Raw genomic sequence first — 54,898 nt, forward strand, 5'->3', positions numbered from 1 at the left:
CCCCTTTCGTCGACTCTCGGCGCGGACACCGGTGCCGCCGGGGCTGTCGTAACGGGGTTTGACCGCGCTGGTTCGGCGCTCATTCGCGAGCGGGCGCCTACCTCATCCTCGCCCGGGAGAGTGTCCCGCCACTGCGTTCCGCTCAGACGTCGGCCAGCCAGTTCCCGTGGAAACCGGCAGGGACGCGCCGGGGGAGATGGACGGTGGCGACCGGAGGTGCGGTCAGGTCGTCCGCGTCGAGGATCACCAGGTCACTGCGGTCGGTCGCGGCGTCGTACACATATGTCATCAGCCAGCCGGGCCCGCCCGGCGTGTCATCCGCGGGGACGAAGGCGGCCTCGCCGGGCGCGCGGCCCGGGCCGAAGCGGTGGCTGGTTACGGTGCCGTCACGTAGGTCGTAGCGGTGGATCGCACCACCGTCGGGTCCGTTGGCGGTGCTGGCGTGCCCATAGCGATGCGGCAGGCCGGTGAGACGGTCGTCGATGCGGGGGAACTCGGCGCGGCTGTCGTCCAGTTGCTCCTCGCGTACCGTTCCCGCCACCAGGTCGAGCGTCCAACGCCACAGCGCCGTACGCCCGTTGATGTCCACGCCGTCGCCGAGCCGGTCATGGCGGATGGCGTGCAGGATCAGACGCTCTCCGTCGGACTCCTCATAGGCGCCCAGGGTGTGGAAGACATAGCAGGGGTCGATGGTGAACCACCGCACCTCGGCATAGGGCCTGTCCCGCCGCAGTACGCCCAACCGCGCACCATGGTCCGGCGCCCAGACGTAGGGCATACCGGCACCGGCCCTGGTCCGGTCGTAGAGGGCGGGCAGGTCCATGAAGACAACGTGTCCGGCGGTCAGTTGGAAGTCATGCATCATCGTCGCCGCGGACACGTCCACCGGTCGGCTGATGGTGAGTTCACCACGGTTGTCGGCCCGGTGGTAGGTGAGGTACGGGGCCGAGGGGCCACCGTACCCGAAGAAGTGCAGTTCCCCGGTGACGGGACAGGTCTTGGGGTGCGCGGTCATCGGCGTACGCAGGCGTCCGTCGAAGTCATAGGCGCCGATGGTCTCCAGCTCGTGACCAGCCCGGCAGTCCAGCTCGTACGGGTAGGAGGACTCGACCAGCGCCAGCGTGCGGCCCGCATGGCGTACGACGTGGGTGTTCGCGACACCGGCGGTCAGATCGACGTTGCCCTGGTCGTCGCGGAGCGGGGCGCCGTGGGTGAAGGTGGTCGTCCGCACCCAGCGGTTGCGGTACGAGACGGCCGTCCCGTGCTCCAACCGCACCCCGTGCACCATGCCGTCGCCCAGGAACCAGTGCGCGGAGGCGGCCTCATGCGGGTTGGGTCCGTTGCGCAGGTACCAGCCGCTCAGCTCGGGCGGTATGGCACCGGTGACCGGCAGTTCGGTGACGGTGATCTCATCGGGCACGGGAGCGTAGTTGCCCAGCAGATGAGGGGCGATGGTGGTCATGAGGGGCTCCGTGGGCGGTCGCAGGCGCTTCAGCGGGTGACGCCGAGGCGGGCTTGGACGATCTTCGGGTATCGGTTGGTGAAGACCGCGGGCGCTACGAAGCCGACGACCTGGCAGACGGTCGTGGCCAGCGGGCCCGTGTGCGCCGCGTCGCAGGCGGCGACGGCTGCGGCGGTCAGCGCGAAGCCGGTGGCCCATGCCGTGGTGATCACCATGTTGACGCGCAGGAACTGCGGAGTGTGCCAGACCTCCTGCGGAGTGCTGCGGCGCGCGATGCCCAGGGTGAAGGGGCGGCGGACGGCCAGCGTGCTCCACGCGGTGGCGGCGAGCCAGCCCAAGGACAGCGCACCCGCGTACGTCCTGACCGGCGAGTGCGGCACGGCGAACGCGAAGGCGGTCATGGCGGCGAAGTAGGCGACGGTGCTGGTCTCCAGGATCAGCGCGTCGGCGGCCACCCCGGACCTGCGGTCCTTGGCCAGTAGCCACACTCCGCTGACCAGTGCGGCCAGCGCTCCCCACTGCCAGCCGACGGTGGAGATGGCGGCGAAGGCGATCCACGGGATGAAGCCGCGCAGGTAGCGCACAGCGCCCATGACGAGTCCCCCTGAACAGCAGCCCGGATGCTCCGGGCGTGCGGACATTCCAACTTTGACATGTCGAAGCTAGAACCTCCTATGATGACGTGTCAACTGTGGAAGGTAGGATGGCTGCATGAGCCTTCGCCACGCAGTCCTCGGTCTCCTCGTGGGAAAGCCCGCCAGCGGCTACGACCTGATGAAGCTGTTCAACAGCTCGCTGGCGAACGTCTGGCCCGCCACCCAGAGCCAGGTCTACGGTGAACTCGCCCGCCTCGCGGACAACGGACTGATCGACGTCGCGGCCGAAGGCCCGCGTGGCCGCAAGGAGTACACGCTCACCGAAGAGGGTCTGACCGAACTGCGTCGCTGGCTGATGGACGCCCAACCGGAAGCGCAGCGCAGCGCCGCCCTGCTGCGCGTGTTCTTCCTGGGCGTGCTCACACCGGAGCAGTCCCTTGACCACCTGGCCAAACTGGCCGAACAGGCGGCGGCCGACCATGCGCGGCTGAAGGAACTCCAGAAGTCCCGGGACTGGGACGAGGGGGGCATGCTCACCGTCAACGGCAGACTCGCCCTCGAATACGGTCTGCGGTTGTACGAGATGCGGGAGCAGTGGGCGCGGTGGGCCGCGCAGCAGATCGCCGCCAGCGACACGTAGGCCGTCGCATCGCTTCCCGTCGGGGTCGAGGCTGCGGCGGCGTCACTCGGCTCAGTTGGTGGGCAGGCACTCCAGCGCGAGTCGCAGCAGGCGGCGCCAATCGCCGCTGCCGGTACGGACGGTGGCGGACACCGCGCCGATGATGACGCACATCGGTGACCGGGCGGTCCTCGCGCAGCGCGCCCGCCGCCTGACGCCCGCTCGATCAACTTCCCCACAGCTGCTGCTTCGAGTTCAGTCCGAGCCCGCCCGCCTGGTTCGCCGCCCGTCGCGCCGCGCGCCGCCTCGATGGCGGCCGACAGCCCGCGGTCGCCGGTGTTCGGTGGTGAACCCGGCACTTCATGGCCGCGGGCTGGGGGACCGCCCCGCCGGTCGCCACCCTCACCGCGCTTTTCGGTGGTCGTCTTCTTCCTGCCTGTCCAGCGCCGGATCGCCACCGGCCTGGCGGTCGGAGCCGTGCGTAGGTGAGGATGGCCGCTGAGTCCGCGTCCCACCGGTGGTGGCGGTCGAGGTCGGGGAGACGAACATGCTGGCGACCTTTGCCGAGTTGTCCACGCCGCTGCTGGCCGATGCCTGCCTGCGCCGCGGCGTACCGCTGCGCGCCGCGCCGCCCGGCATTCGCGCGGTCGCCGTCGGGCAGCGGATCGCCGGGCGGGTGCTGCCGGTGCGCCACTACGGGAGCGTGGATGTGTTCCTGGAGGCGTTCGGCCGGGCCGAAGCCGGTGATGTGCTGGTCATCGACAACGGCGGGCGGGCGGACGAGGCCTGCGTCGGTGACCTGGCGGTGCTGGAGGCCGAGGCGGCGGGTGTGACGGGACTGGTGGTCTGGGGGCTGCACCGCGACACACCGGAACTGGTGGAAATCGGCCTTCCGGTGTTCAGCTACGGCAGCTACCCGCCCGGCCCGGTACGACTCGACGAGCGCGAGCCCGAGGCACTGACCGCCGCGCGGTTCGGGCCGCATCTGGTGAGCGATGATGACGTCGTCTTCGGCGACGACGACGGCGTGCTGTTCGTCGCCGCCGAACACGCCGAGGACGTACTGGCGGTGGCACAGCAGATCCGGCACACCGAACGTGAACAGGCCCGCAGGATCCGGGCGGGCGAGACACTGCGCCGGCAGACGTCCTTCGACGACTACCTGTCACGACGCGCCAGCGACCCGGCCTACACCTTCCGCCAGCACCTGCGCCGTACCGGCGGCGCCATCGAGGAGTAGCCGTGCCTCACCTCGGTGTCCGTCGTCGTCGGAGGACTGCCCCTAGCCGATGCGATCCGTCGGGCCTGCGAACGGAATGAACGTGGTCCGGGCGGCAAGCAGCCAACTGCCTGCCACCTTGCGGAAGGTGTCCTCGTAGTGCCCGATGTTCACCGGCGGCCGGGGCGGCACCATGCCTGAAGTGTGCCCGTCGACACGGTACGTCGCGAAGTACGTTGTGGCGCTGGCCGTTGTCGGCGAGGTGATCGTGACCAGGATGTTCGTGCACATACGGCGTGAGAGCCGGTCGGTGGGCCGCGAGCCGAAGTAGTCACGCAGCGCGTCACGGCCCTGGATCCGCCGGTCGCCGTCCGGCCACTCCCAGACTCCGTCCGCCGTGAACAGCTCAGCCACCGTGCTCGGTTCGCCCAGATCCAGCCGCCGGACGAAGTCGAGGATCAGACGCTCGCAGGCTCGCTCGGCGAGCAGACGTTCCATGGGGTCGATGGTTTCGGCATCCATCTCCCCTTCCTAACAGGGCGTACCGCACGTCGCGAGCGCTTTTGCCGTGGCCCGCGCCGCCCGTTCAGCCCCATCCAGGGGCTGGCGGCAACGGCCACTTGGGCGGTTCCGGCAGCGGACGGTCGACGGTGAGCCCGGTGCCGGAACCGCGGCCGCTGAGCCAGCCGAGGAGCGTGTGACCGGTGCCGGTGACAGTGGGGCCGGTGGGGGAGAGGTTCCAGGACCGGCCCAGGTCGACGGCCTCGACACGGGCGACGGGGAAGCCATGGGCGCCCAGTGCGGCGAGGGTGTCGTCGAGGGCCCACGTCACATACGTACCGGGCCAACGGGCCGTGCCGTAGCCGACGTTCAGGTCGACATGGTGGGTCTCCAGCTCACGCCAGCAGCGGTACAGGGTGTACCAGGCCGGATGGCTCCAGCCTGCCAGTGCCGAGACCAGGACGTTCCACCGTTCGGCGGGCATCGCGGCCGCTTCATCGGCCAGTCGACTGAGCCGACCGCGTACATCAGCCGCCAGATCGCGCGCCGGTCGCCCGGCGCCTGCCTGGACCGCGCGGGACAGGGCCGCGGCATCGGTGCGCGGCCCCGGCTCAACACCGGTGCGGGCGACGGCCAGCAGCCACAGGTACGCGTCGATGCTGCGCGCCACGTGGGTGATGACCTGGCCGCGGTTCCAACCGGGCAGCGTCGAGGGCTCCCGGACCTGCGCATCGCTCAACGTCTCAACGGCGGCGGTGAACCGCTCGCCGGAGCGTATGACGTCACCGGTGATGTCGGGCACGGCCTCACTGTAGCGGCCAAGTTCGCAGGTCACCTCAGTCGCTCGTCCGGGACGCACCGCCCCCGCTGGTGCGCCACAGGCGCCGATCTGATCGAATTCGGCATCGAGACCGTCCGACCCGCACCGGTCTCCCGGAGAACAGGAGCGCACATGACAACAACCATCATGACAGTGGCCATCCTCGGGCCGGGCGGTGTGGGCGGCCTGATCGGAGCGCTGCTCGCACGCGGCGGACACCGCGTCATCTGCCTGGCCGGTGAGGAGACCACCGCCGTGCTGCGCCGCGAAGGGCTGCGCGTGCGCAGCGGACAGTACGGTGACTTCACGGCGCGGGTGGAGGCCGACACCGAGCTGCGCGAACCGGTCGACGCCGTCTTCGTCACGGTGAAGCAGACCGCGCTGTCCGCCGCCCTGGAGCGTGTGCCACCGCAGGCCGTCGGCGACGGGATCGTCGTGCCGCTGCTCAACGGCCTCGACCACGTCGCGGCGCTGCGCCAGCACTACCCGGCCGCCCAGGTCGTAGCCGGAACCATCAAGGTGGAGGCCACCCGCACCGCGCCCGGACAGATCGCGCACACCAGCCCCTTCGCGTCGATCGAACTGGCCGCCCCCGTCGATGACTTCGCGGCCCGGCTGAAGGACGCCGGCCTCGCTGTGACCCTGCGCCCCGACGAGGGCGCGATGCTCTGGGACAAGCTCGCCTTCCTGGCACCGTTCGCCCTGCTGACCACTCGCTACCAGGCCGCCGTCGGCACCATCCGCACCGAGCGGCGCGCCGAACTGCTGACGGTACTGGACGAGATCACCGCCGTGGCCCGCGCCACCGGCGCACCGGTGACCGCCGAAGCGGTGCTCGACTTCTTCGACCGTGCTCCGGAGGGGATGAAGTCATCGATGCAACGCGATGCGGAGGCGGGCCGTGCGATCGAACTCGACGCCATCGGCGGCGCCGTCCTGCGGGCCGCGGCCGCCCACGGCGTCGACACCCCCGTGACGTCGCGGCTCGTCGCCGAACTCGGCGCCAAGGCCAGCTGAGACCCGTAAGCGCCTAGAGTGCGCGGTAGCGGCGGGAGGGGTCCCGCTGTGGGAGGAGCAATGGGGATGAGCGGGCTGGGTCAGCGGGTGGTCACCGGTGGACCGACGAACGCGGAGGAGATGATCGCGGAGGCGCGAAAGGCGTTCTTCGTGATGTTCGGCTTCCTTGCCCTGGTATGGCTGCTTCAGCTCGCCAACTGGGCGGACCACTACGGCCTGTCGCGGGAGTACGGGGTGGTCTCCGGCGATGTGGGCAGGCTGCCGGACATTCTCGTCGCGCCCTTTCTGCACTGGAGTTGGGCGCACATCGAGGGCAACTCCGGCCCGCTGTTCGTCTTCGGCTTCCTCGCCGCCTACCGCGGAGTGGCCCGCTTTCTGGGGTTGAGCCTGCTGGTGGCGCTGACCAGCGGACTGACGGTGTGGTTCTTGGAGCACGGTGGCGTTGACACGGTCGGCGCCAGCGGCTTGATCTTCGGGTACTTCGGCTATGTGGTGGTCCGGGGCCTTTTCGACCGACACCTGATCGACACGTTGATCGGCATCGTCATGGCCGCGTCCTTCGCCTACACCCTCACTCTCACCGTGCCGGGCACGCCCGGCATCAGCTGGCTGGGACACCTCGGCGGTCTGGCCGGCGGGCTCGTCGGGGCCTGGATCTTCCGGGACCGACGCCCACAGCCGGTCAACGCGGACCGGCCGGGCCGGACCACTGGTGGAGGCCCTGATCCCCGTACGCGCGCCGACGGCTCACGGGCGGACCTGCACAAGGAACTCGGCGACCTCGGCCTGCTGTAGTCGGTGGCCGCCCGCGCCGTCAGAGCGGCGGATCGGCCGGGGCAGGGCCCAACGTCGTCGTTCCGGGCGGGGTGCGGTGGCCGAGGCCGGTGCGGTAGACGTCAAGTGCCGCTTCGACGCGGCCCGTTCGGCGCAGCAGGTCGCCGAGGAGCCGACACAGATCGGCGATGTCGCCCGTCGCACCGGCCTCCTCCAGCAGGTCGAGCGCGGCCCTGTAGTGCTCCTCTGCCTGCTCCGGGCGGTCCCGCTCCTCGGCGATGAGCCCGAGCAGCCGGTGCGCTCCGCCCGCGTGCACGGCGCCGCGTCCGCTGCCGAGTTCGCCGAGCAGGTCTGAAAGCAACTGCTCGGCCGCACCGTATCTGCCCTGCCGTCGCAGTACATCGGCGAGTTCCACGTTGACCTGCACCGTGTACAACGTGGCCTGGCGCTCGGCCAGAACGGCACGCGCGGTGCGCAACTCGGCCTCCGCCTGCGCCAGGTCACCTTCCTGGGCGCGCAGGTAGCCGCGCATCCAGTGGCAGTGGGCGAGTTCGGTGCGGATCTGCAACTGCTGGTACAGCTCCTGCGCTCTGGCCAGGGAGGCGTCCGCGTCGGCGGTACGGCCTTCGGCGAGCAGGGTGCGGGCCACACCACGGTGCATCCGGGCCACGAGCGCCGGGTCGGTCGCCTGCGGTGCGAGCGCCAGGGCCAACTCGGCGGCCCGTGCCGCACGCGCCTGCGCGCCCATGTCCATGTACGGGGCGATCACGGCGGAGTAGAGCAGCAGCAGGGCGTTGGGGTCGTGAAGTCCGGCGGTGTTCAGCCCGTCGATGGCGTTCTCCAGCAGGTAGCAGGAGTACCGCAGGTCACCGGCGAGCAGATGCGCGACGGCGCGGCCACGTAGCGCGGGGACGCGCTGCGGGAGTGGGGCGTCGGCCAGCAACTGCTCGGCGGCGTGGAAGCGTTCGATGGCCTGGTCGAGGTCTCCGGCCTCCAGAGCGCAGTCGCCCAGCCCCACCAGTGCGGCGGCCCGCTCCGAAGGCATGCCGAGCCGCTGTGCCTCCCGCTCCAGCTGGGTGTACCGCTGCGCCGCGTCCCGCAACGAGCCTTCGCAGAACGCCTGCCGGGCGTCAGTGAGCCGCATGCGCACTTCAGTGGCCAGTCGCACGGGCTGGCCGGTGCACAACTCCTCATAGCTGACGCTTAGTCGGTCCGCGAGATAGCGCAGTGCGGTTTCCGAGGGGCGTACCTTGCCTGATTCAAGGGTGGAGATGTAGGCGGCGGTGTACTGCGGCTCCGCCAACTCACGCTGCGTGAGTTGGCGTTCGGTACGCAGACGCAGGACGCGCTGGCCTATTCCGGAGGGGTCCTGTGGACCCGGCGGTTCGGAACGCCTCGTCGGCTTCGGCACGATGCTCCCCTTCGTCGCTGCCTCGTGGACCCGCGCGGTCCCCGAGACCGCCCAGGTGGGCGGGATCCCGCAAGTCAGGCTATTGCGCCTCTGGTTGGGCCACCGCTAGCTTAACTCGTCACGTAAGCACAGTTATCAAGACGCTTAACTCGCTGCTCCCGGCGGTGCACGCCTCGCGGCACGTCCGTTACTCGATCGGAGCTGTCCATGCGAATACGTCGAACGATCCGCAACGGTGTGACCACGTTCGCCGCGGCCGCACTCTGCCTGCTCTCCCCAGTTACATCGGCCCAGGCGGACGCCGCCCCACGGCACTCGCTCCTGGCGCCGTCAACGACCACGGGATCCGGGCCGGTCTGCTGGTTCGGGGCGTGCTACGACTACGTCTCCGGAAGGCAGTTCACCGACGCCTCGGGGGCCAGCGTACGGATGCTTCAGGCGGACCCCCGCGTCAAGGCCGGTGACCAGCAGTCCCACTCCCTCCAGGAACTGGCCGTGCAGTCGACCGACCGCAAGTCCACCGTGGAGATCGGCTGGACGGTTGACCTGGGCCTCAACGGCGACACCCGTCCGCATCTCTTCGTCTACCACTGGGTGGACGGCGCCGAGAGCTGCTACAACGCCTGCGGCTTCGTCCCCATCTCGCACCGGATCAAGGCGGGCATGGCCGTACGTGCCGGAACCGCCGCCCGGTTCACCATCTGGAACCTGGCCGGCGACTGGTGGCTGTTCTACAACCAGCAGCCCGTCGGATACTTCCCCGGCTCACTGTGGCACGGCGGCTTCACCCGCGCGCAGGTCATCACCGCCTTCGGCGAGGTCGCCCACGCCAACGGCACCACCTGTGAGGAGATGGGCGACGGCCTTCCCGGCACCGCCCGGGGCTCCTCCTGGATCCGTGGCTTCCGCCTGATCGGCTCGGCCGACGAACCCCGGATGACCGTCACATCCACCAGCCCCGCCCTCTACGACGCGGGGCACACCACGCGCACCGGCTTCCACCTGGGCGGCGAAGGCAGCGGTACCTGCTGACCACCGAAGGGCTCAGGGTGCGCGTGTCGGTGACGGCGTCCCGAACTCACGCACGGCCTCGTCCACGATCGCGGCCAGGCGCTCATGGTGAGCGCCCTGCCAGTACGCCTGGCCGCAGTCGGCGCACTGCGCGAACGTGTCGTGCGTGCGCTGTGTGCCGATCCGCAACTGCTCGTGCACCGATGCCTTCGTGGCATCCCGCAACATCCCGTTGCAGGCCGTGCAGCGCGTCCAGGGGGCGAGCGGGGGCGCGAACCGGGACAGCACGTCCCTGAGCTGTTCCTCGGGGCGGTGACTGTAGACGTAGGCACCCGCCCAGACCTCCCGCCGACGCAGCAGTCCCCGGTCCCGTGACAGCATCACGCGCTGCTCGCCGGCCGAGCGCGCGGCGAGCGCGGCGTCGCCGATGTCCGGATTCTCGTACGCGGCGTCGACGCCCAGCAGGCGAAGCCGCCGCGCGAGCGTACCGAGGTGGATGTCGAGCAGGAAACGGGGCGGCCCGGACAGCTGTTGAGGTCTGGCCACGCTCCGCACCGAGATCTCCTCCCCGCCGGTGGGGATGTGCGCGGCGGGCACCTGCCGCCCGTCGACGGTCAGCGCACCGACCTCGGTGAGCGGAACGCCCAGTGACTGCACCACATGCCCGAGCGTCGAGGCACCGTCGGCGCGCACCGCCGAGCGCTCCGCACGATGTGCCGGGGCGACGAACACATACAGTTCAGGGGCCAAACTGAGCCAGAACTCCGTACTGTCCACCCGGTCAGCATGCCAGCGGAGGGTGGGCCGCTGCTATTGCTTTGCGTTGACGGGGCGCCCGCGGCTGAGATCGTGCGTCAACGCCGGGCGGCTCGGCGGGCGCGGAAGGCCGCTGCCTTGGTGCGGTTCTGGCATGCGGTCGAGCAGAACTGACGGGCGGCGTTGCGCGAGGTGTCGACGTAGACGCGATCGCACTGGGCCGCCTGGCAGACACCCAGGCGGCCCGCCAGGTCGCTGCCGATCGCGATGGCCAGCCCCGTCGCGCAACCGGCGCTCCACCCCACCGCCAGGGAGTCATCCGTGCCGTGGAAGTGGAGTTGCCAGGGTTCGCCGTTGGCGCGGTCCAACTGCGGACGGGCGCCGTTGGACAGCAGCAACGCGTTGAGTGCCGTCGCGGCATCGTCCAGCATTCCGGCGTTCACGGCCTCGAAGACCTCGCGCATCTCCCGTGCTGTCCGGGCGAGATGGGCGGCCTGCTCCCCATCGATCGTGTGCTGCCCGTCCCTGGTGTTCGGGAGCGCACTGTGGACCGCGTCGACCAGTTGCGCACCTCGCGGCACGGTGTAGGGCTTGCCGCGCGCGGTGCCATCGGTCAGCGCGTTGACGAGTGAGACCGCGGTGTCCAGCAGCGTGGACACGTGACTGTCGAACATCACTTGACCAGTTACCCCCTTCGGGCCTAGCGTCGCATCACTGACGTCGGCCAATTCATCAGTGACGGGGAAATTGTGCAACCCTTGAGACGCGAAGGCCAGTTACCGCCTGCGGTCTGGCTGCTTCTGGCCGCCCGAGTGGTCAACCGGCTCGGGGCCTTCTCACTGCCCTTCCTCACCGTCCTCATTACCACCGACTACGGCGTGAGCGTCGCCACCGCCGGGCTCGTCCCGGCCGCCTTCGGGCTCGCGACCATCCCGTCCCGCCTGATCGGTGGGCGGCGCGCGGATCGACTGGGGCGCCGCCGCACGATCGTGTTCGGCCTGACCGGCTGCGCCATCGCGCAGTTGGGGATCGCCGCAGCGAACTCCCTTGTGGAAGTCGGTGTTTGCGCCGTACTGCTGGGCCTGGTGTACGAGCTGTACGAACCGCCGAGCCAGGCGGTGATCGCCGACGCCGCGGGACCCGCCGAACGTGTTCGTGCCTACAGCCTGCTGAACGCCGCCCTGGCGGTAGGTGGCATGGGCGCCGGGCTGATCGCGACCGGACTGGGACGATGGGACCTGCGCTGGCTTTTCGTCGCTGACGCGGTGAGTTGTCTGGCCTGTGCGCTCATCGTGCGGGTCGTACTGCCCGCAGACCGGACCCACTGCCCCGACCGCGGCGACGAGCGCTGCGCGGGCATCCGTCCCTGGCGCGACCGCGTACTGCTCCTCATGCTCGTGTTCGGCACCTTGTACGCGCTGGTCTACCTACAGATCATGATCTCGCTTCCGCTGTCCCTGGAACGCCGAGGCATGCGGCCTTCGGACGCGGGACTGCTGTTCACCGTGTCGGCCGCGACCATCGTCGCGGCCCAGCCCGCACTGCGCCTCAAGCGCCTGGCCGCGCTGACCGCGCCCGCGGCGCTCGCGCTCGGATATGTACTGCTGGCAGGCGGTCTCGCTGGCTACGCGGTGGCGCCCACCCTGCCAACCTCCATGGCGGCAACGGTCGTCTGGAGCCTGGGTGACCTGCTGGTACTGGGCCGGGCGTACGCCCTCGCCGCAAACCTCGCCCCGCCCGGCGGCACCGGCCGCTATCTGGCCGCCTACGGCACGAGTTGGGGGTTCGCGGGGGTCGCCGCGCCGATCCTCGGCACCCAACTGCTGGAACACGCCGGTGCCACGGCCCTGTGGGCCGGAATGGCGCTGCTTTGCCTGGTACTCGCCGCCGGTCAGTTCCTGATCACTCGTTCACTTGCCGCGCGGGGGACGGCCGCGAACCAGTCGACGGCAGCCCTGGAGCCGTCCAGTCCGTAGAAGTCGCCGGCCACATGCTCGGGGGCACGCATCCCAGTTCCTGGTGTTCGCCGCAGCATGTCCTCGGTGGTCAGTTCACCGCCGCCTCAGCCGTCATGCGTCGAGTTTCACCGCAACCGGGCTCAACGGGCGTCTGGCTGAGGGCAATTGTCAGTCCCCTACGGCAGGATGATCAGCATGAGACGTACGCCCGTGCTCCCGCGCCCTGCCGTACCGAGTCGGCTCGGCAGGCTCTCCGCCACCGAACGCCGGGTCTGGCGTGCCTTTCCGCATGGCGAGTTGGTCGATCTGCGCACCGGCGACGCCGCGGTGGATGATCCGGCGAAGGCCCACGACTGGCCCGCCGACCGTGTGGTGCGTGGCGAGGTGATCGCCGCGCTGCTGCTCGGCGCATGCCCGGCAGCGCCCGGCGCGGTGGCAGCGGTGCGGCTCGCCGGTGCGCGCATCACCGGAGAACTCTGCATGGACCACGGGCAGGTTGACTCCCTTCTGCTGCTTCGAGGTTGCCGCTTCGAGGGCCCCGTCGACATCGATGACGCCGTCACCGAGTCGATAGACCTGAGCGGGTCGCAGCTGACCGCCATCAGCGCCTACGGAGCGCATGTGCGCGGCACGGTGAACCTCGGCCACACCGTGGTCACCGGCGACGACGATCGAGCCGTCCACGCTGACGGCATCCGCATCGACGGCAGCCTTTTGGCCAACGACGTCACGGTTCACGGCCCGCTCAGCCTGATCAACGCGCAGATAAGCGGCCAGGTGGCGCTCAAGGGCGCCAAGCTGGGCAACTCCGAGTCCGGCGGCACGTCGCTCAACGCCGGTGGTATGCGGGTGGGCCGGAGCCTGCTGGCCCAGCGGCTTGAGGCGTCCGGCGAACTGCGGCTGCCGGGTGCGCACATCGGCAGCGCGCTGGTGCTGGACGGCGCCACGCTGGACGGCCTCGGCCGACTGGCGCTGCACGGTGACTCCTTGACGGTGGCCAGCGAAGCGTCCTTCCGCCCTTACCCGGTCAAGGGTGGTGAGCGATGCTTCACGGCCCACGGGACGGTGCGGCTGTCGGGGGCCAGGTTCGACGGCGGACTCGACCTCGGCGGCGCGCGGCTCACTCCGACGAAGGGCCAGCCCGCGCTGCGCGGCGGCGGCATGGTGGTCGAGGGCAGCCTGCGGCTCAACGACGCCTTCCACACCGACGGCGAGATCCGGCTGACCGGCGTCCGCATCTCCGGCCATCTGGACCTTTGCGACATGGACAGCCCCGACGCCCTGCTCACCCTCTACGCCGCGACCGCCGTCGCCGGTATCCGTGATGGACTCGACGCGTGGCCAAAGCGGTTGAACCTGGACGGTTTCACCTATGGCCCGTTCAGCGACTATGTCGCGGCGGTGCATCGAGTACGGCTGATCGGCCGCCAGGTACGGCGTGCGGACCGCAGCCAGGTCGGCGGTTTCCGCGCCCAACCCTACGAGCAGTTGGCGTCCTACTACCGTTCGCTCGGCAACGACGGCGAGGCCCGGACGGTGCTGCTGGCAAGACAACGCGCACAGCGCGCCAAGCTGCCCTGGTGGCAACGCATACCCGGCCATATGCTCGATCTGCTGGTCGGCTACGGCTACCGTCCGCTGCGCGCCATCGGCTGGGCGATCGCCCTGCTCGCGGCGAGCAGTGCGTACTTCAGCACGGTGCGCCCCGAGCACGTCAGCACCGAGGACCGCTCGGTCTTCAACCCGGTGTTGTACGCGGCCGACCACCTGATCCCGGTCATCCGGTTCGGCCAGTCGGAGGTGTGGCAGTACCACGGGGTGGCCGCGGTGGTCACGGTCGTGCTGACGGTCCTCGGCTGGACTCTGGGCATCGCGATCGCGGCTGCGGCGACACGCACCTTCACCCGTAACTGAGCCGCTTGAGCAACTGCACTGCCTCGTTGCCGACGAGGGCCGTCAGAGTGGCGCGAGGCGGGCCTTGAGCAGGCAGAACTCGTTGCCCTCGGGATCGGCGAGGACGTGCCAGGACTCTTCCCCGGTCTGGCCGATGTCGGCCGGGCGCGCTCCGAGCTTCAGGAGGCGTTCGAGCTCGGCGTCCTGATCGCGGTCGGTGGCGTTGACGTCGATGTGCAGCCGGGGTTTCCCGGGCTCCGGCTCGTCTCTGCGGCTGAGGAAGATCGTCGGCTGCGCGCCGCCGAAACCTTCGCGCGGCCCGATTTCGATGCTTCCGTCGTCCTCGCGATCGAGCACCACGAAGTCCAGGACCTCGCACCAGAAACGCGCCAGCACTTCGGGGTCGCGGCAACCGAGAACGAGTTCACTGATACGGCATGCCATTGACGCAACCTACTCTCAGCGTGGGAACTGCCGGGGTGGCCGCGCGCAGATCCCAGGGGCTCCCAGCAGTGAGGACACTCTCGCGACGGTACCGGGCGAGGCGAGCGGTGGCGAATTGTTTTCAGGCCTCGCCTGGCTGGTCCGTCAGGCGAGGGCGGCATGCCGCGCAACTGACGTTGGGAGACGCCTAGTCGACGAGTGTGGTGAGCAGACCGGTCTTCAGGTCGTAGCGGTGCCCCGAGACCTTGACGTGGGAGGACAGCTGCGGGCTCCTGCGCAGGAGCCCGACGTCGTTCCGCAGTGCCTCGGCAGGCTCGACCACGGCGAGGTCGGCGATGGTCTTGTCGTCGTAATCGAAACGCGTGACAAAGCGGCCACCCGCGTTACGTAGGGTGATCGCCTCGCCGAGTTCGACCCCGAGAATGGTTGCCGGTTCAACACGCGGATCGATGCAGGTGATCACGAACGTCTGCGTTGAACGGGATGAACGGGACGTCAGGCACGTGGAGCTTGGCGTCTGTCTCCGCGAACCGACGCCGATGGGTCCCTCGCCGCTGACGCCCCCGGGCTGCTGAGTTTGCCGCCTCCCCATGGAAGGCCGTGGTGCTACCTGCCTCCCGGTTCTGGTCTGCCGGGATCATCGCCGGTGAAAGCGGGGGCGGCAGGTTTGCCGTCAAGGTTCCCTGTGCGGCGGAGACTTACGGTGCGGATGCGGGTTCCACCGGAACCAGCACCTCGAAGACCGTGCCGTGCGGTGCGTTGGGCCGCAGGGTGAACCGTCCCCCCGCTCCCTCGACGCGGGTCCGGTGCGAGGCGAGCCCGATGTGTCCGGCGCTGAGCTGGTCGTCCAGCACGCCAGGCGACATCCCGATGCCGTCGTCGGCGATCTCCAACCGTATCCAGCGCGGATCCGGGCTGGTCAGCCGCAGGGACACGTGCTGTGCCCGGGCGTGCTTGACGGCGTTGCCGAGCAACTCGCGGGCGACCCGGTACAACAGCCGGTCGGCGGAGCTTGTGCTGGGTACCGCGCCGTCGATGTGGACCTTGATCCGGGTGCGGTGCGCCAGTTGGCGCGCCAGACCCCGCAATGCCTGTGCGAGCCCGGCGTGTTCCAGCACCTCCGGGTGGAGCGCCGTGACCGAGCAGCGCAGTTGCCTGGTTGCCTCCCGTAGGGCCCGGGCGGCGCGGTCAAGCGCCTCGTTGGGATTGGCCGCGGCTGCCTCCTCGACGTCCTGGCGGGCCGCGAGCACGTTCTGCAGTGCCCCGTCGTGGATGATCTCGGCCAGGTCGCTGCGTTCGCGTTCCTCGGCCGACATGACGCGGGACAGCAGCCAGGAGCGGTGCTGGAGCAGTGTGCCGATCGTGCGCACCCGTGACTGCTGGATCCGGGTGAGCAGGACGCAGCCTGCTCCCACCACGGCGATGAACAGGGCATGCACCAGGGTGGAGTTCCAGTAGGGGTCGTCGCCGCGGTGCCCGATGCCGACTCCCACCACGTAGGCGAGGGCCGCGGCCACGCTCACCATCGCGGTGGCCCTTGGCCGGAGTTGGAAGGCGGCCAGGATGGGAATCATCAGGAAGGCATCGTCCACCAGGGGAGAGGCCCACTGCGGATCGGAGAACACTCCGGAGGCCGCCAGCAGCGCACCGAGGGCCAGCAGGTCGATCATCGGTACGCACACGGCCGGTAGCGGCAGCTTCTCGGACCACGCGGCTCCCATCAGCGCCAGACTCCATGCCGCGTAGGCGGTGGCGATCATGAGGGAGAGGACGGCGTGTTGCCGTGGTGGGAAGACGATCAGTTCCACGACCAGGGACGCCACGATGACCAGTCGCAGCACTGCCTGCTTGCGCAGCGCGCGCCGTAGCTGCACTGCTGTCGTGGCCTCGACAGGTCTGGAGTGTTCGCCCGTGGGCGGTAGGGACGCCGGGGGTGGGCCGGTGCCGTGCCCGGGTGTTGGGTCGCCCCCGCCCAGGGGCGTTGACGCTGGCATGGGTCCTCCCACCGCCTGCTGATCACTGCTCCAGGTCAAGTATCCCTTATCGTCCATTTTGCCAAAGTTTGGGTAGCCTGGAGGTGATCGTCAGCCCATCGTTGGAGGGACGTGTCCGTAGCCAGGGCGCCCCGGGTACGGGTGGTCGTGGCCGATGACCACCCGATCTACCGGGAAGGCATCACCCGCGGCCTGACGCTGAGCGGCCAGGTGGAAGTGGTGGCCGAGGCGGAGGACGGCCCTGAGGCGCTCGCACTGATCCGCAGGGAGACTCCCCAGGTCGCGGTGGTCGACTACCGGCTGCCCGGCCTTGATGGCATCGACGTGGCGCATGCGGTGACCCGTGACGGCCTGGTCACCAAGGTGATCATCCTGTCCGCCACCACGGACGGTTCCGTGGTCTTCCGCGCCGTGCAGGAGGGCGCGGCCGGATATCTGCCCAAGGACGCGCGCCGCGAGGAGATCGTGGAAGCGGTGCTGAAGGTGGCCGACGGGCGCATGGTCATCCCCTCGGAACTGGCCGGTGGACTGGCCGGGGAGATCCGGTTGCGTGCCGACCATGACGCCCCAGTGCTCTCCGAGCGGGAGCGCCAGGTGCTCCAGGCGTTCGCCCGTGGGCTGAGCATTCCGCAGGCCGCCGCCGAGCTGTTCATCGGCGCGAGCACGGTGAAGACCCACACCCAGCGGCTCTACGAGAAGCTCGGCGTGTCCGATCGTGCCGCGGCGGTGGCCGAGGCCATGCGCCGAGGACTACTGGAGTAGGACGGCCACCGCGCCAACTGCGCTTCTGAGATGGCCAGTTGCGTCTGGTGGTGAGTTGGCCTCTTACGGCCGGGGGACAGCGTCTCCACCGATCGGGGGAGGCGTACATCGTGCGATCGGTAGGCCGGTGAGGGGAGGAGTCCCGACGGCGGATCCGCGCAAGCTGTTGGGGCGAAGTAAACGACCGCCCAACGGAACGCGGCATCAGGCCAGTCGACGGGCCCACGCGCTCCGCAGATCGTCGCTTCACCCGGCAGACCTGTCGGTGATCATTGGCTCACCAGAAAGCAAGAAAGCATGCGTAAGTCCACTACGACGGTAGCGGCCACCCTGGTGGCGACGGGTGTCTGCGTCCTCGGCGCCAGCACCGCCCTCGCCGAGACCGCGTCCGGCTCCGCCACACCGACCTCCTCCGCCACCTCCTCAGCCGATGCCAACGGCTACGTGGGCGTATCACCGGATCCGGCCAAGGCCGGCCAGCTGGTGCACATCGACGGGACCTGCCCGGCGAACGCCGATGCCATCATCTCCGTTTCCTCCCCGGCGTTCGACAACGGCGGCCAAGCGAAGCTCGTGAAGCGTGACCCGTCGGCCTTCGCCACAACCGCCCACGTGCGATCGGGGATCGCCGCGAAGGGTTACCCCGTGACGGTCACCTGCTCGGTGGCGCACGCGGAGGTCCCGGTGCACGGCACCGTGACGGTGGCCGCCAGCCATCCGGCCAAGCCCACGCAGCACCCCACCTCGCCTGCGACCAACCCGACACAAGCACCGCAGGTGGTGGTTCCGCGGGGTGCGCCCGACACCGGCGCCGGGCCCACCGGGCCGTCGACCGGTGACGCGTTGCTGGTCACCGGCGGCGCCGTACTGGCCCTCGGCGGAGGCGCCGTGGTCATGGCGGTCCGCCGTCGTGGCGCGGGCAAGTGACCGGGCCGGCGGCCAAGCCGTGACCGAGAACAGGTGAAACATCACATGCCTCTGCGCCCTGCCTCCCGCGTCGGTCAACTGGCCGCCGCAGGAGGGGTGTTCCTCGCACTGACCATCCTCCTGGCCGGCGGCGGGCTGGTGTTGGCCACGACAGCGGCCTCGCCGTCGCCACCCACCACATCGGCCAGCCATGCCGCGAAGGCCGAGGTGCGTGCGGCTCCGCCGATGCCCCGATCCGTGCCCGTCAGCGTAGACATTCCCGCGATCGATGTGCATACGGCAGTCATGCGACTGGGACTGTGGTCAGACGGCACCGTGCAGGTGCCGCCCATCGGGAAGGACGCACCCGCGGGCTGGTACGAAGGCTCACCGACCCCCGGTCAACGCGGCCCCGCCGTGCTTCTGGGCCACGTCACGGTCGGCGACTTCGGCGAAGGCGTCTTCTACCGGCTGGCCCAACTCGCCCCCGGCGCCCAGATCAAGGTCACCCGAGCCGACGGCAAGCAGGCCATCTTCACCGTCCAGCGCTCCGCCGAGGTCCCCAAGGATCGCTTCCCGCGCCAGGAAGTCTACGAAGACACCGACAAGCCCGAGTTGCGCCTGATCACCTGCGGTGGCCCCTACGACCGGAAGGCGCACAGCTATCCGGACAACATCGTCGTCTTCGCCACGCTCACCGCATCCGGATGAGGCGAAGACCGTCCGCTACGGTTCCTGCCCGCTCTGCCCGGTACGTCGAATGCGCACTATCTTGGCGTCAAGGTCCACATGGAACGGCGGCTCCTCGGCCGGTCTGACGTTCTTACGCACCCGTTCCTGCTCCATGGCGCGCTTGAGGACCTGTGCGCCGGGGCTGCCCTCCTGCATGAAGTCAACACCAATGGACGACAGGCCCCTGCGCTTGCGCCAGTAGATCCACCCCCGTTCCTCCATCCATAACAGGGCACGATCCGTGAGGAAGAGGACAGCGGCCAGCGCTGCCACCGCTCCGGCAACCAGCCATACGGTGCTCATCACTTGTGAACGCGCCGGGGGGCGGCCACCGTTCCCGCGGTTGGCAGGAGAGCGCGCCGGGCAGCCGACCAACCAGCAACCAAGGATGAACCCATGGACGAACAGCGGGTAAGGGTGCTCGTCGGCGAGGACCACCCGGTCTACCGGGAAGGCGTCGTGCGCGCACTGCGCGCGTACGTCGCCGTTGTGGCGGATGTCGCCGACGGGGTGCAGGCACTGGCCGGCGTCCGCCAACTACGCCCAGACGTCGCGGTCCTGGACTACCGCATGCCGGGGCTCGACGGCCGCCAGGTCGCCCGTGCGATACGGCGCGAGGAGCTACCGACCAGGGTGCTCATCCTCACCGCGCTGGATGACAGCGCCCTGGTCTACGGAGCACTGCAGGACGGCGTCAGCGGATATCTGACCAAGGAGGCGGAACCGTACGAGATCACCGAGGCGGTGCTGGCCTGCGCCCGCGACGAGACCGTGATGCCGCGCAGTCTGACCTCCGGCCTGATCCACGAGATACGCCAACGCGCCGATCACATGTCGCCGGCGCTGAGCGCCCGCGAGCACCAGGTGTTGTGCATGATCGCGGAAGGCAAGTCGGTCCCCCAGATCTCCAAGGAGATCTTCCTCGCGCCCACCACCATCAAGTCCCACGTCCAACGCATCTACGAGAAGCTGGGCGTCTCCACCCGGGGTGCCGTGGTCGCCGAAGCCATGCGTAGAGGGCTCCTGGAATGAGTGGTACCGCGAACGGGCGCGGCACAGCACCCGACGTGACCGAAGCCGCCACCATGCGGCGTCTGATGCGGTGCTGCGAGCTGTCGGCGCAGCGCGCCCAAGCCATCTTGCGGATCGCCTTGGCGGGAGTGCTCACCGGCGCTGTCACCGCCGAGCTTCCGGCGGACCGGGCAGCGTCCCAGTTCTCGGTGCTGGGCGCCTACGTCGTGATCGCCGTGCTGGTCGCACTGTGTCTGCGCCGTCCGCACGGCCGTGCGGGCACCACCGCGATGACGGTGGTGATGGGGCTGGTGGACGTGGTGGCGCTGGTGACCCTGCAACTCCTGTCCCAGGGCTCCGCGCTGCTGGTACTGGCCCTGTTCCTGCTGCCCCTGCTGGCCGCCTTCAACAGCCGGCCACCCGTGACGGCGCTCATCATTGTCCTGGACACTGCGGCCTACTCCATCGCCGCCGCGGTCAACTCAAGCGTTCACGACCAACTGCGCCACTCGCAGGCCATCGTGCTGCTGGTGTTCCTCGTACTGGTCGGCGCGTGCAGTCTCGCGTTGTCCCTCTCGCACTCCCGCCGCTGTCGGCAGGTCGCACAACTCATCGTGGACCGCTCGCGGTTGCTGGTCGACGTCATGTCCGCGGAGGAACGGGAACGCACCCGGCTGGCCGAGTTCCTGCACGACGGGCCGCTACAGGAGGTGCTGGCCGCCCGTTTCGACCTCCAGCAGAGCATGGCGCACCGCGACCTCGACGCCTCCGCCGAGATCAGCGGCCGACTCCTGGACGTCGCCCGCCAACTGCGGCAGACCACAAGCCAACTGCACCCCCAGGTCCTGCACACCGCCGGACTCGGCGAGGCCGTGCGCTCGTTGGTCCGAACAACCTCGGAACGTTCCGGCATTCCGATCACCTACACCGCGGCCTACTACGGCCCCACCCGGCACGACCTGTTGGTGTACTGCGCGGCCCGAGAGCTTCTGGACAACGTAGTACGCCACTCGTCCGCCGCCCAAGCCCACGTCGTCCTCGTCACCGACAGCAGGACACTCCGTCTGACGGTGACCGACGACGGCGTCGGCACCGATCCGACCCGTCTGCGACAACGCCTCGGCGCAGGCCATATCGGCCTGGCCTCGCAGCGGGTTCGGATCGAAGCCGCGGGCGGTCGGATGGAGCACCTGTCGACGGAGGCGGGCACCAGGATCCGCATCACCCTGCCGCTCCCGGGGGCCGGACCCCAGGTGCAGGAGAAGCCGTAGCAGCCGCGACCCGGCGGGAATAGGCTCCTCGGGGAAGCCCTTTCGCTGGCGGCGGGGTGAACTCGGGGCGCGCCGTGTCCCCCGTGCACGGCCCGCCCCGCGGCACGGGGCGCCCCACCGCGCGGTCGGCGGTGGGGCGCGTGTGTCCTCGCCTCAGCTCTTGATGAACTCGAGCAGGTCGTCGTTGAGTTGCCCGGCATGGGTGATGTGCAGGCCGTGGCCGGCGGTCGGGTACTCGTTGTAGACGCTGTGCGGTACGAGCTTGGCGGTGCGTCGGCTGGAGACGTCGATCGGTACGGACTGGTCGGCGACGCCGTGGGCGATGAACGTCGGGACGTTGATCTGGGCCAGGTCGGCGCGGTGGTCGGTGTGGAAGATCTGCCGCTGCACCTCCAAGGTGGCGTGGGGGGAGGCCGACAGGCACTGTTGGACCAGGTGGTCGATCAGCGCCTGGGACGTGTTGTTGCCCAGATGGGTGGCGAAGTAGCCCGCCGCACGGTCGGCGAACCACCGGGGGCGGTCAGTCCGGAGCTGGGCCAGGTCAGCCTCCAGCACGGCCTCCGGCACTCCCTCCGGGTTGTCGTCGGTCAGCTTGAGGAACGGCAGCGTGGTCGCCAGCAGCGCGACCCGGGCGATCCGGTCCTGGCCGTGCCGGGTGAGGTAGCGCACCGCCTCGCCACCACCGCCGGACTGAGCGACGAGGGTGATCCGGTCCAGTTCCAAGTGCTCGATCAGTGCGGCGACATCATCGGTGCGGGTGTCCACGTCGTATCCGGTGGAGGGCCGGTCGGAGCGACCGTGGCCACGCCGGTCCAGCATGACGCAGCGGTAGCCGTGCTGGAGGAAGAACGGGACCTGGTACTCCCACATGTCGGCGCCCAGCGCCCAACTGGCCAGGAACACGATGGGCTCGCCCGCACCGTAGTCCTCGTAGGCCAGCCGCACTCCGTCACTGGTCTCGAAAAACGGCATCCCGATCTCCTCGTCTCATGGTTCGTCGCTCTCACCGAACAGGAGGCTATGAAGACCGCGGCGGCCGCGAATCAGTCACGCATAGGTAACTCCACGAGCCCGCCACTTCAGCGATGTGATTGTGCGAAGGCCTTCCGTTACGCCGTGGCGTCGTGCCCACCAGGCGGCGCAAGTGCAGTCGCAGGTTGGCGGCGCTGCCTGAAGCGGCAGACCAGCGCCACTCGCTGGGGTAACTGAGCACGGCTCACCCCTTCGGTGCAGCCCATCAGACGGAGCGCTTCGCCCGCCGGGCGCTCCGCGGGCCGAACGAAGCGGTGGGACTCCCCATACCGGCGGCACAGCGCAGGCGACTTCCGCCGTTCCGCACGATGATCGAGAGGCGATCCACTTCCTTCTTGCCCACATCTCCGTGAGAGGAACTCCCATGCCACCGCGCCTGCGCGCGGCGGTGCGCCGTTTCGTACGACCCCGCCAGCTCACCCGTACGTCCCATCAGTCGCGCACCGCCATGCTGGCCCTGGTGGCCGTCTACGCCGCCGGTTCGCTCGCCGGATACCTTCTCCCCAGCGTCGTCGAACGTATGACCAGTTGCCTGCGGCTGACGGCCGGGCAGGCCGGCGCGGTCGGCAGTGCGTTGCTGTTCGCCTCCGCCGGTGCGGGTTTCGCCTTCGCCTCACGGGTCGCCCGGATCGGTCCCAAACGATTGGCCAGGGCCGGGCTGTCGCTCGCCGCCGGTGGATTCGCCGTCGCCGCCTGCGCTGACTGCGCGCCGCTGGTGGTGGTGGGCAGCGTCGCCGGGGGATTCGGTTCCGGTACGGCGACGGCGGTGGCCTCCGTCGGCATCGCCGACCGGCCGGACCCGCAGCGGGCCTCGGTGCTGGCTCTTTTGGCCACGTCGGCTGCCGCGGCCGGGATGTATCTGCTGCTGCCGCGACTCGGCGGCGGCCACCAGTTGCCTTTCGCGGCCCTTGCCTGCGTCACCGCGGGCGTGCTGCCCGCGGTACGACGGCTGCCGTCGGTGCCCCAGCGTACGGAACGCCGGGCGGGCGTCACCGCCGGTCGGCTGCCGGGCATGGTGCTCGTGGGCGCCACGCTGGGCTGGTCCGTCGTACAGACCGCGCTGTGGAGCGTCAGCAGCCGGATCGGCCTGGAACGGGTCGGTCTGTCCGAGACCGCGCTCGGAGTGGTCCTGGCCTTGGCGCTCGGTGGCGGTCTTGCCGGGGTGGTCGGCGCCGGGGCGCTCGGCTCCCGGCTGGGGCGGGCGGTGCCGGTCGGGGTGGGCACCGCTGTCATCGCGGTGTGCGTCACGGTCAGTTCGGTGAGCCGGGCGGCGTGGGCGTTCACCGCGGGGGAGGTGTTGTGGAACACCGTCTACCCCGTGGTGTTCTCCCATCTGATCGGCGTAGCCGCCTCCATCGGCGCCCACGGACGATGGGTGGTGTTCGCCGGTTCGGCGTCATCCCTGGGTGTCGCGGGCGGGCCGGTCACCGGAACGCTCTTGTCCAGCCGTGCCGGATATCCGGCGATGGGCGCGGTCCTCGGCACCACCTTGCTGTTGGCCGCGATCCCGCTGACCGCGGTGGCGCTGCACGCCGACGGCCGGGCGGTACGGCGACGTGTTGCCGGGGCGGCCGGCGCGCGTGCTGTCCCGTTGCCGGAGCCGGAGCCCCCCGCCCTCCTCGGCGTGGATCCGACTCCGCTTGTGGAGATACCAGGGCTGGTCCGCGATGCGGGCGAGTCGGACATGCCGCCTGAAACAGCCACCCAGGCAGGCGGTCCCGGAGGGGCTCCGGGCACGCCTCCCACGGGGTTGGTCAGCGTCTAGCGGCAGTTCCGGTGTGGCCTGCGGTGCCACTTTGAACAGCGCGTACGGACCTCCTTCACGCTGCGCGGCCCGCCGCCGTCGCCCGACGCGTGAGTTCCGCGTGGCCGTCAACTCCGGGCATCGAGGGCGACTTGGCAAACAGCGCGGCTTTGCCCACACATGACTGCTTGTTCAACTACCGGTCATACGGGAGGTCTTCACGAGCCATCAGTCCCGTGCCTTACTAATGGGCGCGCTACGCGCGTTGCACCTTCCGGACTACGACAGGAGCCCCCGGATGAGCGTCACCCGCCGTCTGAGACATGCCGTGGTGGCCGGCGCCACAGCCGCGGCAGCCGTGCTCGTGCCCACCATCGCCCACGCCGCCAGCGCCTACTCGTTGGTGATCCTGCCCGACCAGGGCGAGAGCGCGATCTACGACTTCGTGAACTCGGCCACGAAGTCGATCGACATGACCATCTACGAACTGCGTGACACCACCCTGGTCAACGACCTGGTGAACAAGGAGAAGGCGGGCGTGCAGGTCCGCGTCATCCTGGACGCACAGCACACCTCCGTGAACGGCGCCGCGTACAACGCGCTGTCCGCGGGCGGAGTCGGAGTCACCTACTCGTCCTCGGCGTACGTCTACACCCACCAGAAGACGATCACCGTGGACGGCGCCAGGTCCTACGTCAGCACCGGGAACTTCGACACCACGTACTACAGCACCTCACGCGACTACGGTGTCTTCGACAGCGACAGCAACGACGTCGCCGCGATCGAGCAGGTCTTCGACGCCGACTACGCCAAGACCTCGATCACCCCGTCCGACGGCGACAACCTGGTCTGGTCGCCCACCGACTCGCAGAGCCACCTGCTGTCGCTGGTCAACGGCGCACAGCACAGCCTGGACGTCGAGGAGGAGGAGTTCGGCGACACCGCCCTGGTCAACGCCGTCGTCGCGGACGCCCAGCGCGGCGTCACCGTACGCGTGGTCGCGGAGAACCAGAACTCGTCGTACACCAGCCAGCTCAACCAGGTCACCGCGGCGGGTGGCAAGGTGACCACCTACACCAGCTCGACCGGCTACTACATCCACGCCAAGGCGATCGTCGCGGACTACGGCACGTCAACTGCCAGGGCCTTCGCGGGGTCGGAGAACTTCTCCGACAACTCCCTCAACCACAACCGGGAGTTGGGTCTGATCACCACGGACTCGGGTGTGCTGAGCGGCATCGAGTCAGCGTTCAACGCGGACTTCAACCAGTCCACTGGCAGCAACGTCACCGTGACCAACCCCGGTGACCAGACGAGCACGGTGGGTGCCTCGGCCAACCTGCAGATCGCGGCGACCGACACCGCGGGCGGCACGCTCTCCTATGCGGCCACCGGCCTGCCCTCGGGGCTGTCAATCGATTCCTCGACGGGTCTGATATCCGGTACGCCGACCGCGGCGGGTACGTCCACCGTCACCATCACCGCCACCGACTCCACGGGCCCCTCCGGTACCACGTCCTTCACCTGGACCGTGAAACCCGCCGCGGGCAACACGGTCACGGTGACCGACCCGGGTAACCAGACGGGCACGGTGGGCACCGCCGCCAGCCTGCAGGTCCACGCGAGCGACTCGGCGTCCGGTCAGAGCCTCACGTACAGCGCCAGCGGGCTGCCTTCGGGCCTGTCGATCAGCTCGTCGACGGGTCTGATTTCGGGTACGCCGACCGCGGCGGGTACGTCCACCGTCACCATCACCGCCACCGACTCCACCAACGCGAGCGGCAGCGCCACCTTCACCTGGACCGTCAAGCCCTCGTCCAGTGGTTGCAGCCCCGCACAACTGCTGGGCAACCCCGGCTTCGAGACCGGCAGCGCGGCACCCTGGTCAGCGTCTTCCGGTGTGATCAACAACAGCAGCAGCGAGCCCCCGCACAGTGGATCCTGGGACGCCTGGCTCGACGGCTACGGCACCACGCACACCGACACCCTCGCGCAGTCAGTCAGCATCCCGAGCGGCTGCTCCAGCTACCAGTTGGGCTTCTGGCTGCACATCGACACCGCGGAGACCAGCACAACCACCGCCTACGACACCCTCACCGTGCAGGTCCTCAACAGCTCGGGCACGGTGCTCGGGACGCTGGCCACCTACTCGAACCTCAACCACAACACCGGCTACACCCAGCACACCTTCGACCTGTCGGCCTACGCCGGGCAGAACATCACCCTGAAGTTCACCGGCAGCGAGGACAAGGAGCTACAGACCTCCTTCGTCATCGACGACGCCGCCCTCAACGTCAGCTGACCAGCCCCCACCCGTGGCTCCCGTCCTACCGCCGGGGCGGGAGTCACGTCCTGGTTCGAGACCAGCCCCGCGCAGCGGTGGCCTGGCCGACCAAGACGGTCATCGATTCGGTCGGGACCCGCGGATCGCCGCCGCACGGGCGAACCACGAAGCCGGACGTTCCCGGCCCGCCTCGGGGCAAACCCCGCAGGTCACCGCCAAGCTGGGCGAACCTTGCCCATGCCGGAGATATTCATGCGACAGCCTGCCCGCAGCGCTGTTAACTTCACGCCCCATGGAACCACTTGGCGAGAACGACATACGCGCCTCCTTCGTCAACTGCTCGAAAGGTGAGGCCCGCAGGCTCAACCTGCCCCGCAACCTGGCCGAACTTCCCTGGGACGACCTTGACTTCCTGGGTTGGCGCGACCCGGGGGCGCCGGACCGCGGCTACCTCGTCACCCGGTATGACGGAAAGACCGTGGGCATCACGCTGAGGGTGCCGCAGAGCGGCCCAAAGAGCTTCGCCAAGACCACTTTGTGCTCCATGTGCATGACCGGCCACCCCGGATCGGGCGTCTCACTACTGGCCGCACGCAAGGTCGGCGCCTCCGGACGCGAGGGAAACACGGTCGGCGCCTACATCTGCGCCGACCTTGCCTGCCCGCTGTACGTACGCGGCAGGAAGGCGTCGGCGCTGGTGAGCCGCTATCGCGAATCCCTCACGGTGGAGGAGCGACTGGCCCGTATGCGGGCCAATCTCGACGATTTCCTGGGCAAGGTCTTCGCGGAATAGTTCCGGATCGTTCACTGCCCGCCAAGTGCGCTACGGCCAGGGGCGGTTACCTAGCCGTCTCGACCAGTGCCGCGGCCAGCAACTCCGCGGTCCTGGCGATCAGCGGTTCGTCCGCCGGGGCCTTCGGATCGTGTTTGGTGGCGAGTACGGCCAGGACGACGGGGGTGTGGTCCGGGGTCCAGGCGATGCCCACGTCGTTGGTGGTGCCGTAGTCACCGGTGCCGGTCTTGTCGCCGAGCGTCCAGTCCTTGGGGAGCCCGGCACGGAAGCGCGCCGCGCTGGTGGTGTTGCCCAGCAGCCACGTGGTGAGCTGTCGGCGATCGTCAGTCGAGAGCGTGTTGCCCAGCGTGAGCTTCGCGTAGGTCCGCGCCACGGCGCTCGGGCTCGTGGTGTCGGTGATGCGCCATGGCTCGGCAGAGTTGAGCCTGGGTTCCCACCGGTCGAGACGGGTGGTGCGGTCACCGATCGAGCGGCAGAAGCGGGTGACCGCCGTCGGGCCGCCGAGTTCGTGGAGAATGAGGTTGGCCGCGCCGTTGTCGCTGTACTCGATTGCCGCGGCACACAGTTCCGCGACGGTCATGCCGTGCGCCAGGTTCTCGGGCCGACCGGTGACGGGACCGTAGCCCGAGTCCGTGACCTCCTTCTCCGTGTAGTGGATGCGCTTGGCGAGAAACCCTCCGTGCCGGTCCAGGTCCCTGAGCACGGCGGCGGCGGCGATGGTCTTGAACACCGAGCAGATCGGGAACAGCTCGTCCGCGCGGTACAGCACACTCGCACCCGTCACCATGTTCCTGCCGAACACCCCAAGCCGCGCGGAGTGCTGGCGTTCAAGGTCCCGGAGCGCCTGGGCGGTGTCGGCGGCGCGCGGCGATGCCGCGTGGGCGGGCGTACCCGTGGACACGGCGGCGGCCAGCGTCGTCCCGGCACCCCAGGCGAGTATCCTGCGACGGCTCGGACGTGCTTCGAAGGTCTCCAAGATCGCGTTCCTCCAAGGCCGATGACCAGCGTTCTCAGGACAAGACGCCCCAAGTGCCCCAATGGTTCGCCAGCCTGGAAGGCACTTGCCGCTGTCGCGATGCCGCCCGTGGTGCGGCGCTTCGGCAAGTGGAAAACGGCACGGTGGCTGCTGCCACCGTGCAGCGCCCACCCGGCACGCCCTAGTGGACCATTCCGTCGCCGATCACCGGCACGCCCTTGCGCAGGTTCGCCATGAACCGGCGTAGCGCGGGGCGCGGCTGGTCCGCATTCGCCCCCGCGTCTGCCTCCGTCCTCTGGCCGGGCGTCGCCGCCTCGGGGGCGGCCGTCGGGTCGGCGCTGCGCGTACCGGGCGCCGGAATCGGCTGTGCGCGCATCTGGAACTTCACCGGGAACGACCGCATACCGCGAACATAGGTGGACGACCGCCACGGCAACTGGTCTACAGGAAGGCCGAGTTCGAGGTCGCACCGTTCGAAGAGGCGGCCCACTGCCGCGCTCACCATCATGTCGGCCAGGCCCCGGCCGGGGCACTGGTGCGGTCCGGCGCCCCAGGCGAGATGGGCGCGCGAACTCATCGCGGACTCCTCATTGATGGCGCTGGCGAACAGCGGGTCGCCGTGTGCGGCGGCGATCGACGGCATGACCACATCGCCCGCGGCGATCCGGAAGCCACCGAGTGAGGTGTCGGCCACCGGGTAGCGGAAGGTGAGGTTGGACCACGGCGGGGACACGATGTGCACCCGGTTGACCAACTCGCCGATCAACCCTGCCGTCAGACTGCCCCGTGCCCCGCTGTTGCCGGTCAGCACCTCCAGCACGCCGTTGGTGACCGAATGGGTGGTGGTGTCGGCGATGGCGACCAGTATCGCGTACAGCTCCCGGCCGGCCTGCTCCACCGTCAGCGACTGATCCGCGGCCAGCAGCCGACTGGTCAGGTCGTCGCCGGGCTGGGAGCGCTTGTGCGCGGCCAGTTCGGTCGTGGCGGCCAGCAGCCGCTCGATGGCGGCCGCCGCGTCAGGGCCGGAGTCCATCATGCGCCAGGCGTCCATGAAGATCTCGTCGCCCTGTTCGACCGGGAAGCCGAACAGCCGGTTGACCACCATCAGCGGCAGTGGCCGCGCGAACTGGGCGCACAGGTCCACCCATCCGCTGCTGCCGCCGTCGGCGAAGAACGTGATCAACTCGTCCACCTGCCGCGCCACCGCGGACGTCAGCGCGCGGGCCTGTGGCTGCCGTGGGTCCTGAAACGGCCTCAGTGCCGCGTCCACCGCGGTACGGGTCGCCGCCCGCCGCTGGTCGTCCTGGAACAGCAACTGGTCCACGCGGTAAGCGGGCAGCAGCGGCCAGTCGGACGGTATCCGGCCCTGCTGGAGCGCCCGCCAGTGCCGGACGTCCTTCTTCCACCGGCCCTCGTCACGCAGGACGTCCAGCACCTCACGGAAGCCGAGTACCAGCCACACCGGCACCCCGAACACCTCCACCGGCGCCACCGGACCGTACCGCTCGCGCAACCGCTCGTAGACCAGGGCGGGGCGAGTATCGAAGTCCCTGGTCATCAGGGGTTCGACGGGCAGCGAGTCCAGCAGCGAGGAGACCGCGGCGTTCGAAGCAGGAGGCAGGTGCGATTCCATGACTGTCCTTGGCTGTCCGATGCAACAAAGCTGGAGCGGTCCCAACGCCGCTCCATCCCGGTGCGGCGGCGGGACCGGCCGAACGGCATCGGGGACGCGCCATGGGAAGGGAGCAGCCCTCCTTGGCCGGACAGACTAACCGCCGGTGACCAGAAGTGATAGACGCTCACACAGGATAGTGGCCCACCGACCGGTTCTGATCGGCGCAGGTCGCGCGACGTGTGCCGTGATCGAGAACTTCACCAGTCCGTCACGTGTGCGGACTTGTTGAGTGGTGCGCGATCTCCCTACGCTGTCATGTACGCCGTCAATCCTGCCTGAAGGTCGTACATGGCATTGCTCGCCCCCACCGGAGTGCTCAGCCGCTCAAGGACTGTCGCACCCGAATCCTGGAACCGTTGGCTCGTACCGCCCGCCGCGCTCTGTATCCATCTCGCCATCGGGCAGGCGTACGCCTGGAGCGTCTTCAAACCACCGCTGGAATCCTCGTTGCACCTGGACGGTACGCAGAGCGCTTTGCCGTTCCAGTTCGCGATCGTCGTGCTCGGCCTGTCGGCCGCGTTCGGCGGCACGCTCGTCGAACGCAACGGGCCGCGTTGGGCGATGGCGGTGTCCACCATCTGCTTCTCCGCCGGATTCCTGGTCGCCGCGCTGGGGGCGGCCACCAGCCAGTACTGGCTGGTGGTGGTCGGCTACGGGGTCATCGGCGGCATCGGTCTGGGCATCGGCTACATCTCTCCGGTCTCCACGTTGATCGCCTGGTTCCCGGACCGGCCGGGACTGGCCACCGGGATCGCCATCATGGGATTCGGCGGCGGTGCGCTGATCGCCTCACCGTGGTCGGCCTGGTTGCTCACCGAGTTCGGCGCCAAGCCGGGCGGGATCGGCGCGACGTTCCTGGTGATGGGCCTGGCCTACGCGGTGTTCATGACGCTGGGCGTGCTGCTGGTGCGCGTACCCGCGCCGGGGTGGCGGCCGTTGGGCCATGAATCCGTCACGGCGGCGCCCCGGCCGCTGGTGACCACGGGACACGTCTCGGCACACAACGCCGTGCGCACACCGCAGTTCTGGATGTTGTGGGTGGTGCTCTGCCTCAACGTCACCGCGGGCATCGGCATCCTGGAGAAGGCCGCTCCGATGGTGATGGACTTCTTCTCCGGCACCTCCACTCCGGTCAGCGCGGCCGCCGCCGCGGGCTTCGTCGCCCTGCTGTCACTGGCGAACATGGTCGGACGCATCTTCTGGTCCGCGCTGTCCGACCTGGTGGGACGGAAGAACATCTACCGGTGCTATCTGGGCGCCGGGGCACTGATGTACCTACTGATCGAGCTGGTCGGCAGCGGTTCGAAGCCGCTGTTCATCGTTGCCGCGATGGTTGTGCTGTCCTGCTACGGTGGTGGGTTCGCGACCGTACCGGCCTACTTGAAGGACCTGTTCGGCACGTACCAGATCGGTGCCATCCACGGACGGCTGCTGACCGCCTGGTCGGTGGCGGGTGTCGCCGGTCCGCTGATCGTCAACGCCATCGCGGACGCCCAGAAGCACGCCGGGCGGCACGGCACCGCGCTCTACACCACTTCGCTGACCATCATGATCGCACTCCTGGTGGTGGGCTTCATCGCCAACGAGCTGATCCGCCCGGTGAACCCGCGCTTCCACGAGTCGCCCCAGTCCCAGTCCGCCTCGCAGCAAGCAACGAGGGCCGACGCATGAAATCCCGTCAGACCACGCTCATGGTGTTCAGCTGGGCATGGGTGGGCTTGCCGTCCGCGTACGGCATCTACGAACTGCTGCTGAAACTGCGGCAACTCTTCTGAACTCCGCCTCGGCCCAGGCGGTCTCGGACACAGCAGCGCCAGGACCGCCGCCGCGGGGTGCGCCGTCGCCTTCATCACCGCGACCCGCCCCGTGGCGCTGGCCGGGGGTTCTCGGCCCCTTTGGGCTTGAGTACGCCGTGTCACGGCGTGCATGGCTGGGTACGAGGGAGCCGGTTTGCCAAGATGGGGGAAGCGCGGTTCAACGTAGCGACACCTGTCAGCGTTGACAGCGCAGCAGGCCCGGACGGATGAACCCACCGCACCCGAAGGCAAGGGAGAGCCCGAATGACCGGATCGGCGCCGTCCGAGCCCGACACATCCCGCCGCGAGAAATCGGCTCTGACGCACGTTCGGGTCTTCGACGGCCGTCAGCTTCGGGCCCCGGGTACGGTCGTCATCGACGGCGACCGGATCGGCACCGACCCCGCGGGCGCACGGGTGATCGACGGCGGCGGTGCCGTGCTGTTGCCGGGCCTCATCGACTGCCACGTCCACCTCTCTGGTGCGCAGGACCTGCGTCGGCTGTGCGAACACGGGGTGACCACAGCCCTGGACATGGCAGCCTGGCCTCCTGCCATGGTCGACTCCCTGCGGAACGTACGGGGGTTGACCGACATCCGTAGCGCGGGCACCCTTGCCGTCAGCGCGGGCGGTATGCACGCCAAGCTGGGCGGTATCCCCGAAGACAGCATCGTGAACGGCCCCGCTGACGCGGAACGGTTCGTCGCGGCCCGGGTGGCCGAGGGCTCGGACTACATCAAGATCGTTGCTGAACACCCCGATGCCGAGGGCCTCGACCAGTCCACCCTCAACGCCTTGGTAGCCGCCGCACACGCACACGGCAAGGCGGTGGTCGCCCACGCGGCCGACTACGGCGCCGTCGCCATGGCGCAGCAGGCGGGCGCCGACGTCATCACCCACGCACCGCTGGACCGAGCGCTCGACACGGAGGCCGTGGCCCTCATGGTCGCCGACGACCGCGTCGCCGTTCCGACCCTCACCATGACGGAGGCGGTCATCGAACGGGCGGGTGGTGGTGCTGGCTTGGACTACGCTCCGGCACGCGCGAGCGTCACCGCTCTCTATCAGGCGGGCGTACCCGTCCTCGCGGGCACCGATGCCAACTCCACCCCCGGGTCGCCGGCACACGTCCCGCACGGCACGAGCCTCCACCGCGAACTGGAACTCCTCGTGGACGCCGGACTGACCACCGTGGACGCCCTACGCGCCGCGACCGAACTTCCGGCACAGCACTTCGGCCTGGCCGACCGGGGCGCCATCGAACCCGGCCTGCGCGCCGACCTCGTACTCATCGACGGCGACCCGGTCGCAGACATCCGCGCCACTCGACGCCTCAGGCGCATCTGGTGCGCGGGCGTTGAACACGCTCCGGCCCAGGGGTGATTGGGCTTGCGTCGAGCCCAGCGCTCTCCGAGACCGCTGGACACGGCACGGTCCCGTGGGCATCAGCGTGATGGCCTTCCCCCTACAGCACGAGACGCACGCGTAGACAGAACGACCTTGCCTGGGGTTCCACTCCGCATCACACGCCGACCGCTCCGTCGATCCGTTCACGGAGCAGGTCGGCGTGGCCGTTGTGCCGGGCGTACTCCTCGATCATGTGGATGAGCACCCACCGCAGTGACACGGTGCCGCGCCATGCGTCATCACCTTCGACGTCGAGGCTGGGCGCATCGGCGACGAAACCGTCGGCGAACGCCACTTCGGCACGCCACGCCTCCCACGCCGTCGCCACGACCGCCGCGGCGGGCAGCGCACCGGCGAAGTCACCGTCGGGGTCGTCCGCTGAGGAGAAGAGGGCTGGCGCGTCCTGCCCGGCCAGCACGCGTCGGAACCAGCGACGCTCCACATCGGCGAGATGCCGTACGAGGCCGAGCAACGACAGCGTGGACGGTGCGACGGACCGCCGCGACAACTCCTCCGCCACGCCCGCGCACTTCAGCTCCAACGTGGCACGCTGGGCCCCGAGGAAGGCGACGAGCATGTGTCGCTCGTCGCCGGTCGCGGGGCCCTCGAAACGGCGGTCAGTACCAGCGCCGACGAAGATCTCGGCTTTCCTACGTGGTGTGGTCATACCCGCAGTCATCGTCGGTGCGGACGCCCGGCGGACGGGTGGTCCGGGAACCAGGTGCCGTTCGCCGAGACATCGTTGGCGTTCACCAGGGCCACCCGGTGGTTGTACTGGATCGTGTAGAACTGTTCGGAGCCGGTCACGACGGTGTCCGGTGGGTTCTTGGCGAAGAAGTCGTCGGCGGGTACCGGGGGAGCGGTCGCCACGTATGCCTGGCCCGCGGGCAACGCGTAGGCGCTCAGCGGCTTTTCGGTCGACGGGGCGAGCCCCGGCGGGTATTCGGATGGTTGGGGGTAGCCCTCACCGTAGACGCCCACCGTGGACGACGCGTCGGCCGCGCTGATCACCGTCGCACCGAAGGCGAGCGTGGTGTTGCGCCCATGAGGATTGTAGAACCAGGCCTTCTGTCCGCCGAACCAGACTGCCGTCCAGTCACCGCTGCGCCCCGCGACGACGAACTGCTGGCCGGTCGACAGGGTGTCGCCCCAGTCGGTGATTTCTACGGTGCCGCCGGATCCGGCGGTGGGGTGAAGATAGGGGTCCGTGATAAGGGGCGCGTCGGCGTTGGGTTGGGTGCGAACGAACAGGAAGTTCGCCGGCTGGGTCTGATCGGTGCAGGTGGTGGTGGCCCCGGAGCCGTCATCGGCGGGGCAGACCCGCACGGTCTGGACGTTGTGCGCGAAGGTGGGTGTGATCGTCACGACGGATCCCACCGGCCCCACGCCGCGCCACCCCCAGTCGACTGGGGAGCCGACCAGCCGCATGAAGTAGGCCCAGTCCCAGTACGGACCCGGATCCCAGTGCATGCCGGCCACGTAACCGTCCACCGGACCAGGCACGTTGTCGTGGCCGATGATGTGCTGGCGGTCCAGCGGGATGTCGTACTTCGCGGCCAGATAACGCACCAGGTCCGCCGTGGCCCGGTACTGGGCCTGCGTGTACCACGTGGCGCCGTGAGCCGCGAAGCCCTCGTGCTCGATGCCCACCGAGTGCATGTTGAACCAGTAGTTGCCCGCATGGAACGCCAGGTCCTTGGCGGGCACCATCTGGGTGACCGTACCGTCCGCGGCACGCATGACGTAGTTCGCCGCGTCGCCGTTGGCCGGGTTCTGGAAGGCGTCGATGGCCTGCTGGTAGGTGGTCTCGGTGTCGTGGATGACGATGTAGCGGATGTCCAGTCCGTCCGAAGGCCGGTTGGCGAACTGGTAGTTCGTCGTCGCCGCCGGGACGAACTGGCAGTCCAGCTCGGCCGGGCAGTCCGGCGACGGCGAAGCGGAAGCCCGTAGACGGAGCAGGGCGAGTTGGCCGGTGGCCGGTTGCAGGGAGATCGCGGGCAGCCGGACCTGTTGGCCGTCGGCGGTGGCGCGCTGGGCCCCGGTGCGGATGGTCGCGTACACATCGTCGGCGAACCTCTTGGCCGCGCCCGCGTCCGGTGACTGGAAGTACCGTGCGACCGCGCCGTACCACTGTGCGGGGTCAGCGGACGTGCCGCCGGTGAGCGCCTTCTCGTACGACGCCAACAGCGCCGCGCCACCACGGATGTTCTGCAGATCGCTCGTACGCAGCTGCGCCGTGGGGGCCTTTGTCAGCTTCGCGGCGGCCGTGAGGGTGTGCAGGGACGGATCGTCGGTCAGCGTGGCGAGGTCCGCGCGACCGGCGGCCCCGGACTGGTCACCGGCCATCATGCTCACTGTCGCATCGGTGAGGTTCATCGGACCGTACCCACCAACGGTGTTGTACTGTCCGGCGTGCCCCTCCCACAGCGACTCCTGGTAGGAGACACCCAGCAGAACGGGCAACGGTACGTGGAACTCGGCAGCGGCGGCATCGAAATGCCGCTGTCTGCTGTTTGTCCTGGCAACGCTGCTCGGCTGGGCCGACGCCTGTGGTGAGAGGCAGACCAGACCCGTCAGCGGCATTGCGGCGCAGATGGCGATCGCCGATGACAGTCGCCGTGCTCTTCGAAAACCAATCAAAGCGCAGCCTTTCGATGGAGGAGTCGCCTTCGCGGCGCGCTGCCGCGAACGCCCGTGAGTGACTGCTCACCTCCTCCTCGGTCCCCGCGCGGTGGCCTTCCCGCTCTGGCACGGCACCACCGACTCATCAATGCCACCAGGACGGCCACCTGGCAACCGCTGTGACGTTAAAAGGGAGTTGTGTACCCGTTTCCTGGTCCTGAGCGGTCGAACGGCTTGGGAACGCCGAGGGAGCAGCGGAGAAGCGCACGCGCGCCATGGTGCTCCCACCCACGTCCGACACACTGGCCGAAGCCCCGGACAGTCCGCCATGAGCCCGGCCACCACCGGGTCGGCGGCGGCTAGTTGGGGGAAGCCGCTGCCGTCCATGTCGAGCGAGAGGATGCGGGCGAGCTGGCCCCGGACGGCCCTGCCGGGTGCGGACCCGGCGGACACGGGGTCCGCCGGGTGGTCGCCCCGGCCACCGGGTCACAGGGTGAACTGGGCCCGGACCCGGCCCTCGGTGCCGTCCGCGTTCTGCTCCTGCCGCACCGCGGCGGCCACCACCGAGTGGCCGTCGTCGGCAGGAAAGGCTAGGCGGACCATCCCGTCCCCCGCGTCGTGGTAGCTCGCGGGGGTGAAGCCCTCCAGGAAGCGCACACTCGCCGCGAGCGAGAAGGGGCGGGACGGGGTGAAGGCGACGGCGTGTTGGTCAGCCTCCGTGCACTGTCATGGCGTAGCCCCCGGGGCCGGTGAAGGTGAACGTGCGGCCGAAGGGACTGTCCGTGGGTGGGCTGACGATCGGCACCCCGGCGGCGGTGAGCTGGTCGTGCAGCTTCTGGGCGTCCGTGGTGCGGAACCACAGGGCCACCCCGAGACCGGGCTGTGCGACGCCGTCGAGATCCACGCCCGGCAGCGGCTCGCGGACGGCGAACGGGATCGGCTCGGTGGCGAACACCACCGCACCGGGAGGCGAGGCCGGCGCCCGCCGCAGTCCCAGGTGCTTTTCGCAGAAGGTGGCCGCTGCCTCGACATCGCGTACCTGCAGAGCGATGAAGTCAGGGCCGTCAACGATGACAGTCATGAGGCGTCCTCGATTCCTTATGTCAGGACTTTGACATAAGAGACTGTACGCACGGCCCTCTCCTATGTCAAAATCCTGACATGGAAGACCGAAAGTCCGTCGCCCCGCCGCACCCCGCTCACGACGTCACCGAGCACGTGGGGTACCGCCTCAAGCGCGCCGCCGCGGCGCTGCGCGGCGCCATGGACAAAGCACTGCGCCAGCACGGTCTGACGGTGCCGCAGTACGCGTGCCTGGAACTGCTCGACGAGCAGCCGGGCCTGTCCAACGCCGAACTCGCCCGTGGCGCGTTCGTCACGCGGCAGTCCATGAATGTCGTGCTCCGCGGCCTCCAGGACGCGGAGCTGATCTCCCGCCCTGCCACCACCGACCACGGCCGCGCCCTCCCCGCACACCTCACCGCACAGGGCCGCAGTCGTCTCGACGCGGCTCGGTCCGCCGTCTACGCCATCGAACAGCAGATGATCGAAGCGGTCCCGCAGCGGCGTCTGGGTGCCCTCCTCGACGACCTCGACGGTATGGCCGCAGCCCTCGGCGGTTGACCTGTCGCCCCCAACCGGCGCCGACCGCGCCGGGCCGCGTTTCGAGAAGACACTGCCCCGGCTCTCCCGCGCGTCGCGCGACAGGCCAGACAGCTGCCTGCCACACCTGGAAGAGTAGAAGTCCCGGCCACTACGCAGTTGAACTGCTCGGCTTCCCGCGGCTACTACCGGCGGATGTTCGCCGGACGGGCGGTCCCGCACCAGCGCACGGCCCCGGGCAGCTTGCTGGTGCGGCCGCGTGGTGGACTACAACTGCCTTAGCGCGGGCAGCAGTTCCTTCTCCGCCCAGTTCAGGAAGGGCAGTTGACTGTCGCCCCCGACCTGGACCAGGGCGACCTCGGTGAACCCGGCGTCCGCGTACGGTCGTACGGCCTGTACGAATTCGTCCACGTCGTCTCCGCAGGGGATGGACGAGGCCACGTCCTCAGGCCGTACGTAGGCGTTGGCCGAGGCGAAGGCGGCGGGGCCGGGCAGTTCCGCATTGACCTTCCAGCCGCCGCCGAACCAGCGGAACTGGTCGTGTGCGCTACGTACGGCGGTCGCCCGGTCCGGGTCGTAGCAGACGGGTAGTTGCCCGACTCGTGGTTTCCCGCTGCCGCCGTGCTTGTCGAACGCGGTCAGCAGCTCCGCTTTCGGCTCGACGGCGATCACCAGGTCGGCCAGTTCCCCGGCGAGTTCGCAGGAGCGGGGACCGGAGACCGCGATGCCGATCGGGGGCGGCTGCTCGGGCAGGTCCCACAGCTTGGCGGACTCCACGTCGAAGTGTTCACCGCGGTGGTTGACGTATCCGCCCGCGAAGAGGGCCCGGATGATGTGCACGGCCTCGGAGAGCATGTCCTGGCGTACGGCAGCCGCTGGCCAACCGCCCCCGATGATGTGCTCGTTGAGGTTCTCACCCGAGCCCAGGCCGAGCCGGAACCGGCCCTCGGACAGCAGCTGGACGGTCGCCGCCTTCTGCGCCACGACAGCGGGGTGGTAGCGCAGCGTCGGGCAGGTCACATAGGTCATCAACGGGATACGTTCGGTGGCCTGCGCCGCAGCGCCGAGCACACTCCATGCGTAGGGGGAGTGCCCCTGCGAGTCGAGCCACGGGAAGTAGTGGTCTGAGGTGACCGAGAAGTCAAAGCCCGCCTGCTCCGCGCGGACCACATGGTCCACGAGCTCCCGGGGTCCTGCCTGCTCCGTCATCATCGTGTAGCCGATCTGCACCATATGGCACGCTTTCCCGCTCGGTACCGTGGCTAACGTGTCTCCGACCGATCACCGCGTGGTGTGACGCGATCGGCTCAGTGGTCGCCCCGAGGGCGTTGTGGTCAGCTGGAGGTTCGCTGGCGCGAAGCGCCACCGGTGGCAGTGCTTGACCTGACGTCAGCGGTTCGCGCGATCCTACGCGCAGTAGTGGAATGGTTACTCTTAGGGCCGTTCGCTGTTATCCCACTCGGCGCTGGGTACCGGCAACCCGGAGCCTGCAAGGCGCGGGAACCGTGGCGCCGCCAGCGGGCCGAGGCGCTCCGGAGAAGACCCGGAAAAATTTTTCCCGGACGATGTCGATCCGGCCGTCGCCCGATCGACGCAAGGGTGAGAGGCGGGGAAAGAGTCACCGCCCTCCTTGATCGAGGAGTCACCATGCCGCGTTTTCTGTCGCTGATCCGCATCGACGAGCAGGACCACCCCATCAAGTACGCCACCCCGGAGTTCGGTGAGCGTATGGGCGCGCTGTTGGAGGAGATCACCAAGGCCGGGGTCATGCAGGAGACCGCCGGGCTCACCCCCACTTCCGACGGAACCCGGCTCACCTGGTCCGGCGGCAGGATCAGCGCCACCGACGGTCCCTTCACCGAGAGCAAGGAAGTCGTCGGCGGTTACGCCATCCTTCAGGCCAAGGACAAGGCCGAGGCGCTGGAGTGGACCCGGCGGTTCCTGGAGGTCCACGACGAGCACATGAGGGTCACCGCGGAGGTCCGCGAGATCACCGAGGGCTGACCCGGCGCCGCCGCCTTCGCCTCGATGGCACCGCTCAGCGCGGTGCCATCGAGGCCGCCGCTCTCACCACCCCCGCTGACGGTTGTTCTGGGCGGCCTCCTCCAGCCTTCCCACTCGCCGTCGCCGTTCCGTCGCCAGTTCCTCCAACGCGTACTCAACCGCATCAAGCACCGCCAGCACCGACTCGTCGGTGACGCTCGGCGTATCCGGTGTGCGTCTGTCGTGGATGCCGAGCGCCGCCACCAGGGCGGTGAGTACGGGCTCGTCCGACGCCCAGCGGTCGTCCGCCCGGCGGCGGTCGGGCGTATCGACCAGTTCCGTACTGGTGGTCTGGAACAGCAGCCAGCGGCGACGCCGTTGCAGGGTGATCTGTCCCTCCGCCTCGAACTCAGCCAGATACGCCGAGGACAGATCGCGGCCCCTGCGCCACAGCCAGTCACTGATCGACTCGTACGGTGCCTCCCGTACGAGCGAGGACGCGGCCTGGTCCAGCAGGCGATCGGCGATCGTCGGCTGGTAGTTCGGCACGATGCGGTCGCCCTCCAGGCTGACCGCCTGGGCATCCAGTAGGTCGACCAACTCGGCGCCCGCGAGCGCGAGCGAGAGGTCGCCTCGCTCCACCGGGCGATCGGACGCGATGTCCAGGGAAACGGTGAACAGGTCCCGTGGTGTGGTCATGGACGTCTCCACCTCAGGGGCGCTGCGGGCGCCGGAAGCATCAGCAACCAGCCTGCCTAGGCCATTGTCGCTCCGGGTGACCCGGGCTGCCAGTGAGGGGCGGCAGCCCGCCGCCGGAAGACCGGACGGTCAGGCCCCCCCGTGCCGCACAGCCGCGGCTGCCAGGCCCCGGATGATGGGATGCGGACGGGTGCCGTCACCGTGTAGTTCCGGCTGGAACAGGGTGGCCAGGAAGAACGGGTGTCCGGGGAGTTCGGCGATGCGGACGTCGCCTGCCTCGTCGGTGCCGGTGAAGCGCAGGCCGTGGCCGCGCAGCGTGTCCAAGTACCTTGGGTTCGGGCCGTAGTTGCAGTGGTAGCGCTCCACGCTCCGTTCGGCGCCGACCAGTTGGGCCGCCTGCGAGTCGGGAGCCAGCAGTACCGCGGCCTCGTGGCCGACCAGGGAGCAGGACAGGGGGACGATCAGCGCGTCCTCGACGCTGGACCGCGGTGTGTTCTCGGCGTGTACGACGTCGCCGAGACCGCACACGTGGCGGGCGTACTCCAGCAGCGTGTGCTGGAAGCCACCGCACGTACCGAGGAACGGGATGCCCTTCAGGCGGGCGGTGTGGATGGCCGCGAGCACCCCCGCCTCGCTGCGGTACGGGCTGCCGGGCAGCACCCAGACCGCGTCGAAGCCGTCGACCCCACCGGACCCGGCCGTCTCGGCCTCCTCTGTGGGGATCCAGTAGGCGTCGAGGTCCAGGCCGTCGCGGACCCGCAGGGCGTCCAGCAGTACCGGGACGCGGGTATGAGAGCGGACCTGCGGGGAGCGGTCGCCGACCAGGGCGATACGTGCGGTGTTCGTCATGGACACATCCTCGGCGGCGGTGCTCCATCACGTCCAACGATGATCCCTGGATCTTTCATTAGCGATGCTGATGCACATGGATCCGCATCTCCTCCGCACCTTCGTGGCGGTCATCGAGCACGGTTCGTTCTCCGCGGCGGCCCAGGGGCTCGGCTACACGCAGTCCGCGGTCTCGCAGCACATCGCCGCACTGGAGGCTGATCTCGGAACCCGGCTGGTGGAGCGCCGACCGGTCGGACCGACGGCCGCGGGGGAACGGTTGGTGGAACACGCCCGGCCGTTGCTGCTACGCCTTGACGCGGCCCGCGCGGACATCGCCCGGCTCCGGCAGGTGCGGCCCGCACGGCTGGCCGTGGCCTGCGCTCCCATCACACTCACGCCCGCCTTGACCATGGCGCTGGCTCGGGTGCGTGCGGCAACTCCCGGGCTCACGCTCGCAGTCGAGGTGCGCGGCCGGGACGAGGCGGTGCGGGCGGTACTGACCGGCGCGGCGGACGTCGCCCTGGTGGACGGTGTCGCCGCACCCAGCGACCCGTTGCCGCTGCCGGACGCGGGCCCGATGTCCACCCTTGCCGTTGCCGAGGCGCCCCTCGCGATCCTGCTCCCGGCCGACCACCCATTGGCCCGGCGCCCGTCACTGCGCCTCGGGGACCTCGCGGACGCCCACTGGGTGGACGCTCCGGACACGGCCGTCCCCCTCGGCCAGCTACGCTCCGCGGTCCGCTCGGATGGCTTCACTCCGCACATGACGTACGACGGGACCGATGTGCGCGGCCTCGGAGCGCTGGTCGCGAGCGGCCACGGCCTCGCCGCGCTCCCGCTTCCCGCGGCCACCGGCCTCGCCGGGACGGCGGCCGTACGGATCCGCGCGCCGCGCCTGGTGCACCGTACGGAAGTGGTTCACCCTCGGACGCCGACCTCGGCCGTCCGCGCGCTGGTCAGCGAGCTGAACGGCTGACGGCGACAACCACGGCCTGGGGTGGGCTGTTTCAGCGCAGCACGCAGTCTCCGCAGGGAGCGGCGCCGGGCTTGCGGTGATACAGGCAGCAACTGCGCCGTCGGAAAGCCTGGTTGCCCGGCCCGGTGAGCCACTCGCCCAGGCCGCGGTGACTGCCGCGCCCCACCAGCTCACGGCCGATGGTCAGGGCCTGCCGCGCGTGCTCGGGGTGGGCCGTGGCGACCGCCTGGAGTGCCTCCGCGACGGTGGAGGCGGAGTTGCCCCACAGCACTTTCCGGGAGATGGGCAGGAGATCGCGCAGCGCGTTCGCGACAGGCTCCAGCAGCCCGTGTCCCATCGAGTACACCGCTTCCGGCGAAGCCTCCCGACAGGCTGTGGGCCGGGCCAGGTGCAGTGGTACCGCGCCACCCGGTGCGGGCAGCCAGCTCAGGTCACCGCCGGTCAGGTCGAGCAGCAGTCCGTGGCGCAGGTACGCGCCGAGCAGCGGGGACCAGATCCGGGCCGCCAGCCCCTGGAACATGACGGAGGCGGCCACCCGCCGCTCCGCCAGGTCGAGGCGTCGTGCGACACCGTCGACACGGTCGCCGAGCACGCGGCGATCGGTCGCCAACTCGGTCCAGGGGCGGGCGCCGTGGGGTGGTGGACCGGTGCTGACGGTGAAGAAGCGCCCCAAGGCGGCGAGTTGGGGGAGATCCGGGAAGGCACGGTCCGGGTCGATGGATGGTGGCATCGGTCGCGATCCTGCCACAGATGCCGCAGAACATATCCCCTAAGATGTTGGTGGATGCCAGGAAGCCGGTGCAATTCCGGCACGGTCGCGCCACTGTGATCGGGGAGCGAACCTCAACGAAGGCCACGGCCGTAAGGCGGGAAGGCCGAGGGGAGCGCTGATCCGGGAGTCAGGAGACTGGCCCGCTGCTGTACCCCGACTCCGGCCCGGTTCCGGTGAGAGGATCCAACTCCATCATGCGCATGCGCGTGCTTCCCGGCCTCGCGGCGGCCGTCTGCCTGCTGTTCCTGGCGGGCTGCGGCTCGGCCGTGCCCAAGCCCGACCCGACGGGCACCGTCAAGGGCTTCCCGTACACCGTGCACAACTGCGGCGTTACCACCACCTACCGACACCCGCCCACCCGCGCGGTGACGCTCAACCAGCACACCACCGAGATCATGCTGGCGCTGGGACTGCGGAAGTCCATGGTCGGTACCGCCTACCTGGATGACGCGGTCCTGCCGCAGTACCGGGACGCCTACGACTCGGTCAAGGTGCTGGCCAAACGGTATCCCTCCCAGGAGGCGCTGCTCTCCGCCGAACCCGACTTCGTCTACGGCGGCTTCACCAGTGCCTTCGACGAGTCCCAGGGGCGTGGCCGTGCCGCTCTCGCCAAGGACGGCATCAACACCCACCTCAGCATCGAGAACTGCCCTGCCGGCCCGGTGACCGAGACCACCGACGACCAGGAGATCCTGACCATCGGCCGGATCTTCGCCGTGGAGGACCGGGCGAAGGCTCTGGTCGCCTCGATGCACACCGCCTTGGACCGGGTTCGGTCCCAACTCGCCCATGCGAAGCCGGTGAAGGCGTTCGTCTACGACAGCGGCGAGCGGACCGCGTTCACCGCTGGTGGCGCGGGCATCGGCAACGAGATCCTCGAACTGGCCGGTGGCAGCAATGCCTTCGCCGACCTCGACAAACGCTTCGGTGACGTGTCGTTCGAGCAGGTCGCCCAGCGCGCCCCCGACGTCATCGTCATCTACGACTACGGGGAGCAGTCTGTAGCGGCCAAGAAGGCCTTCTTGCTGTCGAACCCGGCGCTCAGGGACGTGCCTGCCATTCGCCACCGGCACTTCGCCGTACTGCCGCTCAGCTCGACGGTGTTGGGTGTGCGGCTGCCTTCGGCGGTCGAGTCGCTGGCCAGGCAGCTGCATCCGGGCGACTTCCGATGACCCGGTACTGGTCGGTGGTCGCGGGGCTGCTCGTCCTGCTGTTCGCGGTCGCCACGTTCGGGGTCGCTCTCGGTTCGGTGGCGGTGCCGCCCGGACAGGTCTGGCGGATCCTGCTGCACAGACTGGCGCCGCCGCTGGTCGGCGCCGACTGGCCGCAGGTCCGGGACACCATCGTGGTGGGCGTCCGACTGCCCAGAGTGCTGCTCGGCGGGACTGTGGGGGCGGGGCTGTCGGTCTGCGGGATGGCACTTCAGGCCCTGGTGCGCAATCCACTCGCGGACCCGGCACTGCTCGGCGTCTCCTCCGGGGCGAGCGTGGGCGCGGTGTTGGTGGTTGTCTGCGGAGTCACCCTGTTCGGACAGTATTCGCTGTCCGCCGCCGCGTTTCTCGGTGGGCTGGTCGCGTTGCTGGTGGTCTACGCTCTGGCGCGATCGGGCGGTCGGATGACGACGGTACGGCTGATCCTGGCCGGGGTGGCCACCGCCCAGGTGCTGTCGGCGGTGGCCAGCTTGCTGATCGTGACGTCCGGCCAACCGCAGCAGGCACAGGCCGCGTTGCAGTGGATGCTGGGTGGGCTGGGCGGCACCGGCTGGGACGGTCTGTGGCTGCCCGCGGTCGCCGTGCTGGCCGGCACCGTCGTACTGCTGGGGACGGCCAGGCAACTCAACCTGCTGCTGGCCGGGGAGGAGGCCGCCGCGGCGCTCGGCCTGGACGTCGGCCGCTTCCGTGGCCTGTTGTTCGTGCTGTGCGCCCTGTTGACCGGGGTGATGGTGGCGGTCAGTGGCGCGATCGGGTTCGTCGGCCTGATGATGCCGCACATTACCCGGCTGCTGGTCGGTGCCAACCACCGGCGCGCCCTGCCTGTCGCCGCGCTGCTCGGCGCGGTCTTCCTGATCGCCGCCGACCTGCTCGCCAGGACGGTGATCCGCCCCGAGGAGATACCTGTCGGCATCGTCACGGCGCTGGTCGGCGGCCCTGCCTTCCTGTGGCTGATGTACCGCAGGGGGCTGGCATGAGCGAGCTGTGTACGGAGTCGGTGACCGTGCTCGCGGGCGGGCGCGCACTGGTCGACGCGGTCTCGCTGCGGGCCGGGCCGGGCGAGGTGCTGGGACTGGTCGGCCCCAACGGCGCCGGGAAGTCAACCCTGTTGCGTACCTGCTACCGGGCGCTGCGGCCGACATCCGGACGGGTGTTGTTGGACGGCGAGGACGTCTGGCGGATGCCCGGGCGGCGGTTTGCCCGCGGGCTGGCCGCGGTGCTTCAGGAGACGCCGGCGGACTTCCAACTGACGGTGCGCGACGTGGTGTTGATGGGGCGTGCGCCGTACCAGCGTGCCTTCCACGGCGAGGGCCGAGAGGACCGGCAGGCCGTTGGCACCGCTCTGGAGGCCTTGGGCGTTGCCGAACTGGCCGAGCGGCGCTTCGATCGGCTCTCCGGCGGCGAGAAGCAGCGGGTGCTGATCGCCAGGGCGCTGGCCCAGCAGCCGTCGGTGATGGTGCTGGACGAGCCGACCAACCATCTCGACCTGCGCCACCAGCTCGACGCCCTCCTGTTGGTAAGGAAGTTGGGGGTCACGGCCGTCATCGCGCTGCATGACCTCAATCTGGCGGCCGCGTTCTGCGATCGCGTCTGTGTGCTGCGCGGCGGTCGGCTGCTGGCCGCCGGGACCCCGGAGGCGGTGCTCACTCCGCGACTGATCGCCGACGTCTACGGAGTGGCCGCGGAAGCCACCCGGCATCCGCGTACCGGGAAGTTGAACATCGTCGTGCTTCCGTAGGTGGGCGAACGTGGTCGCTCGCAACACGTGATCCCGGCGCTGGCTGGGCCTCCGGCTGCCCTGCCGGAGGCCGAACTCTTTTGACGCCAGTACCAGGCCCGGCGACGGGTCGGAGCCGGCCGCCGAGGCTCGCGCCAGTGGGCCGATCCCAGGGCCGGACCTCGCGGGCACGCGATGGAAATGGAATCCATTTCCATGTACGCTCGGGGCTCCACACTCCGAGGAGGACTGGTCCCATGGCCGTGCCGAAGCGCAGGATGTCCCGCAGCAACACCCGTCATCGCCGGGCACAGTGGAAGGCCAGTCGGCCGGACCTGGTGCCCATCACGGTCGACGGCTCGGTCTACCAGGTGCCGCGCAGGCTGGTGAAGGCGTACCAGCGCGGCCTGCTCGACCCGAGGGACTGACCGCACCGTGGCACTGCCCCTCCCCGTGATCGTGCTGTCCGGCTTTCTCGGTTCCGGCAAGACCACCATGCTCAACCACCTGCTGAGCAACCGAGAGGGCCTGCGGGTGGCCGTCATCGTCAACGACATGAGCGAGATCAACATCGACGCCGCGCTGGTACGCGGAGGCGATGCCGCCCTGTCGCGCACCGAGGAACGTCTCGTGGAGATGACCAACGGATGCATCTGCTGCACGCTCAGGGACGACCTGCTGGAGGAGGTCGACCGGCTGGCGCGTGAGGGCCGGTTCGACTACCTGCTCATCGAGTCGAGCGGCATCTCCGAGCCGATGCCGGTCGCGGCGACGTTCGCCTTCCCCCGCGATGACGGCGCCACGCTGGGGGACGTGGCTCGACTGGACACCATGGTCACCGTCGTCGACGCCGCGAACTTCCTGCCCGAGCTGACCACCGGGGACGCACTCGTCGAGCGCGGCCTGGACCAGTACGAGGACGACGAGCGCACTGTCAGTGACCTGTTGGTGGACCAGATCGAGTTCGCCGACGTCATCGTGCTCAACAAGCTGGACCTGGTGGACGAGAACCAGGCCGCCACCCTGCGCGCAGCGCTGACCAGGCTCAATCCCGCCGCGCGGATCGTGTCCGCGCGGTACGGACGGGTGGCTCCGGCGGACGTGCTGGGCACCAACCGCTTCGATCTGGAACGCGCGCAGCAAGCTCCCGGCTGGGTAATGGAGTTGAACGGCGACCACGTCCCGGAGACCGAGGAGTACGGGATCTCCAGCACCGTCTTCCGCGCCGACCGGGCGTTCCACCCCGGCAGGCTCTGGGAGTTCGTCACCAGCGGCCTGGACAGCGGGGCGTACGGCGACATCCTCCGCTCGAAGGGCTTCTTCTGGCTCGCCAGCCGCCCGCACCTGACAGGCATCTGGTCACAGGCCGGCGCGGTCGCCCGTTTCGAACCCTCGGGCACGCGGGACGCGCACACCGAGCAGGGCCAGGAACTCGTCTTCATCGGCACCGGGCTACGGCCCGAAGCCCTGCACAGCGCCCTCACCGCGTGCCTCGCGGCCGACGATGACCCCGTCGCGGCCTACGACCCTTTCCCCGCCTGGGACTTGCTCGGCGGGGACGGCGCGGTCTGCGACCATGAGGACACCGTCCTGGTGGCTTCCGGTGATCAGGCGGGCTGACGAGACCGCCTTGTCGAAGAACGGCGGTAGCCGGTCGACGAACTCGCCCGGCGCCACGATCATCGACCGGCCGCGGAACGCGCAGTCGATGAACAACTCCAGGTGCATCATCGTCTTGTTGGCCACGGACGTGGTCAACCCGGCGTGCCAGTCATAGCCGTTGAGCGAGGCGACGGACTCGTTGGCGATCACCGTCTGCCCCAGCGTGGGACTGGCCCCACCCGGGCAGGGCGTGTTGTAGTTCGCGTGCTCGTAGAGGGCGTAGTAGCCCTCCGGGCAGGTGTCCCGGCCAGCGGTATGGACGCACCGCACGGGCATGGCGAGCTCCTGGGTGTTGGTGACACGACTCGCTGAAGGGCCCACGAACGACTTCGTGGGTCCTTCGGTCCGCACCAACTCTTGCCGAGGATGTGCCGGGCGGCGCGAGACACTCGCCCAATCGGGGGATCCGCGCCCCGAGAAATCCGCTTCCCGGCTCAGGCAGGGCTCACCGCACCCGCCGACGAATCGCACCCCACCAGGAGTGCCCGGCCTTGACGAGTGCGGAACGTTCACCAGCCGACCCACCGGCCATGCCCCGGCGCCAGCCGTCAGTGAGTGGCACCCGGGTAGTGCCCTGGATGGCCCAGCCCGCAGACGGCGGGGCCGTCCCGTGGTCCTTACTCCCTTGGAGTGTTTCTGGAGGGTAAAGATGACGGAATTACAGTGCGCGGCGGATGGTGTGTTGTGGTGCCATAGTGCGCGTCGAGGTCCGCGTGATTCGCATGAGAGGACTGTCATGAACCTGACTTTTTCGCGGCGTCTTAGGCTGCTCGCGGGTGCCGCCCTCTCCGCCGCGCTGGCCTTCGCTCCAGCCATGGGCACGTACGCGACCGCCGGCCCGGCGCGCACCGTACCGGCCCCGCAGGCCGGGCCGCAGCGAGCGAAGGACGCGAACCCGGTGTTCAGCGCACCGGTGAGCACCAGCGAATGCCGTAAGCGGATCGGCCGCGGCTGCTACTCACCCCTCCAGTACCGCGCCGCCTACGACTTGGCGCCGCTGTTCGCCAAGGGAATCACCGGCAAGGGGCGAACGATCGTCATCGTGGACTCGTTCGGCTCACCCACCATCCAGCACGACCTGGATGTCTTCGACCGGCAGTGGGGTTTGCCGAACACCGCCGTCGACGTCGTCAAATGGGGCAAGGTACCGCCGTTCAACCCCAAGGACCCCGACCAGAACGGCTGGGCGGACGAAACCACCCTTGATGTCGAGGCCGCCCACGCTATGGCACCCGGCGCACACATCGTGCTCGTGGAAACCGCCGTCGCCGAGACCGAAGGCCCCGTTGGCGTGCCGGAGATGATGAGCGCGATCAACCATCTCGTCAACGAAGGCAAGGGCGATGTCGTCTCGATGAGCTGGGCCACCAGCGAGGCCGAGTTCCCCGGCTTCGCCCAGGGCGACTACACCAGCCTGACCACGCTCCGGTACGCCTTCGCCAACGCGGCCCGGCACGGTGTGACGCTCACCGCCAGCTCCGGCGACGGCGGCGGGCACGCCAACCGGCTCGACTCCGCCTGGCCCGCCGGTGACCCGCTGGTCACCGCCGTCGGCGGCACCGAACTCCACCTGGACGACGCAGGCAAGCGCATCGCACCCGACAGTGCCTGGTCGGGCAGTGGCGGAGACCACTCCAAGGTGTTCGCCCGCCCCACCTACCAGTACCCCGTGCGCAACGTCGTCGGCGCACACCGCGGCACCCCGGACATCAGCATGGCCGCATCAACCAACGGCGCCCTGTGGCTGTACTCCAGCTATGACCCGACCCGGGTCGGCTGGACCGCGGGCGGCAACGGCACCAGTGAGGCATCGCCGTTGTTCGCCGGCATCGTGGCGCTGGCCGACCAGGCAGCCGGGCACCGGCTCGGCGTCATCGACCGGCTCCTGTACCGCCTCTACGGCCACTCGCGCACCGGCCTCGTGGACGTCACCACCGGTCGCACCGGTCCCGGTGGTTTCTCCGCCGGGCCCGGATACGACCAGGCGACCGGCCTCGGCACGGTTGACGCCAATCTGCTCGTGCACGCTCTGGCCCGGCGGTCGGCGAGTTGAGGGTGCTGCCGCTGCCTTCCTGACCGGCGCCCGTGAACCAGCACGTCAACCAGCTGACGAGCCCGTTCATCCCAGCAGTGGCTGCTGTTCCACAACGAAATCAGCCGCCGGACACGGCCGCGTGAAGGCGTCATCCGCCGTGCGAACCACGGGCGGAAACCACCAGGCCCCGGGCCCTCGCCGAAGTCGTCCAGCTCCACCGCGCCTTGGTGGAGCTGGACGACTTCGTGGCATGACCTCGGTCACCAACCTTGTGTTGATGCGTTCCAGCAGGCATGATGCGCGCACAGCCCGGCCGTTGCACCTCGGCCGCGGAACTGGATGTGGGGCGTGGCCAGTTGCCGTTCGTGTGGTGCAGGCAACGTCCCACTCCGTCCGTGCCGAAGTCCCGTTCGGGTAGGGGACATTACTGGCGGCGGTGAGGAAACTTCGGATACGAGGCAGGCCGCTGAGTACGCGAAGTGTGGTAAACCGCCGTAAGGTGTCCGCCAGTGGGTGCGCGGTCGTGGCCCTGCCTGTGTGGACAAGGCGCCATGAACGAGTGCACGCGAAGGGGGGCACGGGTTCCCGCTGTGGACGGCGCGGACCCGCGTTGACAACCGCTACGAACGAATGAGGAACACGACGGTGGCAGCCACCTTCGACACACATGACGGTATTGAAACCACGATCTCGTTGCTGCAGGACGAGCTTCCCCGGTTGCAGGAGCAGCAGCAGACGCTGGAGAAGCAGCTCGCGGCGGTCACCGAAAGGGAGACCGCGGTCCGTGAGGCACTGCGCAGCCTCCAGACGTTGGCTTCCGCCGCGCCGGTCCCCGAAGTAGCCGCTGACCTGCGGAAGGCAGCAGCGGCCGCAGGGGTCACGGCAGCAGCGGAACAGCCGCGAGAGGTCGCGGTGCCTGCGCCCCGGCAGGCCGAGGAGCAGACCACCGAGGCCGCCGAAGAGGCCCCGGCCGACGCAAAGCCGGCCACTGCTCCCACCAAGGCACGGCGGTCCGCGGGCCGCGCCCGGAAGAAGGTCGCGAAGGCCGCCCAGGCCACCAAGAAGGCTCCGGCAGCCAAGGCCGCGAAGGTCGCCAAGCGGACCCGCGGGTTGAGCGAGAGCATCGTGACCTGCCTGGGCGAGGCCGACGGTCCGCTGCGGGCCGGTGAGGTCAACCAGGCGCTGGGCCGCGACAACACCTCCGGCAGCGTCAACTCCGTGCGCACCGCGCTGGAGCGGCTGGCGGCGGCGTCCCGTGTGCAGCGTGCGGGCCGCGGGCTGTACCAGATCGCCAAGGGCTGATCCTCCGGCGGAGCAGGCCATCGCACCGTGCGAGCGCGATGGCGTACCGGCCTTCGGGCCGGTGGTGTCTTCGACGCCGGTGATGGACAGGGCGGCATGGTCGTGCCGCATCCCATGTCGCCCTGTCTGATTGGGGGCCGAACCCCCGTTGCATCGTGGCGACTTCCGCCGCGGCGGCCTCGGCCCTCATCACGGGGCACGCCCACCGGGCCGGTAGTGCCACGTCTGATCACCGCCAGCGGTGACCACCTCAACGCGGCAGGGTGGCCAGCGGTAACAGTCAACGCACCGCTGGAAGTGAGCCCCAAGCGTGAACCACTCCGCGCCGCACCGTGAGATGGAACCGGCGATCCTGTACTTCGGCACGCCCGTCGTCCTCATCAGCACGCTCAACCCCGATCAGACACCCAACCTCGCTCCCATGTCCTCGGCGTTCTGGTTGGGTTGGCGCGCGGTCCTGGGCATGGCGGCAAGTTCGCAGACCGTTCAGAACCTGCTGCGGACCGGTGAGTGCGTACTCAACCTGCCGTCGGCAACGCAGGCCGCGGCCGTCGACCGCCTCGCACGTACCACGGCAGCCGATCCGGTTCCACCCACCAAGCAGCGCCGCGGCTACCGCCACGAGCGCGACAAGTTCGGCACCGCGGGGCTGTCAGCCGTGGCGTCCGCGACGGTTGGACCGCCGCGTGCCCTGGAATGCCCTGTGCACCTGGAGGCGGTGCTCGCGGCCGTGCATCCGATGTCCGCGGATGACGAACAGCTGAACGGCCGGATCGTCACGATGGAAGTGCGAGTCCAGAAGGTCCATGTGCACCCCGGCATAGCCATGGACGGGACGGCCGACCGCGTCGACCCGGACAAGTGGCGGCCACTCGTCATGAGCTTCCAGAAGTTCTACGGCCTTGGCCCGCAGGTCCACCCCTCCACGCTCGCCGAGATCGACGAGGAGCTCTACCGCAGCCCCGACACCGAGCGGGCGCGTCTGGCCCCGGTGAGGGGCGCGCACCGCTAGTCAGTCGGCAGGCCTCACCCACCGTCCGTACCGGATCCGTTGGGCAGTCGTACCAGCGAGAAGCGCCCGGCGGGGGTCCCGGCCAGGGCTCCTTCCATGGCGTCCTGCCAGATGGGACCGGCGAGGGTGCCGCCGAACGCCTGGCCGACGATGTCGCCGCCGATGCTCTGGCCGTCCAGGTCCTGAGTGTTGCTGGTGTCGCTGACCACGGTGGCGCCGGACAGCTCCGGGGTGTAACCGACGAACCAGACCTGCTTGCTGGCATCGGTGGTGCCCGTCTTGCCCGCGTTGTCGCGGTCGGTGAGCCCGGCGGGCTTGCCGGTGCCGTCCTGGACCACGCCCTTGAGCATGGTGGTGATGGTGTCGGCGGTCTGCGCCGACATCACCCGCGTGCAGTTGGACCGTGGTACGGCCAGGTTCCGATGGTCGGCTGTGGTCACCGAGGTGATGGCGACCGGTGAGCAGTAGACGCCGTGGTTGGCGAACGTCGCGTAGACGTTCGCCATTTCCAGTGGGGTGAGGTCGTTGCTGCCCAGGGTGAGGGAGGGCACGACCTGCAGCGCCGCGCCGTTGGCCTGGTCGGTGATGCCGAGCTTGTTGGCCATGTCGGCGACGTTGCACAGGCCGGTGTCGGCCTCCAGTTGGGCGAAGTAGGTGTTGACCGACTGCGCCATCGCGGCAGGCATGGCGAACGGGCCGACCAGTGAGGTGCTGTCGTTGTGCACCTCGCCGCCTTGCGGGTAGTCGTGTCCCGCGCAGTCGGCCATGTCCGGCCAGGGCATGGAGTACGGGGAGGGGTATCGCTGGGACGGCTGGAGACCGTCCTCCAACGCGGCTGCCGCGACGATCGGTTTGAACGTCGATCCGGTTGGAAAGCCCAAGCCGCCGCCCATCGCGGCGCCGACGTTGAGGTTGATCTCCGTCTGATTCGGTCCGACACCGTAGTCACGGCTCTGCCCCATGGCGACGATCGCGCCGCTGCCGGGTCGCACCAGGGTCATGGCCGTGGCGGCCTGGTCCGTGGTGTAGACGTGCGAGGTCACGGACCGCTGCAGCGCCTGCTGTGCCCTGGGGTCCAGTGTGGTGTGGATCTGCAACCCGCCTCGCTGCCACAGTGCTTGGCGTTGTGCTGCCGTCCTGCCGAAGGACGGGTCGCTGAGCACGATGTGGCGTACGTAGTCGCAGAAGAACCCCTCGCCCTGTTGTGCGGTGATGCAACCCTGCCGCGGCGTGCTGACCCTGAGCTGAATCGGGGTTCGGATCGCCTGTTGCGCCTGGGCGGAGGTGATGCTCCCGTACTGGGCCATCTTGCGCAGTACGGTGTCGCGGCGCTGCTTGGCGACTGCTGGGTGCACGGTCGGGTCGTAGGACGACGGTGACTGGACCAGTCCGGCGAGCAGCGCGGCCTGCGGGAGCGACAGGTCCTTGGCGTGGACGCTGAAGTACCGTTCAGCCGCGGCCTCGACCCCGTAAGCCTGTTCGCCGAAGTAAGTGATGTTGAGGTAGTTGGTGAGGATCTGGTCCTTGCTCAGGGTCTGCTCGACCTTGATCGCATAGCGCAGTTCCTGGACCTTGCGGCCGAGAGTCTGCCGCTGGGCCTGCAGCACGGCCCGCTGGTCGTTGCCCGCCTCCTCGACGAACACGTTCTTGACGTACTGCTGGGTCAGGGTGGAGGCGCCCTGCACGACACCACCACTGGCCGCGTTGGTGTTGAGCGCACGCAGAACGCCCTTCACGTCGATGGCACCGTGCTGGTAGAAGCGGTGGTCCTCGATGTCGACCAGCGCGGTGCGCATGACGGGGGCGATCTGGTCCTCGGGTACGACGGTCCGGTCGCGGTCGTAGACGGTGGCGATGAGGCCGCCGTCGGCATCGTAGATCGACGTCGCCTGGGCCAGCGGGGGTGCTTTGAGGTCGTCGGGCAGGTCGTTGAAGTCCTCGGTCGCTGACTTGGCACTGACCCCGATGGCGCCTACGGCGGGCAGTGCGAGACCCGCCGCCAGTACCCCGGCCAGAACGCTTGTACCCATCATGCGGCAGGCAAGACGGATCTTGGACGGGGCTCGACCCGAATCCGTTAGCGGCATAGATCGCACGGTACGTCGCTTGGCTGTGTAAGGAACCTGTTGTGTGCGGCGGGTTCCGCATCGACCCCCGGGCGTCAACTGGCGTTGAGGCCCGGGTCACCCGACCGACCGCCGTCGACAGGGCCGTGACGCAGACGGGCCGACACCACCAGCCACCTGGATCGTCCAGCGGTACCGTGGCACCAGCTTACTTGTGCGGAGACGCGGCAGCGGGCTGGGAGGTTGCCACGCAGGCCGCAACCGCCGCTCGGCGGTTGCGGGTTCCCGTCACCATCACGAAGTGCGGCATGATCGGCTGGGCGCGCAAGGCGTCGGCGTAGGGGCCGCCCCTCAGCCCTCGTCCTCGCCCAGCGACAGCGCGCGTGACGGGCACAGGTCGACGGCCTCCCGCACGGTCTTGGCGTACTCCGGCCCCGGTCGCTCCGCCAGCAGCCGTACCCGGCCGTCGTCGTCGCTCTGGTCGAAGACCGCTGGCTCGGTGAGCACACACTGACCGGAGCCCACACACACTTCCCTGTCGGCCTGGATCCGCATGACCAACTCCCTTTCGTCGTGTGTACGCAAGTTCACCAGGTGACGGGCAGTTGGTACAGGCCGTAGATGGTCGCGTCGTCCTTGAACGGCAGTTCGGCGACGGGCGCGGCCAGTCGTAGGCCGGGGACGCGGGCGAAGAGTGTGGTGAACACGATCTCAAGTTCCATCCGGGCCAGGTTCTGCCCCAGGCACTGGTGGATCCCGTAGCCGAATGCCACATGGTGTCGGCCGCCGCGTTGGATGTCCAACTCGTCGGCCCGGCCGAAGGCAACGCCGTCGCGGTTGGCCCCGCCGACGCTCAGCGCGACCCCGTCGCCCGCGTGGATGGTGACTCCGCCGATCTCGATGTCGGCCAGTGCCACCCGGGGAATGGCGTCGACAATGCTGAAGTACCGCAGCAGTTCCTCGACCGTCTGGCCGACCAGTGCCGGATCGGCCCTCAGCTGGTCGAGTTGTTGGGGATTCTGCAACAGTCCGGCCGTACCCAGCGAGATCATGTTCGCGGTGGTCTCGTGTCCGGCCAGCAGCAGCAACGCGGCCAGGCCGACCAGCAGTTCATGCGTGAACACCTCTGCTTCGCGGTTGCGCAAGATCAACCGGCCTAGCAGGTCGTCGCTCGGCTCCCGCTCCTTGGCCGTGACCAGTTCGTCCAGGAAGCCGCGCAGGGCACGGATCGCCGCGGACCGATCTTCCGGACTGGCGTTGAAACTCACCACCGTCCTGGTCCGGCTCTGGAAGAAGTCACGGTCCGCGTAGGGGACACCCAGCAACTCGCAGATCACCATGGACGGAACCGGAAGCGACAGCGCGCTCACGAGGTCCGCGGGACGTGGACCGGCCAGGAGGTCGGCGACACAGCCCTCCGCGATCTCCTGGATGCGTGGCCGTAGGGCCTGCACTCGTTTCACCGTGAACTCGGTGATGAGCATGCGCCGATGCGTCGAGTGCCGAGGTGCGTCGAGACCGATGAGCGCGTTGGCGATGGGGGC

General features: G+C 69.2%; 54 protein-coding genes, 1 pseudogene and 1 riboswitch (1 of these 56 cut by a window edge). Of the genes and pseudogenes, 29 read left to right on the forward strand and 26 right to left on the reverse strand.

Going from position 1 to position 54,898, the window contains the following annotated elements:
• Window positions 1-142: 142 nt before the first annotated feature.
• Both O5O46_RS30740 and O5O46_RS30745 read right to left on the reverse strand, forming a co-directional pair.
• On the reverse strand, window positions 143-1,462 hold the full coding sequence (locus O5O46_RS30740; protein ID WP_269858912.1) for a carotenoid oxygenase family protein: 1,320 nt from the start codon (window positions 1,460-1,462) through the stop codon (window positions 143-145).
• A 29-nt stretch (window positions 1,463-1,491) separates the two neighbouring features.
• Complete coding sequence (locus O5O46_RS30745; RefSeq protein ID WP_333482437.1) at window positions 1,492-2,055, reverse strand: hypothetical protein; 564 nt, start codon at window positions 2,053-2,055, stop codon at window positions 1,492-1,494.
• Window positions 2,056-2,173: 118 nt separating this feature from the next.
• Between O5O46_RS30745 and O5O46_RS30750 the strand changes: the two genes are divergently transcribed.
• Together O5O46_RS30750 and O5O46_RS30755 are read left to right on the forward strand one after the other, a co-directional pair.
• Window positions 2,174-2,698: a PadR family transcriptional regulator gene (locus O5O46_RS30750; protein WP_269858913.1), complete on the forward strand. Its 525-nt coding sequence runs from the start codon at window positions 2,174-2,176 to the stop codon at window positions 2,696-2,698.
• 526 nt (window positions 2,699-3,224) lie between these two features.
• Window positions 3,225-3,917 carry an RraA family protein gene (locus tag O5O46_RS30755; RefSeq protein ID WP_269858914.1) on the forward strand — a complete coding sequence of 231 codons (693 nt, stop codon included), beginning with the start codon at window positions 3,225-3,227 and terminating at the stop codon, window positions 3,915-3,917.
• A 42-nt stretch (window positions 3,918-3,959) separates the two neighbouring features.
• On the opposite strand, the gene O5O46_RS30760 is transcribed toward O5O46_RS30755, so the two are convergent.
• Both O5O46_RS30760 and O5O46_RS30765 read right to left on the reverse strand, forming a co-directional pair.
• Complete coding sequence (locus O5O46_RS30760; RefSeq protein ID WP_269858915.1) at window positions 3,960-4,418, reverse strand: nuclear transport factor 2 family protein; 459 nt, start codon at window positions 4,416-4,418, stop codon at window positions 3,960-3,962.
• Between the two features lie 64 nt (window positions 4,419-4,482).
• Window positions 4,483-5,199 (reverse strand): maleylpyruvate isomerase family mycothiol-dependent enzyme, encoded by a 717-nt coding sequence (locus O5O46_RS30765; RefSeq protein ID WP_269858916.1) that lies wholly within the window; start codon window positions 5,197-5,199, stop codon window positions 4,483-4,485.
• Window positions 5,200-5,349: 150 nt separating this feature from the next.
• Here O5O46_RS30765 and O5O46_RS30770 point away from each other — a divergent pair, with 150 nt between their 5' ends.
• Complete coding sequence (locus O5O46_RS30770) at window positions 5,350-6,234, forward strand: ketopantoate reductase family protein (protein WP_269858917.1); 885 nt, start codon at window positions 5,350-5,352, stop codon at window positions 6,232-6,234.
• Between the two features lie 66 nt (window positions 6,235-6,300).
• On the forward strand, window positions 6,301-7,029 hold the full coding sequence (locus O5O46_RS30775; RefSeq protein WP_269858918.1) for a rhomboid family intramembrane serine protease: 729 nt from the start codon (window positions 6,301-6,303) through the stop codon (window positions 7,027-7,029).
• A 19-nt stretch (window positions 7,030-7,048) separates the two neighbouring features.
• Here O5O46_RS30775 and O5O46_RS30780 read toward each other — a convergent pair whose 3' ends face one another.
• Window positions 7,049-8,419 carry a helix-turn-helix domain-containing protein gene (locus tag O5O46_RS30780; protein WP_269858919.1) on the reverse strand — a complete coding sequence of 457 codons (1,371 nt, stop codon included), beginning with the start codon at window positions 8,417-8,419 and terminating at the stop codon, window positions 7,049-7,051.
• Window positions 8,420-8,848: 429 nt separating this feature from the next.
• On the opposite strand from O5O46_RS30780, the gene O5O46_RS30785 reads away from it, so the two are divergent.
• Complete coding sequence (locus tag O5O46_RS30785) at window positions 8,849-9,451, forward strand: neprosin family prolyl endopeptidase (RefSeq protein WP_269858920.1); 603 nt, start codon at window positions 8,849-8,851, stop codon at window positions 9,449-9,451.
• Window positions 9,452-9,463: 12 nt separating this feature from the next.
• Here the strand turns inward: O5O46_RS30785 and O5O46_RS30790 are convergent, their stop codons facing one another.
• Both O5O46_RS30790 and O5O46_RS30795 read right to left on the reverse strand, forming a co-directional pair.
• Window positions 9,464-10,207 carry a Mut7-C RNAse domain-containing protein gene (locus O5O46_RS30790; protein WP_269858921.1) on the reverse strand — a complete coding sequence of 248 codons (744 nt, stop codon included), beginning with the start codon at window positions 10,205-10,207 and terminating at the stop codon, window positions 9,464-9,466.
• Between the two features lie 77 nt (window positions 10,208-10,284).
• Window positions 10,285-10,860: a CGNR zinc finger domain-containing protein gene (locus O5O46_RS30795; protein WP_269858922.1), complete on the reverse strand. Its 576-nt coding sequence runs from the start codon at window positions 10,858-10,860 to the stop codon at window positions 10,285-10,287.
• 84 nt (window positions 10,861-10,944) lie between these two features.
• Here O5O46_RS30795 and O5O46_RS30800 point away from each other — a divergent pair, with 84 nt between their 5' ends.
• Window positions 10,945-12,162: an MFS transporter gene (locus O5O46_RS30800; RefSeq protein WP_269858923.1), complete on the forward strand. Its 1,218-nt coding sequence runs from the start codon at window positions 10,945-10,947 to the stop codon at window positions 12,160-12,162.
• Window positions 12,163-12,339: 177 nt separating this feature from the next.
• Window positions 12,340-14,058: a hypothetical protein gene (locus O5O46_RS30805; protein ID WP_269858924.1), complete on the forward strand. Its 1,719-nt coding sequence runs from the start codon at window positions 12,340-12,342 to the stop codon at window positions 14,056-14,058.
• A 42-nt stretch (window positions 14,059-14,100) separates the two neighbouring features.
• On the opposite strand, the gene O5O46_RS30810 is transcribed toward O5O46_RS30805, so the two are convergent.
• The 3 genes from O5O46_RS30810 to O5O46_RS30820 all read right to left on the reverse strand — a co-directional run bounded on the left by O5O46_RS30810 (window position 14,101) and on the right by O5O46_RS30820 (window position 16,355).
• Entirely contained in the window at window positions 14,101-14,481 is a 381-nt protein-coding gene (locus O5O46_RS30810) for a VOC family protein (protein WP_269858925.1), read from the reverse strand.
• A gap of 187 nt (window positions 14,482-14,668) precedes the next feature.
• A complete protein-coding gene (locus tag O5O46_RS30815; RefSeq protein ID WP_269858926.1) occupies window positions 14,669-14,944 on the reverse strand; it encodes a carbonic anhydrase in 276 nt (91 codons plus the stop codon).
• A 235-nt stretch (window positions 14,945-15,179) separates the two neighbouring features.
• On the reverse strand, window positions 15,180-16,355 hold the full coding sequence (locus tag O5O46_RS30820; protein ID WP_269858927.1) for a sensor histidine kinase: 1,176 nt from the start codon (window positions 16,353-16,355) through the stop codon (window positions 15,180-15,182).
• A 231-nt stretch (window positions 16,356-16,586) separates the two neighbouring features.
• On the opposite strand from O5O46_RS30820, the gene O5O46_RS30825 reads away from it, so the two are divergent.
• Window positions 16,587-17,237 carry a response regulator transcription factor gene (locus tag O5O46_RS30825; protein WP_269858928.1) on the forward strand — a complete coding sequence of 217 codons (651 nt, stop codon included), beginning with the start codon at window positions 16,587-16,589 and terminating at the stop codon, window positions 17,235-17,237.
• Between the two features lie 297 nt (window positions 17,238-17,534).
• A complete protein-coding gene (locus O5O46_RS30830) occupies window positions 17,535-18,164 on the forward strand; it encodes a hypothetical protein (RefSeq protein WP_269858929.1) in 630 nt (209 codons plus the stop codon).
• 74 nt (window positions 18,165-18,238) lie between these two features.
• Here the strand turns inward: O5O46_RS30830 and O5O46_RS30835 are convergent, their stop codons facing one another.
• Window positions 18,239-18,421, reverse strand: a complete 183-nt coding sequence (locus tag O5O46_RS30835; RefSeq protein ID WP_269858998.1) for a hypothetical protein — start codon at window positions 18,419-18,421, stop codon at window positions 18,239-18,241.
• On the opposite strand from O5O46_RS30835, the gene O5O46_RS30840 reads away from it, so the two are divergent.
• Entirely contained in the window at window positions 18,390-18,854 is a 465-nt protein-coding gene (locus O5O46_RS30840) for a class F sortase (RefSeq protein WP_269858994.1), read from the forward strand. The two genes, O5O46_RS30835 and O5O46_RS30840, sit on opposite strands and share 32 nt — an antisense overlap.
• 15 nt (window positions 18,855-18,869) lie before the next feature.
• Here the strand turns inward: O5O46_RS30840 and O5O46_RS30845 are convergent, their stop codons facing one another.
• On the reverse strand, window positions 18,870-19,178 hold the full coding sequence (locus O5O46_RS30845) for a hypothetical protein (protein WP_269858930.1): 309 nt from the start codon (window positions 19,176-19,178) through the stop codon (window positions 18,870-18,872).
• A gap of 93 nt (window positions 19,179-19,271) precedes the next feature.
• Here O5O46_RS30845 and O5O46_RS30850 point away from each other — a divergent pair, with 93 nt between their 5' ends.
• Complete coding sequence (locus O5O46_RS30850; RefSeq protein WP_269858931.1) at window positions 19,272-19,907, forward strand: response regulator; 636 nt, start codon at window positions 19,272-19,274, stop codon at window positions 19,905-19,907.
• A gap of 35 nt (window positions 19,908-19,942) precedes the next feature.
• Entirely contained in the window at window positions 19,943-21,157 is a 1,215-nt protein-coding gene (locus O5O46_RS30855) for a sensor histidine kinase (RefSeq protein WP_269858932.1), read from the forward strand.
• 153 nt (window positions 21,158-21,310) lie between these two features.
• On the opposite strand, the gene O5O46_RS30860 is transcribed toward O5O46_RS30855, so the two are convergent.
• Window positions 21,311-22,129, reverse strand: coding sequence for an alpha/beta fold hydrolase (locus O5O46_RS30860; RefSeq protein ID WP_269858933.1), 819 nt, complete (start codon window positions 22,127-22,129; stop codon window positions 21,311-21,313).
• A gap of 508 nt (window positions 22,130-22,637) precedes the next feature.
• On the opposite strand from O5O46_RS30860, the gene O5O46_RS30865 reads away from it, so the two are divergent.
• The 3 genes from O5O46_RS30865 to O5O46_RS30875 all read left to right on the forward strand — a co-directional run bounded on the left by O5O46_RS30865 (window position 22,638) and on the right by O5O46_RS30875 (window position 27,010).
• Entirely contained in the window at window positions 22,638-23,954 is a 1,317-nt protein-coding gene (locus tag O5O46_RS30865) for an MFS transporter (RefSeq protein ID WP_269858995.1), read from the forward strand.
• A gap of 277 nt (window positions 23,955-24,231) precedes the next feature.
• Window positions 24,232-26,235 (forward strand): putative Ig domain-containing protein, encoded by a 2,004-nt coding sequence (locus tag O5O46_RS30870; RefSeq protein ID WP_269858934.1) that lies wholly within the window; start codon window positions 24,232-24,234, stop codon window positions 26,233-26,235.
• Window positions 26,236-26,509: 274 nt separating this feature from the next.
• Window positions 26,510-27,010, forward strand: a complete 501-nt coding sequence (locus O5O46_RS30875; protein ID WP_269858935.1) for an FBP domain-containing protein — start codon at window positions 26,510-26,512, stop codon at window positions 27,008-27,010.
• 46 nt (window positions 27,011-27,056) lie between these two features.
• Here O5O46_RS30875 and bla read toward each other — a convergent pair whose 3' ends face one another.
• Window positions 27,057-27,986 (reverse strand): class A beta-lactamase, encoded by a 930-nt coding sequence (gene bla, locus O5O46_RS30880; RefSeq protein ID WP_269858936.1) that lies wholly within the window; start codon window positions 27,984-27,986, stop codon window positions 27,057-27,059.
• 181 nt (window positions 27,987-28,167) lie between these two features.
• Window positions 28,168-29,619 (reverse strand): cytochrome P450, encoded by a 1,452-nt coding sequence (locus tag O5O46_RS30885; RefSeq protein WP_269858937.1) that lies wholly within the window; start codon window positions 29,617-29,619, stop codon window positions 28,168-28,170.
• Between the two features lie 330 nt (window positions 29,620-29,949).
• Here O5O46_RS30885 and O5O46_RS30890 point away from each other — a divergent pair, with 330 nt between their 5' ends.
• The 3 genes from O5O46_RS30890 to O5O46_RS30895 all read left to right on the forward strand — a co-directional run bounded on the left by O5O46_RS30890 (window position 29,950) and on the right by O5O46_RS30895 (window position 32,840).
• Entirely contained in the window at window positions 29,950-31,332 is a 1,383-nt protein-coding gene (locus O5O46_RS30890; protein ID WP_269858938.1) for an L-lactate MFS transporter, read from the forward strand.
• Window positions 31,329-31,436 carry an MFS transporter small subunit gene (locus O5O46_RS35715; protein WP_443072668.1) on the forward strand — a complete coding sequence of 36 codons (108 nt, stop codon included), beginning with the start codon at window positions 31,329-31,331 and terminating at the stop codon, window positions 31,434-31,436. Before O5O46_RS30890 ends, O5O46_RS35715 begins: the two co-directional genes overlap by 4 nt.
• A 285-nt stretch (window positions 31,437-31,721) precedes the next feature.
• Window positions 31,722-32,840: an amidohydrolase family protein gene (locus O5O46_RS30895; RefSeq protein WP_269858939.1), complete on the forward strand. Its 1,119-nt coding sequence runs from the start codon at window positions 31,722-31,724 to the stop codon at window positions 32,838-32,840.
• Between the two features lie 139 nt (window positions 32,841-32,979).
• Here the strand turns inward: O5O46_RS30895 and O5O46_RS30900 are convergent, their stop codons facing one another.
• The 4 genes and pseudogenes from O5O46_RS30900 to O5O46_RS30915 all read right to left on the reverse strand — a co-directional run bounded on the left by O5O46_RS30900 (window position 32,980) and on the right by O5O46_RS30915 (window position 36,567).
• Complete coding sequence (locus O5O46_RS30900; protein ID WP_269858940.1) at window positions 32,980-33,531, reverse strand: DinB family protein; 552 nt, start codon at window positions 33,529-33,531, stop codon at window positions 32,980-32,982.
• A gap of 8 nt (window positions 33,532-33,539) precedes the next feature.
• The gene (locus O5O46_RS30905) at window positions 33,540-35,447 is read right to left on the reverse strand and encodes an N-acetylmuramoyl-L-alanine amidase (RefSeq protein WP_443072669.1); all 1,908 of its coding nucleotides are present in this window, start codon (window positions 35,445-35,447) and stop codon (window positions 33,540-33,542) included.
• A 336-nt stretch (window positions 35,448-35,783) separates the two neighbouring features.
• Window positions 35,784-36,143, reverse strand: a pseudogene (locus O5O46_RS30910) (DNA-3-methyladenine glycosylase 2 family protein); the annotation flags it as partial.
• A 52-nt stretch (window positions 36,144-36,195) separates the two neighbouring features.
• Entirely contained in the window at window positions 36,196-36,567 is a 372-nt protein-coding gene (locus tag O5O46_RS30915) for a VOC family protein (protein ID WP_269858942.1), read from the reverse strand.
• 80 nt (window positions 36,568-36,647) lie between these two features.
• On the opposite strand from O5O46_RS30915, the gene O5O46_RS30920 reads away from it, so the two are divergent.
• Window positions 36,648-37,109: a MarR family winged helix-turn-helix transcriptional regulator gene (locus O5O46_RS30920; RefSeq protein WP_269858943.1), complete on the forward strand. Its 462-nt coding sequence runs from the start codon at window positions 36,648-36,650 to the stop codon at window positions 37,107-37,109.
• 246 nt (window positions 37,110-37,355) lie between these two features.
• On the opposite strand, the gene O5O46_RS30925 is transcribed toward O5O46_RS30920, so the two are convergent.
• Window positions 37,356-38,321 carry an LLM class F420-dependent oxidoreductase gene (locus tag O5O46_RS30925; protein WP_269858944.1) on the reverse strand — a complete coding sequence of 322 codons (966 nt, stop codon included), beginning with the start codon at window positions 38,319-38,321 and terminating at the stop codon, window positions 37,356-37,358.
• Window positions 38,322-38,735: 414 nt separating this feature from the next.
• Between O5O46_RS30925 and O5O46_RS30930 the strand changes: the two genes are divergently transcribed.
• Window positions 38,736-39,092, forward strand: a complete 357-nt coding sequence (locus tag O5O46_RS30930; RefSeq protein WP_269858945.1) for a YciI family protein — start codon at window positions 38,736-38,738, stop codon at window positions 39,090-39,092.
• 63 nt (window positions 39,093-39,155) lie between these two features.
• On the opposite strand, the gene O5O46_RS30935 is transcribed toward O5O46_RS30930, so the two are convergent.
• Complete coding sequence (locus O5O46_RS30935; protein WP_269858946.1) at window positions 39,156-39,770, reverse strand: GOLPH3/VPS74 family protein; 615 nt, start codon at window positions 39,768-39,770, stop codon at window positions 39,156-39,158.
• Window positions 39,771-39,899: 129 nt separating this feature from the next.
• Entirely contained in the window at window positions 39,900-40,619 is a 720-nt protein-coding gene (locus tag O5O46_RS30940) for a CTP synthase C-terminal region-related (seleno)protein (RefSeq protein WP_269858947.1), read from the reverse strand.
• Window positions 40,620-40,695: 76 nt separating this feature from the next.
• Here O5O46_RS30940 and O5O46_RS30945 point away from each other — a divergent pair, with 76 nt between their 5' ends.
• A complete protein-coding gene (locus tag O5O46_RS30945) occupies window positions 40,696-41,577 on the forward strand; it encodes a LysR family transcriptional regulator (protein ID WP_269858948.1) in 882 nt (293 codons plus the stop codon).
• Between the two features lie 31 nt (window positions 41,578-41,608).
• On the opposite strand, the gene O5O46_RS30950 is transcribed toward O5O46_RS30945, so the two are convergent.
• On the reverse strand, window positions 41,609-42,307 hold the full coding sequence (locus O5O46_RS30950; RefSeq protein ID WP_269858949.1) for a (2Fe-2S)-binding protein: 699 nt from the start codon (window positions 42,305-42,307) through the stop codon (window positions 41,609-41,611).
• Between the two features lie 31 nt (window positions 42,308-42,338).
• Window positions 42,339-42,507, forward strand: a riboswitch (cobalamin riboswitch).
• 36 nt (window positions 42,508-42,543) lie between these two features.
• Between O5O46_RS30950 and O5O46_RS30955 the strand changes: the two genes are divergently transcribed.
• The 8 genes from O5O46_RS30955 to O5O46_RS30990 all read left to right on the forward strand — a co-directional run bounded on the left by O5O46_RS30955 (window position 42,544) and on the right by O5O46_RS30990 (window position 51,288).
• Window positions 42,544-43,521, forward strand: a complete 978-nt coding sequence (locus O5O46_RS30955; RefSeq protein WP_269858950.1) for an ABC transporter substrate-binding protein — start codon at window positions 42,544-42,546, stop codon at window positions 43,519-43,521.
• Entirely contained in the window at window positions 43,518-44,537 is a 1,020-nt protein-coding gene (locus O5O46_RS30960; RefSeq protein WP_269858951.1) for a FecCD family ABC transporter permease, read from the forward strand. The genes O5O46_RS30955 and O5O46_RS30960 overlap by 4 nt, the downstream gene beginning before the upstream one ends.
• Complete coding sequence (locus tag O5O46_RS30965; RefSeq protein ID WP_269858952.1) at window positions 44,534-45,298, forward strand: ABC transporter ATP-binding protein; 765 nt, start codon at window positions 44,534-44,536, stop codon at window positions 45,296-45,298. The genes O5O46_RS30960 and O5O46_RS30965 overlap by 4 nt, the downstream gene beginning before the upstream one ends.
• A gap of 236 nt (window positions 45,299-45,534) precedes the next feature.
• The gene (gene rpmF, locus O5O46_RS30970; protein WP_269858953.1) at window positions 45,535-45,705 is read left to right on the forward strand and encodes a 50S ribosomal protein L32; all 171 of its coding nucleotides are present in this window, start codon (window positions 45,535-45,537) and stop codon (window positions 45,703-45,705) included.
• A gap of 7 nt (window positions 45,706-45,712) precedes the next feature.
• Window positions 45,713-46,897, forward strand: coding sequence for a GTP-binding protein (locus O5O46_RS30975; RefSeq protein WP_269858954.1), 1,185 nt, complete (start codon window positions 45,713-45,715; stop codon window positions 46,895-46,897).
• A gap of 778 nt (window positions 46,898-47,675) precedes the next feature.
• Window positions 47,676-48,992, forward strand: a complete 1,317-nt coding sequence (locus O5O46_RS30980) for a S53 family peptidase (RefSeq protein WP_269858955.1) — start codon at window positions 47,676-47,678, stop codon at window positions 48,990-48,992.
• Window positions 48,993-49,619: 627 nt separating this feature from the next.
• The gene (locus O5O46_RS30985; RefSeq protein WP_269858956.1) at window positions 49,620-50,276 is read left to right on the forward strand and encodes a hypothetical protein; all 657 of its coding nucleotides are present in this window, start codon (window positions 49,620-49,622) and stop codon (window positions 50,274-50,276) included.
• A 310-nt stretch (window positions 50,277-50,586) separates the two neighbouring features.
• Window positions 50,587-51,288, forward strand: coding sequence for a flavin reductase family protein (locus O5O46_RS30990; RefSeq protein WP_269858957.1), 702 nt, complete (start codon window positions 50,587-50,589; stop codon window positions 51,286-51,288).
• A gap of 14 nt (window positions 51,289-51,302) precedes the next feature.
• Here O5O46_RS30990 and O5O46_RS30995 read toward each other — a convergent pair whose 3' ends face one another.
• From O5O46_RS30995 to O5O46_RS31005, 3 genes are all read right to left on the reverse strand, one after another.
• Window positions 51,303-53,321, reverse strand: a complete 2,019-nt coding sequence (locus O5O46_RS30995) for a transglycosylase domain-containing protein (RefSeq protein ID WP_269858958.1) — start codon at window positions 53,319-53,321, stop codon at window positions 51,303-51,305.
• 384 nt (window positions 53,322-53,705) lie between these two features.
• Window positions 53,706-53,909, reverse strand: coding sequence for a ferredoxin (locus O5O46_RS31000; protein WP_269858959.1), 204 nt, complete (start codon window positions 53,907-53,909; stop codon window positions 53,706-53,708).
• Window positions 53,910-53,941: 32 nt separating this feature from the next.
• On the reverse strand, window positions 53,942-54,898 hold the 3' portion of the coding sequence (locus O5O46_RS31005) for a cytochrome P450 (protein ID WP_269858960.1). It continues 276 nt past the right edge of the window; the window shows 957 of its 1,233 coding nt (coding positions 277-1,233); the start codon falls outside the window, past its right edge; the stop codon is at window positions 53,942-53,944.

The organism is Streptomyces sp. RPT161 (genome assembly GCF_027533845.1).
GTDB lineage: Bacteria > Actinomycetota > Actinomycetes > Streptomycetales > Streptomycetaceae > Streptantibioticus_A > Streptantibioticus_A silvisoli_A.

Excerpts from the sequence above, each read along its gene's own strand:
- O5O46_RS30740 (WP_269858912.1), bottom strand. The coding sequence starts at position 1,462 with ATGACCACCATCGCCCCTCATCTGCTGGGCAACTACGCTCCCGTGCCC.
- O5O46_RS30745 (WP_333482437.1), bottom strand. The coding sequence starts at position 2,055 with ATGGGCGCTGTGCGCTACCTGCGCGGCTTCATCCCGTGGATCGCCTTC.
- O5O46_RS30750 (WP_269858913.1), top strand. The coding sequence starts at position 2,174 with ATGAGCCTTCGCCACGCAGTCCTCGGTCTCCTCGTGGGAAAGCCCGCC.
- O5O46_RS30755 (WP_269858914.1), top strand. The coding sequence starts at position 3,225 with ATGCTGGCGACCTTTGCCGAGTTGTCCACGCCGCTGCTGGCCGATGCC.
- O5O46_RS30760 (WP_269858915.1), bottom strand. The coding sequence starts at position 4,418 with ATGGATGCCGAAACCATCGACCCCATGGAACGTCTGCTCGCCGAGCGA.
- O5O46_RS30770 (WP_269858917.1), top strand. The coding sequence starts at position 5,350 with ATGACAACAACCATCATGACAGTGGCCATCCTCGGGCCGGGCGGTGTG.
- O5O46_RS30775 (WP_269858918.1), top strand. The coding sequence starts at position 6,301 with ATGAGCGGGCTGGGTCAGCGGGTGGTCACCGGTGGACCGACGAACGCG.
- O5O46_RS30785 (WP_269858920.1), top strand. The coding sequence starts at position 8,849 with ATGCTTCAGGCGGACCCCCGCGTCAAGGCCGGTGACCAGCAGTCCCAC.
- O5O46_RS30795 (WP_269858922.1), bottom strand. The coding sequence starts at position 10,860 with ATGTTCGACAGTCACGTGTCCACGCTGCTGGACACCGCGGTCTCACTC.
- O5O46_RS30805 (WP_269858924.1), top strand. The coding sequence starts at position 12,340 with ATGAGACGTACGCCCGTGCTCCCGCGCCCTGCCGTACCGAGTCGGCTC.
- O5O46_RS30810 (WP_269858925.1), bottom strand. The coding sequence starts at position 14,481 with ATGGCATGCCGTATCAGTGAACTCGTTCTCGGTTGCCGCGACCCCGAA.
- O5O46_RS30830 (WP_269858929.1), top strand. The coding sequence starts at position 17,535 with ATGCGTAAGTCCACTACGACGGTAGCGGCCACCCTGGTGGCGACGGGT.
- O5O46_RS30840 (WP_269858994.1), top strand. The coding sequence starts at position 18,390 with ATGCCCCGATCCGTGCCCGTCAGCGTAGACATTCCCGCGATCGATGTG.
- O5O46_RS30835 (WP_269858998.1), bottom strand. The coding sequence starts at position 18,421 with ATGTCTACGCTGACGGGCACGGATCGGGGCATCGGCGGAGCCGCACGC.
- O5O46_RS30845 (WP_269858930.1), bottom strand. The coding sequence starts at position 19,178 with ATGAGCACCGTATGGCTGGTTGCCGGAGCGGTGGCAGCGCTGGCCGCT.
- O5O46_RS30850 (WP_269858931.1), top strand. The coding sequence starts at position 19,272 with ATGGACGAACAGCGGGTAAGGGTGCTCGTCGGCGAGGACCACCCGGTC.
- O5O46_RS30860 (WP_269858933.1), bottom strand. The coding sequence starts at position 22,129 with ATGCCGTTTTTCGAGACCAGTGACGGAGTGCGGCTGGCCTACGAGGAC.
- O5O46_RS30865 (WP_269858995.1), top strand. The coding sequence starts at position 22,638 with ATGCTGGCCCTGGTGGCCGTCTACGCCGCCGGTTCGCTCGCCGGATAC.
- O5O46_RS30870 (WP_269858934.1), top strand. The coding sequence starts at position 24,232 with ATGAGCGTCACCCGCCGTCTGAGACATGCCGTGGTGGCCGGCGCCACA.
- O5O46_RS30875 (WP_269858935.1), top strand. The coding sequence starts at position 26,510 with ATGGAACCACTTGGCGAGAACGACATACGCGCCTCCTTCGTCAACTGC.
- O5O46_RS30885 (WP_269858937.1), bottom strand. The coding sequence starts at position 29,619 with ATGGAATCGCACCTGCCTCCTGCTTCGAACGCCGCGGTCTCCTCGCTG.
- O5O46_RS30890 (WP_269858938.1), top strand. The coding sequence starts at position 29,950 with ATGGCATTGCTCGCCCCCACCGGAGTGCTCAGCCGCTCAAGGACTGTC.
- O5O46_RS35715 (WP_443072668.1), top strand. The coding sequence starts at position 31,329 with ATGAAATCCCGTCAGACCACGCTCATGGTGTTCAGCTGGGCATGGGTG.
- O5O46_RS30895 (WP_269858939.1), top strand. The coding sequence starts at position 31,722 with ATGACCGGATCGGCGCCGTCCGAGCCCGACACATCCCGCCGCGAGAAA.
- O5O46_RS30900 (WP_269858940.1), bottom strand. The coding sequence starts at position 33,531 with ATGACCACACCACGTAGGAAAGCCGAGATCTTCGTCGGCGCTGGTACT.
- O5O46_RS30905 (WP_443072669.1), bottom strand. The coding sequence starts at position 35,447 with ATGCCGCTGACGGGTCTGGTCTGCCTCTCACCACAGGCGTCGGCCCAG.
- O5O46_RS30915 (WP_269858942.1), bottom strand. The coding sequence starts at position 36,567 with ATGACTGTCATCGTTGACGGCCCTGACTTCATCGCTCTGCAGGTACGC.
- O5O46_RS30920 (WP_269858943.1), top strand. The coding sequence starts at position 36,648 with ATGGAAGACCGAAAGTCCGTCGCCCCGCCGCACCCCGCTCACGACGTC.
- O5O46_RS30925 (WP_269858944.1), bottom strand. The coding sequence starts at position 38,321 with ATGGTGCAGATCGGCTACACGATGATGACGGAGCAGGCAGGACCCCGG.
- O5O46_RS30930 (WP_269858945.1), top strand. The coding sequence starts at position 38,736 with ATGCCGCGTTTTCTGTCGCTGATCCGCATCGACGAGCAGGACCACCCC.
- O5O46_RS30935 (WP_269858946.1), bottom strand. The coding sequence starts at position 39,770 with ATGACCACACCACGGGACCTGTTCACCGTTTCCCTGGACATCGCGTCC.
- O5O46_RS30940 (WP_269858947.1), bottom strand. The coding sequence starts at position 40,619 with ATGACGAACACCGCACGTATCGCCCTGGTCGGCGACCGCTCCCCGCAG.
- O5O46_RS30945 (WP_269858948.1), top strand. The coding sequence starts at position 40,696 with ATGGATCCGCATCTCCTCCGCACCTTCGTGGCGGTCATCGAGCACGGT.
- O5O46_RS30950 (WP_269858949.1), bottom strand. The coding sequence starts at position 42,307 with ATGCCACCATCCATCGACCCGGACCGTGCCTTCCCGGATCTCCCCCAA.
- O5O46_RS30955 (WP_269858950.1), top strand. The coding sequence starts at position 42,544 with ATGCGCATGCGCGTGCTTCCCGGCCTCGCGGCGGCCGTCTGCCTGCTG.
- O5O46_RS30960 (WP_269858951.1), top strand. The coding sequence starts at position 43,518 with ATGACCCGGTACTGGTCGGTGGTCGCGGGGCTGCTCGTCCTGCTGTTC.
- O5O46_RS30965 (WP_269858952.1), top strand. The coding sequence starts at position 44,534 with ATGAGCGAGCTGTGTACGGAGTCGGTGACCGTGCTCGCGGGCGGGCGC.
- rpmF (WP_269858953.1), top strand. The coding sequence starts at position 45,535 with ATGGCCGTGCCGAAGCGCAGGATGTCCCGCAGCAACACCCGTCATCGC.
- O5O46_RS30980 (WP_269858955.1), top strand. The coding sequence starts at position 47,676 with ATGAACCTGACTTTTTCGCGGCGTCTTAGGCTGCTCGCGGGTGCCGCC.
- O5O46_RS30995 (WP_269858958.1), bottom strand. The coding sequence starts at position 53,321 with ATGATGGGTACAAGCGTTCTGGCCGGGGTACTGGCGGCGGGTCTCGCA.
- O5O46_RS31000 (WP_269858959.1), bottom strand. The coding sequence starts at position 53,909 with ATGCGGATCCAGGCCGACAGGGAAGTGTGTGTGGGCTCCGGTCAGTGT.